The organism is Acidihalobacter sp. (assembly GCF_037381185.1).
GTDB lineage: Bacteria > Pseudomonadota > Gammaproteobacteria > DSM-5130 > Acidihalobacteraceae > Acidihalobacter_A.
This window is the reverse complement of the sequence record NZ_JARRQY010000017.1, coordinates 1-50556: the sequence shown is the minus strand read 5'-3', so window position 1 is coordinate 50556 and position 50556 is coordinate 1. Positions and strand designations below refer to the sequence as shown.

46 protein-coding genes and 1 tRNA gene are annotated in these 50556 nt (G+C 64.4%); 29 read left to right on the top strand and 18 right to left on the bottom strand.

What is annotated here, in order from left to right:
• The first annotated feature begins 149 nt into the window (after positions 1-149).
• From nudE to P8014_RS07815, 6 genes are all read left to right on the top strand, one after another.
• Positions 150-701 carry an ADP compounds hydrolase NudE gene (nudE, locus tag P8014_RS07840; protein WP_337816759.1) on the top strand — a complete coding sequence of 184 codons (552 nt, stop codon included), beginning with the start codon at positions 150-152 and terminating at the stop codon, positions 699-701.
• Positions 698-1510 carry a 3'(2'),5'-bisphosphate nucleotidase CysQ gene (gene cysQ, locus P8014_RS07835; protein WP_337816758.1) on the top strand — a complete coding sequence of 271 codons (813 nt, stop codon included), beginning with the start codon at positions 698-700 and terminating at the stop codon, positions 1508-1510. Before nudE ends, cysQ begins: the two co-directional genes overlap by 4 nt.
• Before the next feature lie 241 nt (positions 1511-1751).
• Entirely contained in the window at positions 1752-2525 is a 774-nt protein-coding gene (locus P8014_RS07830) for an ATP-binding cassette domain-containing protein (RefSeq protein ID WP_337816757.1), read from the top strand.
• Positions 2526-2554: 29 nt separating this feature from the next.
• Positions 2555-3307 (top strand): ABC transporter substrate-binding protein, encoded by a 753-nt coding sequence (locus P8014_RS07825; protein WP_337816756.1) that lies wholly within the window; start codon positions 2555-2557, stop codon positions 3305-3307.
• 58 nt (positions 3308-3365) lie between these two features.
• Positions 3366-4061, top strand: coding sequence for an ABC transporter permease (locus tag P8014_RS07820; RefSeq protein WP_337816755.1), 696 nt, complete (start codon positions 3366-3368; stop codon positions 4059-4061).
• Positions 4058-4750, top strand: coding sequence for an ABC transporter permease (locus P8014_RS07815; RefSeq protein ID WP_337816754.1), 693 nt, complete (start codon positions 4058-4060; stop codon positions 4748-4750). Before P8014_RS07820 ends, P8014_RS07815 begins: the two co-directional genes overlap by 4 nt.
• A gap of 16 nt (positions 4751-4766) precedes the next feature.
• Here the strand turns inward: P8014_RS07815 and P8014_RS07810 are convergent, their stop codons facing one another.
• The 4 genes from P8014_RS07810 to P8014_RS07795 form a co-directional block, all read right to left on the bottom strand.
• On the bottom strand, positions 4767-4976 hold the full coding sequence (locus tag P8014_RS07810; protein WP_337816753.1) for a hypothetical protein: 210 nt from the start codon (positions 4974-4976) through the stop codon (positions 4767-4769).
• Positions 4977-4996: 20 nt separating this feature from the next.
• Positions 4997-5479, bottom strand: coding sequence for a GNAT family N-acetyltransferase (locus P8014_RS07805; RefSeq protein WP_337816752.1), 483 nt, complete (start codon positions 5477-5479; stop codon positions 4997-4999).
• 87 nt (positions 5480-5566) lie between these two features.
• Positions 5567-6388 (bottom strand): SDR family NAD(P)-dependent oxidoreductase, encoded by an 822-nt coding sequence (locus P8014_RS07800; RefSeq protein ID WP_337816751.1) that lies wholly within the window; start codon positions 6386-6388, stop codon positions 5567-5569.
• A 148-nt stretch (positions 6389-6536) separates the two neighbouring features.
• Positions 6537-7073, bottom strand: a complete 537-nt coding sequence (locus P8014_RS07795; protein ID WP_337816750.1) for a peroxiredoxin-like family protein — start codon at positions 7071-7073, stop codon at positions 6537-6539.
• Between the two features lie 108 nt (positions 7074-7181).
• Here P8014_RS07795 and P8014_RS07790 point away from each other — a divergent pair, with 108 nt between their 5' ends.
• Positions 7182-7943: an AraC family transcriptional regulator gene (locus P8014_RS07790; RefSeq protein ID WP_337816749.1), complete on the top strand. Its 762-nt coding sequence runs from the start codon at positions 7182-7184 to the stop codon at positions 7941-7943.
• 11 nt (positions 7944-7954) lie between these two features.
• Here P8014_RS07790 and rmuC read toward each other — a convergent pair whose 3' ends face one another.
• Complete coding sequence (gene rmuC, locus P8014_RS07785) at positions 7955-9457, bottom strand: DNA recombination protein RmuC (protein ID WP_337816748.1); 1503 nt, start codon at positions 9455-9457, stop codon at positions 7955-7957.
• A gap of 93 nt (positions 9458-9550) precedes the next feature.
• On the bottom strand, positions 9551-10159 hold the full coding sequence (rsmD, locus tag P8014_RS07780; protein ID WP_337816747.1) for a 16S rRNA (guanine(966)-N(2))-methyltransferase RsmD: 609 nt from the start codon (positions 10157-10159) through the stop codon (positions 9551-9553).
• A gap of 69 nt (positions 10160-10228) precedes the next feature.
• On the opposite strand from rsmD, the gene ftsY reads away from it, so the two are divergent.
• The 4 genes from ftsY to rpoH all read left to right on the top strand — a co-directional run bounded on the left by ftsY (position 10229) and on the right by rpoH (position 14186).
• Positions 10229-11446: a signal recognition particle-docking protein FtsY gene (ftsY, locus tag P8014_RS07775; protein WP_337816746.1), complete on the top strand. Its 1218-nt coding sequence runs from the start codon at positions 10229-10231 to the stop codon at positions 11444-11446.
• A complete protein-coding gene (gene ftsE, locus P8014_RS07770) occupies positions 11443-12123 on the top strand; it encodes a cell division ATP-binding protein FtsE (protein ID WP_337816745.1) in 681 nt (226 codons plus the stop codon). The genes ftsY and ftsE overlap by 4 nt, the downstream gene beginning before the upstream one ends.
• Positions 12120-13145: a permease-like cell division protein FtsX gene (gene ftsX, locus P8014_RS07765; protein ID WP_337816744.1), complete on the top strand. Its 1026-nt coding sequence runs from the start codon at positions 12120-12122 to the stop codon at positions 13143-13145. The genes ftsE and ftsX overlap by 4 nt, the downstream gene beginning before the upstream one ends.
• 180 nt (positions 13146-13325) lie before the next feature.
• Positions 13326-14186, top strand: coding sequence for an RNA polymerase sigma factor RpoH (gene rpoH, locus P8014_RS07760; protein ID WP_337816743.1), 861 nt, complete (start codon positions 13326-13328; stop codon positions 14184-14186).
• Between the two features lie 169 nt (positions 14187-14355).
• Here the strand turns inward: rpoH and ccoS are convergent, their stop codons facing one another.
• The 9 genes from ccoS to bioC all read right to left on the bottom strand — a co-directional run bounded on the left by ccoS (position 14356) and on the right by bioC (position 23982).
• Positions 14356-14586 carry a cbb3-type cytochrome oxidase assembly protein CcoS gene (gene ccoS, locus P8014_RS07755; protein WP_337816742.1) on the bottom strand — a complete coding sequence of 77 codons (231 nt, stop codon included), beginning with the start codon at positions 14584-14586 and terminating at the stop codon, positions 14356-14358.
• Complete coding sequence (locus P8014_RS07750; protein ID WP_337816741.1) at positions 14583-17060, bottom strand: heavy metal translocating P-type ATPase; 2478 nt, start codon at positions 17058-17060, stop codon at positions 14583-14585. Before P8014_RS07750 ends, ccoS begins: the two co-directional genes overlap by 4 nt.
• 99 nt (positions 17061-17159) lie before the next feature.
• A complete protein-coding gene (locus P8014_RS07745; protein WP_337816740.1) occupies positions 17160-18005 on the bottom strand; it encodes a FixH family protein in 846 nt (281 codons plus the stop codon).
• 7 nt (positions 18006-18012) lie between these two features.
• Positions 18013-19422, bottom strand: coding sequence for a cytochrome c oxidase accessory protein CcoG (ccoG, locus tag P8014_RS07740; RefSeq protein WP_337816739.1), 1410 nt, complete (start codon positions 19420-19422; stop codon positions 18013-18015).
• Positions 19423-19472: 50 nt separating this feature from the next.
• On the bottom strand, positions 19473-20405 hold the full coding sequence (gene ccoP / locus P8014_RS07735; RefSeq protein ID WP_337816738.1) for a cytochrome-c oxidase, cbb3-type subunit III: 933 nt from the start codon (positions 20403-20405) through the stop codon (positions 19473-19475).
• Positions 20402-20611: a CcoQ/FixQ family Cbb3-type cytochrome c oxidase assembly chaperone gene (locus P8014_RS07730; protein ID WP_337816737.1), complete on the bottom strand. Its 210-nt coding sequence runs from the start codon at positions 20609-20611 to the stop codon at positions 20402-20404. Before P8014_RS07730 ends, ccoP begins: the two co-directional genes overlap by 4 nt.
• 20 nt (positions 20612-20631) lie before the next feature.
• A complete protein-coding gene (gene ccoO / locus P8014_RS07725) occupies positions 20632-21366 on the bottom strand; it encodes a cytochrome-c oxidase, cbb3-type subunit II (protein ID WP_337816736.1) in 735 nt (244 codons plus the stop codon).
• A 12-nt stretch (positions 21367-21378) separates the two neighbouring features.
• Positions 21379-22842: a cytochrome-c oxidase, cbb3-type subunit I gene (gene ccoN / locus P8014_RS07720; RefSeq protein ID WP_337816735.1), complete on the bottom strand. Its 1464-nt coding sequence runs from the start codon at positions 22840-22842 to the stop codon at positions 21379-21381.
• Between the two features lie 246 nt (positions 22843-23088).
• A complete protein-coding gene (bioC, locus tag P8014_RS07715; RefSeq protein ID WP_337816734.1) occupies positions 23089-23982 on the bottom strand; it encodes a malonyl-ACP O-methyltransferase BioC in 894 nt (297 codons plus the stop codon).
• Between the two features lie 76 nt (positions 23983-24058).
• Between bioC and plsY the strand changes: the two genes are divergently transcribed.
• Entirely contained in the window at positions 24059-24652 is a 594-nt protein-coding gene (gene plsY / locus P8014_RS07710; RefSeq protein ID WP_337816733.1) for a glycerol-3-phosphate 1-O-acyltransferase PlsY, read from the top strand.
• Between the two features lie 13 nt (positions 24653-24665).
• Here the strand turns inward: plsY and tsaD are convergent, their stop codons facing one another.
• On the bottom strand, positions 24666-25673 hold the full coding sequence (gene tsaD, locus P8014_RS07705; protein WP_337816732.1) for a tRNA (adenosine(37)-N6)-threonylcarbamoyltransferase complex transferase subunit TsaD: 1008 nt from the start codon (positions 25671-25673) through the stop codon (positions 24666-24668).
• Positions 25674-25922: 249 nt separating this feature from the next.
• Between tsaD and rpsU the strand changes: the two genes are divergently transcribed.
• From rpsU to hemE, 4 genes are all read left to right on the top strand, one after another.
• Positions 25923-26138 (top strand): 30S ribosomal protein S21, encoded by a 216-nt coding sequence (gene rpsU / locus P8014_RS07700; RefSeq protein WP_337816731.1) that lies wholly within the window; start codon positions 25923-25925, stop codon positions 26136-26138.
• 19 nt (positions 26139-26157) lie between these two features.
• Complete coding sequence (locus tag P8014_RS07695; RefSeq protein ID WP_337816730.1) at positions 26158-26619, top strand: GatB/YqeY domain-containing protein; 462 nt, start codon at positions 26158-26160, stop codon at positions 26617-26619.
• A gap of 264 nt (positions 26620-26883) precedes the next feature.
• Positions 26884-28287 (top strand): FAD-dependent oxidoreductase, encoded by a 1404-nt coding sequence (locus P8014_RS07690; RefSeq protein WP_337816729.1) that lies wholly within the window; start codon positions 26884-26886, stop codon positions 28285-28287.
• A gap of 9 nt (positions 28288-28296) precedes the next feature.
• On the top strand, positions 28297-29349 hold the full coding sequence (hemE, locus tag P8014_RS07685; RefSeq protein ID WP_337816728.1) for a uroporphyrinogen decarboxylase: 1053 nt from the start codon (positions 28297-28299) through the stop codon (positions 29347-29349).
• 10 nt (positions 29350-29359) lie between these two features.
• On the opposite strand, the gene P8014_RS07680 is transcribed toward hemE, so the two are convergent.
• Complete coding sequence (locus P8014_RS07680) at positions 29360-29986, bottom strand: hypothetical protein (RefSeq protein WP_337816727.1); 627 nt, start codon at positions 29984-29986, stop codon at positions 29360-29362.
• Between the two features lie 34 nt (positions 29987-30020).
• Positions 30021-32609, bottom strand: a complete 2589-nt coding sequence (locus tag P8014_RS07675) for a penicillin-binding protein 1A (protein WP_337816726.1) — start codon at positions 32607-32609, stop codon at positions 30021-30023.
• A 177-nt stretch (positions 32610-32786) separates the two neighbouring features.
• On the opposite strand from P8014_RS07675, the gene P8014_RS07670 reads away from it, so the two are divergent.
• The 13 genes from P8014_RS07670 to P8014_RS07610 all read left to right on the top strand — a co-directional run.
• Positions 32787-33848, top strand: a complete 1062-nt coding sequence (locus P8014_RS07670; protein ID WP_337816725.1) for a pilus assembly protein PilM — start codon at positions 32787-32789, stop codon at positions 33846-33848.
• Between the two features lies 1 nt (position 33849).
• Positions 33850-34422 (top strand): PilN domain-containing protein, encoded by a 573-nt coding sequence (locus P8014_RS07665; protein WP_337816724.1) that lies wholly within the window; start codon positions 33850-33852, stop codon positions 34420-34422.
• 3 nt (positions 34423-34425) lie between these two features.
• On the top strand, positions 34426-35046 hold the full coding sequence (locus P8014_RS07660) for a type 4a pilus biogenesis protein PilO (RefSeq protein WP_337816723.1): 621 nt from the start codon (positions 34426-34428) through the stop codon (positions 35044-35046).
• Positions 35043-35597 carry a pilus assembly protein PilP gene (locus P8014_RS07655; RefSeq protein ID WP_337816722.1) on the top strand — a complete coding sequence of 185 codons (555 nt, stop codon included), beginning with the start codon at positions 35043-35045 and terminating at the stop codon, positions 35595-35597. Before P8014_RS07660 ends, P8014_RS07655 begins: the two co-directional genes overlap by 4 nt.
• An 11-nt stretch (positions 35598-35608) precedes the next feature.
• Positions 35609-37750 (top strand): type IV pilus secretin PilQ, encoded by a 2142-nt coding sequence (pilQ, locus tag P8014_RS07650; protein WP_337816721.1) that lies wholly within the window; start codon positions 35609-35611, stop codon positions 37748-37750.
• A gap of 47 nt (positions 37751-37797) precedes the next feature.
• A complete protein-coding gene (aroK, locus tag P8014_RS07645) occupies positions 37798-38322 on the top strand; it encodes a shikimate kinase AroK (RefSeq protein WP_337816720.1) in 525 nt (174 codons plus the stop codon).
• Positions 38323-38434: 112 nt separating this feature from the next.
• Positions 38435-39508, top strand: coding sequence for a 3-dehydroquinate synthase (gene aroB / locus P8014_RS07640; RefSeq protein WP_337816719.1), 1074 nt, complete (start codon positions 38435-38437; stop codon positions 39506-39508).
• 3 nt (positions 39509-39511) lie between these two features.
• A complete protein-coding gene (locus tag P8014_RS07635; RefSeq protein ID WP_337816718.1) occupies positions 39512-40669 on the top strand; it encodes a deoxyguanosinetriphosphate triphosphohydrolase in 1158 nt (385 codons plus the stop codon).
• A 145-nt stretch (positions 40670-40814) separates the two neighbouring features.
• Positions 40815-45278 carry a glutamate synthase large subunit gene (gene gltB, locus P8014_RS07630; RefSeq protein WP_337816717.1) on the top strand — a complete coding sequence of 1488 codons (4464 nt, stop codon included), beginning with the start codon at positions 40815-40817 and terminating at the stop codon, positions 45276-45278.
• A gap of 129 nt (positions 45279-45407) precedes the next feature.
• Positions 45408-47165, top strand: a complete 1758-nt coding sequence (gene dnaG, locus P8014_RS07625) for a DNA primase (RefSeq protein ID WP_337816716.1) — start codon at positions 45408-45410, stop codon at positions 47163-47165.
• 67 nt (positions 47166-47232) lie between these two features.
• Positions 47233-49098: an RNA polymerase sigma factor RpoD gene (rpoD, locus tag P8014_RS07620; protein WP_337816715.1), complete on the top strand. Its 1866-nt coding sequence runs from the start codon at positions 47233-47235 to the stop codon at positions 49096-49098.
• An 80-nt stretch (positions 49099-49178) separates the two neighbouring features.
• Positions 49179-49255: transfer RNA gene (locus tag P8014_RS07615), tRNA-Ile, on the top strand.
• A gap of 177 nt (positions 49256-49432) precedes the next feature.
• The coding region (locus P8014_RS07610) for an integrase arm-type DNA-binding domain-containing protein (protein WP_337816714.1) at positions 49433-50556 on the top strand (1124 nt) is incomplete at its 3' end.

Genomic DNA, 50556 nt, shown 5'->3' with positions numbered 1-50556 from the left:
CCCCCCCGAAACCAACCTCAGCCACTGCAGCATGAGTTCCGGCGAGCCCGAAAACACCCCACAACGAACAAAACCAAACCGTCATAAACTAAGATCAACCGAACACTCCCACATTGCGACCAACCCCACCAGCCCGCATACTTCCGTCCATGCCTGAAAAACCCCGCATCCTCGACAGCCGCATCGTCGCCCAAAGCCGCATCTTCCGTGTCGAGGCCCTGGATCTGGAATTCGCCAACGGCGTACGCGCGCAGTACGAACGCCTAGTCGGCGGCAGCGGCGGCGCGGTGCTGATCGTGCCTCTGCTTGATCCCGAGACCGTACTGCTCATCCGCGAATACGCCGCCGGCAGTGAAAGCTACGAACTCGGTCTGCCTAAAGGGCGCATCGAAGCCGGAGAAGACGTCCTCGAGGCAGCCAACCGCGAAATCATGGAAGAAATCGGCCACGGCGGACAGAGACTCGAACTGCTCACCGCCCTGAGCGTGGCCCCCGGCTACATGAGCCACCGCACGCACATCGTGCTCGCCCGCGACCTCTATCCCCGGCGTCTGCCCGGCGACGAACCCGAAGAAATCGAGGTCGTGCCCTGGCGGCTTGAAGACATCGAATCACTTATCGAACGCGACGACTTCAGCGAAGCCCGCTCACTCGCCGCGCTATATCTCACCCGCGACCGCATCCGCAACGGACAGCTATGACCGCCCCAACCCACGAACAACTCCGCAGCCTTCTTCCCGCCGTCATCGATATCGCCGAAGCCGCCGGGCGGGCGACCATGGAGGTCTACGAAAACGTCGACCTGGGCATCACCCACAAGGACGACAAGACCCCCGTCACAGATGCCGACTACGCCGCACACCGGCTCATCGTCGAGCGGCTACAGACGCTGGAACCGCTCTACCCGGTGCTGTCCGAAGAATCCGAATCGGTGCCGTTCGAGGAACGCGCCTCCTGGCAGACCTACTGGCTCATCGATCCGCTCGACGGCACCCGCGAGTTCATCAAGCGCAACGGCGAATTCAGCGTCAACATCGCGTTGGTACACGAGCACGACACGCTGCTCGGCGTGGTCTACGCTCCCGCGCTGAACACCACCTACGAAGCCGCGCACCGGCTCGGTGCGCGCCGCCACGATGCCAACGGCAGCACCGACATCCACGTCCGCCCTGCCGCCGTGCCGCCGGTCATCGCCGGCTCTCGCTCGCATGCCAGCCCCAACCTCAAGGAACTGCTCGAGCGCATCGGCGAATACGAGTTCATCAGTATGGGCAGTGCGCTCAAGACTTGCCTGGTCGCCGAGGGACGCGCCGACCTGTATCCACGCCTCGGCCTGACTTCCGAGTGGGACACCGCCGCGGCGCAGTGCGTGCTCGAGGAGGCGGGCGGCCAACTGACCGACACTCAGGGGCGGCGCCTGCGCTACAACACCAAGGAGTCGTTGCTCAACCCGCACTTCCTGGCCTTCGGCGATGCCGAACGCAACTGGCCCGATCTTTGCCCGGATTAGCCGTCGGGCAGACATAAACCCCGAAACCGGCGCCGCACGGCACGGTATTCGGGCAAAACAACGGCAGACCGCGTCATCGAGGGGCAAGCATGGCGTTCCGGCCAACGTTACGGAAACTTGACATGGTGGCGGCGAGTGGCAAGACTGCCCGCCCTGTCCATGACCACTGCGTCGACTACAAACGGACGCCGGGCTGCCGCGACACCGCGGCGGCGTCCAAGCGATAAAGCAACATGAACGCGTGAACAGACAAGTTCCTGTCCTACAGCTCGAGAACATCCACAAGCGCTACGCCGGCCTCGAAGTCCTCAAGGGCATCGATCTCACCGCGCACGCCGGCGACGCCATTTCGATCATCGGCTCCAGCGGCTCGGGCAAGAGCACGCTGCTGCGCTGCGTCAATCTGCTGGAACGCCCGAACGAGGGCCGCATCGTGCTCGACGGCGAGGAACTCAAGCTCGCCCGCCAGCGCGACGGCGTGCTCAACGCCGCCGACAGCCGCCAGCTCGACCGTTTCCGCGCCCAGCTCGGCTTCGTGTTCCAGGGCTTCAACCTGTGGCCGCACATGAGCATCCTGCAGAACGTCATCGAGGCGCCCACGCAGGTCAGGAAACAGAACAAGGCCGAGGCCGTCGAGCAGGCCGAGGCGCTACTGCAGAAGGTCGGGCTCTACGACAAGCGCGACGCCTATCCGGTGAGCCTGTCCGGTGGCCAGCAGCAGCGCGCGGCCATCGCCCGTGCGCTGGCCATGCAGCCCAAGGTAATCCTGTTCGACGAGCCCACCTCCGCACTCGATCCCGAGCTGGTCGGCGAAGTGCTGAGCGTCATCCGCCAACTGGCCGAGGAAGGGCGCACCATGCTCATCGTCACCCACGAGATGCGCTTCGCACGCGACGTCTCCTCGCAGGTCGTGTTCCTGCACCAAGGGCGCATCGAGGAGCAGGGCACGCCCGCTGAGGTGTTCGACAATCCTCGTTCGGAACGCTGCCGGCAGTTCCTGGCGAGCACTCAATAGATCGCCGGCAACCTAAGGGGTTACACACAATGAAAATCTACAAGCTGATCTCCGCCGCACTGCTCGGGCTGAGTTTTGCCGGCGCGGCCAACGCCGAACAGGTCATCCGCATGGGTACCGAAGGCGCCTACCCTCCGTTCAACTACATCAACAAGGACGGCAGCGTCGGCGGCTTCGATATCGACATCGGCAACGCCCTGTGCAAGCAGATGAAGGTCAAGTGCGTGTGGGTCACCCAGGCCTGGGACGGCATCATTCCAGCCCTGCTGGCACACAAGTTCGACACCATCGTCGCCAGCATGTCCATCACGCCCGAGCGTGAGAAGGCCGTGTCCTTCACCAACCCCTACTACTCGAACAAGCTGCAGTTCGTCGGTCCCAAGGCGCATCCCTTCGAGCCGACCAAGGCCGCGATGAAGGGCATGACCGTTGGCGCCCAGCGCGCGACCATCGCCGCGCAGTGGCTCGACCAGCACATGAAGGGCGTGGTCAAGATCAAGCTCTACGACACCCAGGAGAACGCCTACCTGGATCTGGCCAACGGCCGCCTCAACGCCATCCTGGCCGACAAGTACGTGACCTATAACTGGCTCAAGTCCAAGGACGGTCAGCCCTACGAATTCATGGGCAAACCCGTCTATAGCGGCGACAAGATCGGCATCGCCGTACGCAAGGGCGACAACGCGCTGCGCGAGAAGCTGAACAAGGCGCTGGCGGCCATCATCGCCGACGGCACCTACAAGAAGATCAACGCCAAATACTTCCCGTTCAACATCTACTGATGCGCCGACCGGGGCGCGCGCCGCGTGCCCCGGTCATCGACGCGCAATACTCATCGACATGATCGACCTCCAGGGCTTCGGCAACCTTCTGCTCGCAGGCACGCTCGTCACCGTCGAACTGTCGCTCGCCTCGATGGCGGTCGCCGTCGTACTGGGCCTGATCGGCGCTACCGCGACCCGCTCGCACTTCCTGCCGGCGCGCTGGCTCGCCGCCGGCTACACCACCATCGTGCGCGGCATCCCGGAACTGCTCGCCATTCTGCTGGTCTACTTCGGCGCGTCCATCGTGCTGATGAAGATCGCCGGCCTGTTCGGCTATACCGGCTACATCGAACTCAGCCCGTTCCTGGCCGGCACCGTGGCGCTGGGCTTTATGTACGGCGCCTACGCCTCGGAAGTGGTGCGCGGCGCCATCGACGCCATCCCCCACGGCCAGATCGAAGCGGCCCAGGCCATGGGCATGCACCGCTTGCTGGTGTTTCGCCGCATCGTGCTGCCGCAGACCTGGCGCCTCGCCCTGCCGCCGCTGGGCAACCTGTTCCTCGCCCTGCTCAAGGACACCGCGCTGATCTCCGTGGTCGGGGCCAACGACCTGATGCGCGACACCGCCATCGCCGTCAGCCAGACCAAGGCACCGTTCACCTTCTACGCCAGCGCCGCGCTGATCTACCTGCTGCTCACGGTCGTCACCACCGCCGGCATCGCCTGGCTGGAACGTAACGCCAACCGCGGCATGCAACGGGCCCGGACATGAACTACGCCGTCATCTGGGACAACCTGCCGCAGTTGCTTGGCGGCGCCGTCGTCACCCTGCAGCTCGTCGCGCTGTCCTGTGTGCTTGGCCTGATGATCGCCGTGCCCATGGCCGTGATGCGCGTGTCCGAGCGCGGCTGGGTGCGCCTGCTGCCCTACGGCTACATCTTCTTCTTCCGCGGCACGCCGCTGCTGGTGCAGATATTTCTGGTCTACTACGGCCTATCGCAGTTCGAGGCCATTCGTCAGAGTTTCCTATGGCCGGTACTCAGCCAGGCCTACTGGTGCGCCATCATCGCCTTCACGCTCAACACCTCGGCCTACACCGCCGAGATCCTGCGCGGCGCCATCCAGGCCATCCCGCACGGCGAACTCGAGGCGGCGCACGCGCTGGGCATGAGCGGCCTGCGGCTGTACCGGCGCATCGTCATCCCGCGCGCCTTCCGCCTGGCGCTGCCGGCCTACACCAACGAAGTCATCCTGATGCTCAAGGGCAGCGCCCTGGCCAGCACCATCACCCTGCTCGACATCACCGGCGCCGCGCGCACCATCATCGCCGTCACCTATACGCCCGTAGAGATCTTCTTCGCCGCCGGGGTAATCTATCTGATCATCTCTTTCGTGCTCATCAACGGCTTCCGCCTGCTGGAACGCCGCCTCAACGCCCATCTGCGCGCGCGCACCAGCTGAGTTCGCCGGAGTCCGTCTATCTGCGCGGACGGCGGAACTGCTTGGGGTCGTAATAGAGATCCTTGCGGTCGAGCTGACCTCGATTCACCCGCAAACCGGCTCCGACCTTCTTCGCAGGCAGCTTCCGCACGGTGGCCTTTCGGCGTCCGGGGCGATCGCCTCCGCCGGCCATCAACAGACCGATGACAGCCAGCACGCACAGAAAGAATATCGCGAACGCGATCACTTCAACCCCGCCCCCCGACCTCAGACCAGCTTCTTCTCCCAGAACAGCGCCCGCCCCGTCTTCGGGTCGAGCATGTAGGCCTCGAAGCCGAACTTGCGGTACGCCGCCTGCGCCGGGACGTTGGACTCCAGCACTTCGAGCGTCAGCTTGCCGCAGCCGCGTTCGCGCGCCAGCTCTTCGAGCCGCGTCAGCATGCGCGGCGCAAGACCCTGACCCCGGTGCGCCGGCGTCACGAACACGTCGTGGACGTTCAGCAGCGGCCGCGCCATGAAAGTCGAAAAACCCTCGAAGCCGTGCGCCAGACCGGCCGGCTCCTCCCCCTCGAACGCCAACACACCCAGATAATCGCTGCGTTCGCGCAAACGCGGCACCAGTTCTGCCTTCACCACGTCAGGCAAGGGCTTGCCAGCCCCCATCGCATCGAGCGAATAGCCCGACATCATCGCCAGCAGCGCATCGGCATGTGCCGACAGCGCCAGATTCACCTCTACGATTTCGATCACGAACACCTCATGATTTCTTTAATACGTAATTCGACACAGAGCCCATCATACCGGCTGAGGCAACGATGAAAACGGACTTCAGCCGCCTCAATCGGCCGGTCCGCATAGCCGCAAGCTGAGCTTGCGCAGCCTTTCGCGCGCCTCGTCATCGTAGGCCTGTTCATGCGCCCGCTCTTCGTTCAGACCGTTGCAATAACGTCCGCTCACGCCCTCCAGATCGGGCGATACGGCAAGCCGCAGGATCGCTTCCGCGCCGTCTTCGACGCTGCTCCACGGCGCAATGCCGGACTCGCGCACCATGGTGGTGTCCATATAGGTTGCCGGATGCAGACAATTGACGGATACGCCGAGACCGGCAAGCCGCTGCGCGAGGTCGAAGGTGTAGAGGATCTGTGCCAGCTTGCTCCGGCAATAGGCGCGCTGGCCATCGTAACCGCGCTCCAGCATCACATCCTCGAAATTGATCGCGCACTGCCCCGCCGAAGCCACGTTGACGATGCGTGCCGGCGCGCTGGCCTCGAGCAGAGGCAACAGCGATTCGGTGAGCAGGAAGCCGGCGACGTAGTTGACGGCGAAGCGCAGTTCGATGCCGTCGGCGCTCAGTTCGCGCCCGGCCCCGTGCGCACCGAAACCGATGCCGGCATTGTTGATCAGGATATCCAGTCCGTCGGTTGCCTGCTTCACCGCATCTGCGAGCTTCCGGACCTGCGCCAGCGAGGCGAAATCCGCGGCGAGGAATCCGGCCTGACCGCCCGCCGCCTCGATGGCCGCGACGACAGCCTTGCCGCGGCGTACGTCTCGCCCATGCACCAGCACGCGAGCACCCGCCTCGCCCAGACGTTGTGCCACCACCCGCCCGACGCCGTCCGTCGATCCGGTCACCAACGCCGTTCTGCCCTGAAGTTCCATCACCGGCTCTCCACCTTGGCCTATGGCCTGCTCACGCCACTGAGCGATGCGCTGCCGGAGCCGCTCAATAGCGCGAACCGGCTCTAGCGTCCGGCATAGGCCAGAAGGCATCGTGATTCGAACCATTCACGGCGCCGGCGCAGACGGATCACACCGCGCCGGTGTATTCGCCGCGCGCCGGGTAGTCGTTCTTGATGACGAAATCCAAGGCCTGCAGCATCTCCGAGAACTTAGGCCGCACGAAGGGCATCGATTGCACCGAAATGAAATAGATCGAACCGTCCGGGCGAATGAGAAACAGTCCGGGTTCCGAGAACAACGACGGCTCTTCGATACCGATCGACGTCGTGCCGCGCGATGCCGAGATGTAGAGCCCCCAGTCCCTGGCCATACTCAGCGACAGTCCGTAGCCGATGCGAAGATCGTGCGCACCGATCTTGTCGGCCATCGCGCGCGCCCGTTCCCCGTCGTCGGAACTGATCGCGATCGTGCTTACGCCGCGTTCCGCAAACGCCGGCGTCAGGCGCTCAAGTTCCCGCAAATACGTCGCGCAAATCGGGCAATGCAGTCCGCGATAGAAACACAGCAGCGTGAAGCGCTCGAGATTCTCTGCCGCAAGATCGAAAACGCCGTGGCCCAGCGTCGGGACATGGAGGGCGGGACTGCTCTGGCGGGGAACAAGCATGGCAAAACTCCTGTATATCGACCTAAGGGTTGTTCGTAATTGACGAACGAATGCCAGCATCACACACTTTGAAGCACAATAACTCCACAATTCATGCTCAAGAGTCTCATGAACGCACAAAAATTCGATCGACTGTCGGCTTTCTTCAAAACCTTCGATCTCTCGGTCTGCGTGAATGCGCCACCGGGGCCGACAGGGGACGTCACTCTGCTCATACTCTCCGGGGACAACCGGCGCGCCGCGCAGCTCATATTCTCAGCGAGCGGCACGACCGGCCTCGCCGCCACGAATGCAGTACTGGCGAGCGCGGTGGTCGAATTCGGCGGAACGGGCAATCCACTGCTCGGCGCGCTGCCAAGCCGCCTGGAAGTGGATCTGAACGAACGTCCGGAACTACGCGCGATCACCGAGGCCTTCGTCGCGGAGGCATCAGACTCACGATGCGGACGTGAAACCGCCCTCGAACGCCTGAGCGAAGTCATCGTGCTCATGCTGCTGCGCCATGCGATCGATAAGGGAGCAACCGCCCCCGGGCTGCTTGCCGGTCTGTCGCACCCGACCCTGCACCGCGCACTGGTCGCCATGCACGACACGCCGGCACGCGGCTGGCGTATCGACGATCTGGCGGACCTCGCCAGCATGTCACGCAGCCACTTCATGAGATCGTTCCGCGATACGGTCGGCATGACGCCTGGCGCCTATCTCACGCACTGGCGGCTGACCCTGGCGCGACGTGCCATCCTACGGGGCGGACGCGTAAAAACCACCGCTGCGGATGTAGGCTTCAACAGTGTCGCCGCCTTCTCGCGCGCCTATTCGCGCAGTTTCGGCCACGCCCCCACGGAAACCCGGCGCTCGGTCACCGCATAGGTGGCGGCCGCTCAGTCGTCGGGCACATCCGCCGCATCATTTCCCGCCAGCATCTCCGGCGCAGTCAGCGGTCGCGTCTCGTGCGTCAGCGGCGCCAGCGCGTCGATCTCGCGGTTGGCGGCGACGGCCTGCAGATCGCGGAACTTGCGGGCGCTGGGCAGCACGCGGCGTTCGAGAGTGCCGACCGAGCTGTTGTAGGCTTCCACGGCCTGGTTGAGGCGATTGCCGACCTTGCTCCAGTGCTCGGCCAGCGTGCCGATGCGCTCGTAGAGTTCCTTGCCCAATGCGGCAACCTCGGCGGCGTTCTGCGCCAAGGCCTCCTGGCGCCAGCCGTAGGAGACGGCCTTGAGCAAAGCGATCAGCGTGGTGGGGCTGGCCGGAATGACGCGGCTTTCCGCGCCGTATTCGATCAGCGTCGGATCCTGGGCGAGCGCGGCGGAGAAGAACGCCTCGCCGGGCACGAAGAGGACGACGAACTCCGGCGTGGGGTCGAACTGGTCGAAGTAGGCCTTCTTGCCGAGCGCCGTGACGTGGTCGCGCACCTGCCGCGCATGTCGCACCAGCGCCTGGGCCCGGGCGGTTTCGTCCTGCGCCTCGACGGCTTCGAGGTAGGCTTCGACCGGCGCCTTGGCGTCCACCACGACCTGGCGCCCGCCGGGCAAGTGGACGATGAGATCGGGGCGCAGCCGGTTGCCGCCGTCGGTGGTCTGGCTGACCTGTTCGTCGAAATCGCAATGCTCCAGCATGCCGGCCATTTCGACCACCCGCCGCAGCTGAATTTCGCCCCAGCGCCCGCGCGCCTGGGGCTGGCGCAGCGCCTTGACGAGATCGGCGGTCTCCCGATGCAGCTGCGGCAGATGGACCTTGAGCAGATCGTCGACCTGCTGGGTAAGCGCGCTGTAGGCGCCGTGGCGGGTTTTTTCCATCTCGTCGAGCTTGCCGTCGAATTTCTCCAGACGCTCGCGAATCGGCTGGGTGAGCTGCTCGATGGCCTTCTGGCGCTGCTGCAGATCGCCGCGAGCGCCTTCCTGGAAACGCTGCAGATTTTCCTGCGCAAGCTTTAGGAAAGAAGCGTTGTTGCGCTCGAGAGCATCCGAGGACAGCGCCTTGAAGGCATCGGCAAGCTTGCTGCGCGCCTCTTCCAGCAGGGCCAACTTCTCATCGGCGGCCTTGCGCTCCTGACTCAAGCGCTCGTTGAGTTCCGCCTCCTGCGTCTTGAGCAAGCCGATTTCGGCGCGATCCCGGGCGATCTGCTGCTCGCGTTCGGCCAACTCGCGCCGCAAGCCCTCGATCGTCTCGTCGCGCGCTTCGAGCCGGGTCGCCAGCGTGGCTTCGGCCGCCTGCCGGCGGGACGCTTCCGCATCCGCCTCGCGACGGGCGGTTTCCAGCGCGTCCAACTGCGCGCCGACCTGTTCGAGCTGGGCGCGCAACGCCCGCACACGCATCAATCCCCACAACGCTGCCAACAGCAGTAGCACCGCCGCGACGCCCGACAATATGAGCCAATCGTTCATGAAACCTGCTTCTCCGGACAACCCGATAGCGTGACCGACAGCCTACGCCATCGGCTCGCGTATGCCACCCGCCGCAACGTCCGCTGAACGGCATCATTCGACATCGTTCGCCACTGCTTGTTTTGCGACCAGGAAATAAGCCACCTGCCCGGCCCGGCCGCGCCGCAGAAATTCGTAGCCGGCCGGCAACTCGGGCTCGCCGAGCTCGGCCTCACACTCGGCATAAAGACAGGCGCCCGGATTCAACCAGCCGCCACCGGCCAATTCGCGCAGCACCGGCGCCAGCAAACCCTTGCCGAAGGGCGGATCGAGGAACACCACGTCGAAGCCCTGCGGGGCCGATTGCAGAAACGCCTCCGCGCGCCGGGCCTCGACGCGCACGGCGTCCGCGCCAAGCAATTCGGCATTGGCGCGCAGCGCCTCGGCCACCTTGGGCGAAGCCTCGACCATGACGACCTCGCCCGCGCCGCGCGAGGCGGCCTCGAAGCCCAGCGCCCCGCTGCCAGCAAACAGATCCAGGCAGCGCCGACCGTAGACCCGCCCCTGCAGCCAGTTGAACAGGGTTTCTCGCACACGGTCGGCGGTCGGCCTCAGGCCGTCGGCATCCGGAAAACGCAGACGCCGGCCGCGCCACTCGCCGCCGATGATGCGCAGTTGGTTGGCGGCGCCTGCACGCGCACCGGAGCCTGCCTTGCGCCTCATGCTCACGGCTCGCCCCCGGCCGACCGCGACATCGGCGGCGGATTACGCCAAACTACGCCAACTGTTAGCATGTACACCCTTTTGAGACCGGTTCGTACCGAAGCCATCATGTTCGGTTTTCTACGTCGCAACAAATCAGACCAACCCGCCGATCAGCCAGATGCGGCCAAAGCCAAGGAGGAGGCACGCACGCCTCCACCCGAAACCGTGCCGGAGGCCCCGCCCGAGACCGTAGACGCAGCCGCCGGAACACCTGCCGCCGAACCGGCAGCAACGGTCGAGGCGGAAGAACAGCCCGTTCCCGAGTCCAAGCCACCCGCGGCTTCCGAAGACGCTTCCGGGGCGACGCCCAAGCCAGGGCTATTCTCGCGTCTGCGCGCCGGGCTGTCCAAGACCGGACGCGGACTCACGGAAGGCGTTGGCGGCCTGTTCCTCGGCAAAAAGGCCATCGACGCCGAACTGCTGGAAGAACTGGAAACCCGTCTACTCATGGCCGACGTCGGCATCGAGGCCACCTCACGCATCATCGACGACCTCACCGCCCGCGTACGCCGCAAGCAACTTGGCGACGCCGAGGCGCTGTTCTCCGCGCTGCACGAGAACATGGCCGACATCCTGCGCCCGGTCAGCAAACCGCTGAACGTCGACGACACCAAGCGCCCTTACGTGATCCTCATGGTCGGCATCAACGGCGCCGGCAAGACCACCACCATCGGCAAACTCGCGATGCGCCTGAAGTCGGAAGGCCGCTCGGTGCTGCTGGCCGCCGGCGACACCTTCCGTGCCGCTGCCGTCGAACAGCTCCAGGCGTGGGACGAACGCAACGGCGTCGACGTCATCGCGCAGGCCAGCGGCGCGGACAGCGCCTCGGTGATCTACGACGGCCTGCAGGCTGCCAAGGCGCGCGGCATCGACGTGCTCATCGCCGACACCGCCGGCCGCCTGCACACGCAGACCAACCTCATGGAGGAACTCAAGAAGGTCAGGCGCGTGCTCGGCAAACTCGACGACGAAGCCCCGCACGAAGTCATGCTCGTGGTCGACGCCGGCATCGGCCAGAACGCGCTCAACCAGGCTCGCGAGTTCAACGCGGCATTGGGCCTCAGCGGCATCACCGTGACCAAACTCGACGGCACCGCCAAGGGCGGCATCGTATTCGCCATGGCGCAGCAGTTCGGCATCCCCATCCGCTTCATCGGCGTCGGCGAGAAACTCGAGGATCTGCGCATATTCGACGCCGACGAGTTCGTCTCCGCGCTGCTGGCCGAAGGTGAAGCCGCTCGATGATCCTGCTGCAGCACGTCGGCAAACGTTACCCCACGGGCCAAGAGGCCATAGCCGACGTCAACCTGGAGATAGGGGAAGGCGAGATGGCGTTCCTCACCGGCCACTCCGGCGCCGGCAAGAGCACGCTGCTCAAGCTCATCGCCGTCATCGAACGCCCTTCGCGCGGACAGATCGTCGTCGCCGGACAGAATCTGGCCACGGTCAGCAATCGCCGCGTACCCTATTTCCGGCGCCGTATGGGCATCATTTTCCAAGACCACCATCTGCTCTACGACCGCACCGTGGGCGACAACGTCGCCCTACCACTGGTCATCGCAGGGCTGCGTCACCACGAAATCAACCGCCGCGTGCGCGCCGCGCTGGACAAGGTCGGACTGCTTCACAAGGAACGCGCCCTGCCCATCACCTTGTCCACCGGTGAACAGCAGCGCGTCGGCATCGCCCGCGCGGTGGTGAACAAGCCGTCGATACTCCTGGCCGATGAGCCCACCGGCAATCTCGACCCGGAGCTGTCGTTGGAAATCATGACCCTGTTCGACGAGTTCAACCGCGTCGGCGTTACCGTGCTCATCGCCAGCCACGATCTCGAGCTGATCCGCATCATGGACAAGCGCGTGGTACCGCTGTACGCGGGACGCCTAGCCGACGACCCCAACCCTACAGTACCGCATCGATGAGACGCCCACGCCGCCAGGCTACGCCCAGACAGCCGCACCGCGGCAGTACGCCGAACCGCGAGCCTGCACCTCGACGACGCCCAACGCGCACACGTGCCGCAGGCGCGCTCGACACTTGGCTGCTGAACCATGCGCGCGCGCTGCTGTTCAGCCTCGGCAAGCTCTACCGCAACGCCAGTTCCAGCGCCATGACCGTGGCCGTGATCGGCATCGCGCTGGCCCTGCCCAGCGGGCTGTACGTCATGCTGCAGAACCTGCACAGCGTGGTCGGCGGCCTCGATCAGGGTGTGCAGATCTCGCTGTTTCTCAAGCGCTCGGTGGACAACGATGCGCTGCACAGCCTAAGCCTGAAACTGGATACCTGGCCCGAAATCACCAGAACCCAAGCGGTGACGCCGGCGCAGGGACTGGCGGAGTTTCGCAAGTACTCCGGCTTCGGCAATACCCTGGACGCGCTCGGCAGCAATCCGCTGCCGCCAGTGATCGTCGTCTACCCCAAGCTACAGGGTGGCGACAGCGCGCAGATCGGAGCCCTGCAAAAGCGCCTACAGCAACTACCCGAGGTCGACGAGGCGCGCCTCGACCTAGCCTGGGTGCAACGCCTCTACGCCATTGTCGACATAGCGCAGCGCGCCGTAGGAGTGATCGGCGGCATGCTCGGTATTACCGTACTCCTGGTGGTCGGCAACACCATTCGTCTGGACATCCTCAACCGGCGCCGGGAAATCGAGGTAGCCAAACTGATCGGAGCCACCGACGCGTTCATCCGCCGTCCTTTCCTGTATGGCGGCTTCTGGCTGGGCCTGTTCGGCGGCATCCTGGCACTGCTGCTGGTCGGCATGGCCAGTGCCCTGCTGGCCGGCCCCGTGCAGCATCTCTCGGCCCTGTATGCCAGCTCATTCACCCTGAACGGTCTGGACGCCGTCTCCAGCCTGCGGCTGCTGGGACTGAGCGTACTGCTCGGCCTGGGCGGCTCGTGGATCGCGGTGGGACGGCATCTGCGCGACATCGAGCCAAGCTGAGCAAAATCTGGTATAATTTTTGTATTGAAATTGGAGATCAGACATTGCGGCATGCACTGGCGCGGAAAGTAAATCTGCGCAAAGAGGCTTGTAAACCGGGAACAATGCCGCAATATTTAACATACTATATGCATAGACCCATCTATCGGCCCGGCCCTGGAATCGGGAGGACCTGAACACATGAGCAAGCAACTGATTGCGGCGCAGAACAGCTTGCCGGCCATCAGCTCCGGCAGTCTGGACAGCTACATCTCGACGGTTTACCGCATGCCAGTGCTGTCCGCCGAGGACGAGCGCTCGCTGGCCGTCTCTCTGCGTGAGCACAACGACTTGGAAGCGGCGCGCAAGCTCGTACTGCACAACCTGCGCTTCGTGGTGCAGGTGGCGCGCGGCTACAGTGGCTACGGCCTGCCTCTGGGCGACCTGATCCAGGAAGGCAACATCGGCCTGATGAAGGCGGTCAAGCGCTTCGATCCCAGCGTCGGCGTGCGTCTGGTATCCTTCGCCGTGCACTGGATCCGCGCCGAAATCCACGAGTTCATCCTACGCAATTGGCGTATCGTCAAGGTCGCTACGACCAAGGCCCAGCGCAAGCTGTTCTTCAATCTGCGCGGCGCCAAGAAGCGCCTGGGCTGGCTAAACCGCGAGGAAGTCGAAACCGTCGCCAACGACCTGGGCGTCAGCCCCAAGGAAGTGATGGAGATGGAGGCCCGCCTGTCGAACCACGACATGGCGTTCGACCCCGAACCGGAAGATTCCGAGGAGCGCAGCTTCTCGCCTGCGGCCTATCTCAGCGACGAGCGCCCGGACCCGGCCGCACAGCTGGAGGCCGACGACTGGGCGGAACACCACGAAACGCGGCTCAAGTCAGCACTGGCCGGGCTGGACGACCGCAGCCGCGATATCATCTCGCGACGCTGGCTGAACGAACCCAAGGCCACGCTGCACGAGTTGGCCGACGTCTATGGCGTTTCCGCCGAGCGCATCCGCCAGTTGGAGAACAACGCGATACGCAAACTCAAGGGCGCGATCGCCGCGTAAAAACCACCGGTAGTAAAAACGAAAGCCGTTGCCCGTGTCCGCGGGCAACGGCTTTTTGTTTCGCGCGAAGGCCCCGCCTACCAGTTGACGAACAGTACCGACAGGAAACTCGCCCAGCCCAGCACGACCAGCACGGCGATCACCATCAAAGGTATGTTCTGCACATTCATCAGTCTCCCCCTTTCTCGTTTTCGTCATCGATGCTAGCGGCGGGCCGTCGCCGCTTCAAGCGTACCTGCCCACGGCCGGGCAGGCGCGGATCGTCATCGTCCATGAGCATGCGCTGCGGCGGCCCGTCCAGATCGTCGTACTGCCCGCTACGCACCGTCCACACGAATGCAACGATGGCGACAATCCCCAGCAGCAGCGCCAACGGCAGCAACAGATAGAGCACGCTCATCCTGCCACCTCCGCCTCGCGCCCACGCTCACCGGGCAGGTCGCGCAGGCGCAGCGCGTTGACCACCACCACCAGCGAACTCGCCGACATGCCGATTGCGGCCATCCATGGCGCCACCAGGCCGGCCGCGGCCAGCGGCACCGCGACGACATTGTAGAACAGCGCCCAGGACAGGTTCTGGCGCACGATCCTAAGAGTCCGACGTGCGACCACGAACGCTGCCGGCAGGCGTTCCAGGCGATCGGACAGCAACACCATGTCGGCGCCGGCCTGCGCCAGCTGCGCACCGCCGGCCATGGCCACCGAGACCTGCGCCCCGGCCAGCACCGGCGCATCGTTGACGCCGTCACCCAGCGCCGCAACCACGGCCCCCTGCCCCTGCAGCGCACGGATCGCGGCGAGCTTATCCTCCGGTGCCAGACCGCCGCGAGCATCCTCGATACCCAGCAGTCCGGCGGTGTGACGAGTCGCCTCCGGCGCATCGCCGCTGAGCAGCAGCGGCGTCACTCCCAGCGCACGCAGTTGCGCGACCACCTGCGCCGCCTCGGGGCGCAGACGATCACGCAAGCGCAGGCGCGCCAGCATGCCGTCCTCGTCGGCCAGCAACACCTCGATGTCGCCGGCCTCGGCCGACGAGGACGGCGCCGGCGGCACACCCCCCAGTCCCCGCACCCATTCCGGCCGGCCGATGCGCAGGCGCCGTCCCTCGACCCTGCCTTCGACGCCCAGCCCCGGCTCCGCACGCAGCTCATCGGCCACCGGGGCGAGCGGACACGCCCGCCGCAGGGCGTGTCCCACCGCATGCTCGGAAGCCTGCTCCAGCGCCGCGGCCAGGCGCAGACAGGCATCGGCATCGCTTTCGCCCAGCGCTTCCACCTCGATCAGCTCCGGCTCGCCGCAGGTCAGCGTGCCGGTCTTGTCGAAGGCGATATGCGTACAGCGGGCCAGCGTTTCCACCGCGTGCCCGCGCGTAACCAGCAGACCCAGACGGGTGAGCGAACCGGTTGCCGCCGCCAGTGCCGTCGGCATCGCCAGCGACAGCGCACAGGGGCAAGTGACCACCAGCACCGCCAGAGTGACCCAGAACGCGCGGGACGCATCTATCCACCACCAGGCCGCGAATACGCCCGCGGCCACGATCAGCAGGGCGCCGACGAACCAGCCGGCCACCCGGTCGGCCAGCTGCGCCATCCGGGGTTTGTCGGCCAACGCGCGGTCGAGCAGCCGCACGATCGAAGCCAGCACGGTGTCCTCGCCGACGCGCTCCACGCGCACGACCAACGGGCTTTCCACGTTGATCGAGCCACCGACCACGGCATCCCCCACGACCCTCCGATGCGGCTGAAACTCGCCGCTCAGCAACGACTCGTCCACGCTGCTGGCACCGCCCTCGATCCGTCCATCCACCGGCACCGTCTCGCCGGGACGCACCCGCACCAGGTCGCCCGGCTGCAGCTCGCCGGCCGGCACCCACTCCTCGACGCCCTCGGCATCGAGCCGGCGCGCGCCGGTGGGCTGCAGGCGCACGCGCTCCTCGGCAGCCTGCCCGGCGCGATGGCGCGCCAGCATTTCCAGAAACCGCCCCAGCAGCAGGAAGAACACGAACATGGAAACGGAATCGAAATACACCTCACCGGTGCCGGCCAGCGTCGCCACGAGACTGGCCGCATACGCCGCGCCCACCGCCAGCGATACCGGCACGTCCATACCCAGGCGCCGGCGCCGCAGATCGCGCCAGGCCGAGACGAAAAACGGCTGCGCGGCATAGAACACCACCGGCGTGGCGAAGGCCAGGCCGACCCAGCGCAGCAGAGTGCGGATGTCGGCCTGCATGCCCTGGCCGTGCCCGATGTACAGACCGAGCGCGACCATCATCACCTGCATCATGCCCAGCCCCGCCACCGCCAGACGCTTGAGCATCCGCGCACGCTCGCGCTTTTGCAGCACCTCCTGGCGCTCGGGATCAAACGGATGCGCGCGGTAGCCGATGGCGGCGATGGCCTCGAGAACCCGGCTCAGGGAGATGCGCGAGTCGTCCCATTTCAGTCGCGCGCGATGCGTGGTGTAATTGACGCGAAACTCCAGCACCCCCGGCAGTTCGCCGACATGGCGCTCGCTGAGCCACACGCAGGCGGCGCAGGTAATGCCCTCGAGGATCAGCGAAGCCTCCCGCACCTCGCCCTCGCCGGCGCGCACGAAGGTGCGCTGCACCTCGGGGCGATCGTACAGACGCAGTTCGTCCAGAATTTCCGGAAGCGGCTCGCTACGGCCATCGGGCAGCGCGGTGCGGTGGCGATAGTAGTCCTCGAGGCCACCGTCGACGATGGCCTGCGCCACCGCGCGGCAGCCCGGGCAGCACATCGGGCGGGCAGCACCATCGATCTCGACTTCGTAGGCTGGCCCTCGCGGCACGGGCAGGCCGCAGTGAAAACAGCGCTGTCCGCCGTCCGCTTTAGTGGGGTCGCTGGCGGTCACGGCGCTGGAGTCGGAAATAGCATTGAACGAAACCGATGAGCGAATGCCGACACGGACAGTATCAAGGCGATGCCGCCGGCGTGGCAAGGCGTCCGCGGATCAGTTGCCGCTCCCTGGAGTGGCGGCCTGGGTCAGACCACGCACCTCGTAGAGCGACTTGCCGCTGCGTATGTCCAGCAACAGCTCCCAGTTACCCGGTTTGGGCAGCCGCACCACCGCACGATACAACCCGGGCCTGACCTCACGCATGGAGAAACGCTGATCCTCCCCAGCGTTGGACGGACGCATGAAACTGCCGGCGACGGTCGCGTCCGCCAGCGGCCGGCCGGCACGGTCGTGCACCTCGACCTGGAACACCGCGTCACGCCCGGCCAGCGGCGGATCGATGAAGCCCTTGCGCAGCTGCCAGCCCAGCGCCTTCTGCGCCTGCACTCGGCGCTGGTAGGCCGTATAGTTCTCCGTGCGCGTCCGATAATCGTGCGCGACCATGCCGGGAAAGCTCGAATGCACCCGCACGTCGCCGCCCACCGGAGGCAGGATACGGGCCGCCAGCTCGGGCGGCACTCCATTTTCGGCGAAGCTGATGATCACCGCATCGACCACCGCGACCACGCCCAGAAACCCGACGATGAGGGCCGGCGCCCACTGGAACCAACGCTTGCCTTCGTGCAACTCGCGATGGCCCTCGCGGTGCGCGGCGATGATGCCCAGGCCATAGGGGATCACCCAATAAAGCGCCAGATGAATCGCCAGCACGTCCAGTCCCTGCCAGCGCAGCGCAGCGAACGGCGCGTACAGCAGCGTGACGCCCAGCGCCACCAGCAGCCCAACCTGCTTGCCGCGCAGACGCGTGAAACGGTACAGCAGCAGGAACGCGGCGAAGGCCAGCAGCGCGCCGCCGCCTAGCGTCAGGACCAGATCGCTGGTAACGGCCTCGCCATGCATGACTGCGCTACCTCGTGTAGAACTGGCTGGGCACGCTGACCGGCTCCGGCTCGCTCGTTCGCCCCTGCGGTTGCAGACGGAAACGGAACTTCAGGCGCCGCGCCTGACCTGGCTCGGGGGCCAGGCGAACCTTCACGTACAGCGCCCGGCGCGCCTCGGGGCGCAGGTGGAGTTCGGGGCTCGGCAGCACCGTCATGTGCGCACCGGGCAGGCCGTCCAACACCAGGCGCAACCGCAAGGGTCGGCCGGAGGTATTGTCGACCTTTATCGTATAGCGGTTCTGCACCTCGCCGCTCGACAGCGTCACGCTCAGCGGATTGCGCGTCTGACGCACGCTGACGTCGATGTCCGGATGTCCCGCCACGCTGCCGATCAGCAGAGCTGTCGCGATCAGCAGGACCACGCCATATCCCAGCGTCTTGGGCTTGAGCAGGCGCGTGCGGCGTCCTTCGAGCGCATTCTGGGAGGTATAGCGCACCAGCCCGCGCGGCCAGCCGAGCGTGTCCATGATGCCGTCGCAGGCGTCAACGCACAGCGCGCAATGGATGCACTCCACCTGCAACCCCTCACGGATGTCGACGCCGGTCGGGCAGACCTGAACGCAGTAGCCGCAATCGATGCAGTCACCGTGGCCGGCGGCCTGGCGCGTCTCGCGCTCCTTGAGTTCACGGTCGGGTTTGTAGCGCCCATTGGCGCCTTCGCCGCGGGCGCGGTCGTAGGAGACGATCAGCGTGTCGCGATCGAACATCACGCTCTGGAACCGCGCGTAGGGACACATGTAGGTGCACACCTGCTCGCGCGCCAGACCGGCAAACACATAGGTGGTAACGGTCAGCAGCAGCGTGGTCGCATACGCCGGGAACGGCGCCTGCCCCGTGAAGAAATGCCCCACCAGCGCCGGCGCGTCCGCCCAGTACAGCGTGAAGGTCAGACCGGTGGCAAAGGCCACCGCCAGCCACAGCACATGGGTCAGCGCCAGCTTGAACAGCTTGGCCATACCCCAGGGAGCCTTGGCCAGGCGGATGCGCGCCGGCTGCTCGCCCTGCACCAGGCGCTCGATGAGCATGTAAACATCGGTCCACAGGGTCTGGAAGCAGAAATAGCCGCACCACACGCGGCCGGCGACGCCGGTGACGAAGAACAGCAGCAGCGCGGCGATCACCAACAGACCGGCGAGCCAGAAAATCTCCTGCGGATGCACCACGAGATCGAACACGTAGAAGCGCCGCGCGGGGAGATCGAACAGCAAGGCCTGCTGCGGACCGACATCGCGCGACCAGCGCAGCCAGGGCAGCAGAAAGAACACGCCGTAGGCGAGCGCCAGCACCGCGTACTTGGCGTTGCGGAAACGGCCGGAAACCGAGCGCGGGTGGATCGCGGTCCGCGCCCGATAGAGCTGCACCGGAGATTCAGTCATCCTGTACCCGAATACTCACAGGCGGACCGTACACCTTGCACCGCCGGCGATCACCTGGCAACGCCGAGTTCGTGCACGTAAACCGCCAGGAGCTTGATCTCTGTGGCGCTCAGACGCCCGTTCCAGGCCGGCATATCGCGATGCACGCCACCGCGCACGACCTTCTCGACCGCGGCCACCTTGGCGCCGTAGCGGCCGGCACCCGACACGTCGGCAATGGCCCAGACCTTGTCGGCCAGATTCGGCGCGCCCATGCGCGGATTGCCGGTCCCCGCTGAGGTATGGCAATAGAAGCAACCTCCGGCCGTGCCGCGGAAAATCCGCGCGCCTCGCTGCACGGCCTGCGCATCGCCGCCCTGCACACCGGACAGACTCAGCACGAATTCGGCGACATCCTTGAGCTGGGTGTCGTCGAGCGCTCCCTCGAAGCCCGGCATGAAGCCGTGCCGACCGCGGGCGATGGAATCGCGGATGTCAGCCAGCGTGCCGCCCCACAGCGTGACGTCGTCGCTCAGGCTCGGATACAGGCCGACCACTCCCTGCCCGCCGGCGCCATGACAACCCGCGCAGTTGTCCCCGAACAGCTGGCGACCGATCTTCATAGTGAAATCCAGCAACTGCGGTTCGCTCTCCAGTTGCGCCATGCTGGCCTTGGACGCGCGCTCCAGCCAAACCCGCTGCTTGCGCGCCTCGGGGCCCGACTGCATGTCGTGCACAAAGGCGGCACGCGAGTTCCAGGGGACTGTAACCCGTTCGCCGTCGGCCTTTTCGTAGCTCTGCGTGACCATCCCCTTGGTATACGTGTCCCCGACCGGCCAGGCCGGATACAAAAACCAGTACACGACCGCAAACACCACCGTGCCGTAGAAGGCCCACACCCACCAGCGCGGCAGCGGGTTGTTGTATTCGCGCAGGTCGCCGTCCCACACGTGACCGGTGGTCTCCACCCCCCTCTTGCGGACGTCCTCTTGCGAATCGCTCATTCCTTTTTACCGTCCTCGTCGCCGCGCGGCGGCGGCGCCCCATCTTCGTCCTCGAAAGGCATGTAGCGGTAGGATTCCAGCCGCCGTGAGCGTCGCCGGCCGGCATAGGTGTAGATCACGATGCCGATGAACAGCGGAAACAGCAGCGCCAATAGCGTCGCCTTGTGGCTCGCGAGCGCAATGAACCAGTTCCACACCTCGAGCATCGAACCCTCCCCATCGCCGCTCAACGGAAGCGGACGAAGTAACCCTCACCGTATTTCTTGAAATCGACCTGATTGCCCAGCGCCTGCAGATAGGCCACCAGCGCGTCCATCTCCGTCAGGTGCGCGGGATCGCCGTCATAGTCGCCCTGCGCGGCCTGGCGCAGCAGATTGGCCTTGGCGTGACGGATGTCGAGCATCTGCGCCATCTGCGGACCGAAACGCTTGACGTTGGCCTCGTACTCGGCCTGCGTGTCCGAATAGGGAACTCCCACGTCCTTGAGCGCACGCATTCGCTCAGCAATGCGCGTGTCGTCCAGGGGACGACTCATCAGCCAGGGGTAGCCCGGCATGATCGATTCGGCCACGACCAGACGCGGGTCGATCATGTGCTGTACCAGCCACGCATTGGAATACTTGCCGCCGACCCGGGCCAGGTCGGGGCCGGTGCGCTTGGAGCCCCACAGGAAGGGATGATCGTATTCGGACTCGGCGGCCAGCGAATAGTGACCGTAGCGCAAGGCCTCGTCGCGGAACGGGCGCACCATCTGCGAATGACAATAGAAGCAGCCCTCGCGCTGATAGATGTCGCGCCCGCGCAACTCCAGCGGCGTATACGGATGCACGCCCTGCGCCGGTTCGACCGTGCCCTTGATATAGAACAGCGGGACGATTTCGACCAGACCACCGATGGCGATCACCACCAGCGTCAGGATGATCAGCAAGCCCGCGTTGGTTTCGATGCTCTCGTGTCGCACGCGCGCCCCTCCTCAGGCCCTGGCCGGCTCGGCGGCTTCGCCGGCCGCCGCACGCCTGGCGCCCAGGATGGTCATTGCCAGGTTGTATACCATCAGCACCATGCCCAGCAGGAACAGACCGCCGCCGATCCAGCGGGTGATGTAGGGCTTGTGCAGGAAGACCACCGACTGCAGGAAAGTGTAGGCGAGGTTGCCGTACTGGTCATAGGCACGCCACATCAGGCCCTGGCCGATACCCGCCACCCACATCGCCACGATGTATAGAACGATGCCGATGGTCGCCAGGAAGAAATGCACGTACACCAGCCGCAGGCTGTAGAGCTTGCGGTTCCACAACACCGGCACCAGGTTGTACAGCGAGCCGAAGGTGATCATCGAGACCCAGCCCAGCGCACCCGAGTGGACATGGCCGATGGTCCAGTCTGTGTAGTGCGACAGCGCGTTGACGCTCTTGAGCGACATCATCGGCCCCTCGAAGGTCGACATGCCGTAAAAGGTCAGCGAGGTGATCAGGAACAGCATGATCGGATCGGTCCGCAGCTTATCCCAGGCCCCCGAGAGGGTCATGATGCCGTTGATCATCCCACCCCAGGACGGCAGCAGCAGCAGGATGGAGAAGGTCGCGGCCAGCGTCGAGGTCCAGTCGGGCAGCGCCGTCCAGTGCAGGTGGTGGGCGCCGACCCACATGTACAGGAACACCAGCGCCCAGAAATGCACGATGGACAGGCGGTAGGAATACACCGGCCTCCCAGCCTGCTTGGGCACGAAGTAGTACATCATGCCGAGGAAGGCGGCGGTGAGCAGGAAGCCAACCATGTTGTGGCCGTACCACCACTGAGTCATCGCGTCCTGCACGCCGGAAAACAAGGGATAGGACTTGAGGCAGGTCGGACACACCGGCACCGCCAGATTGTTGATGACGTGCAGTAGGGCGACTGCCAGGATGAATGCCAGGTAGAACCAGTTGGCCACGTAGATGTGCGGCTGCGAGCGGCGCCTCAGGGTCTGGATGAACACCCAGGCATAGACCACCCAGATCACCGTGATGGCAATGTCGAAGGGCCATTCGAACTCGGCGTATTCGCGCGACTGCGAGTAGCCGAACAGGTACGACAGCATGCCCAACGCGATGGTGATGTTCCAGCCCCAGAAGGTGAACGCGGCAAGCCGATCACCCTGCAGACGGACCTGACAGGTACGTTGCACGACGTAATAGGACGTCGCGAACAGTGCATTGGCGGCGAAACCGAACAGCACCGCGCTGGTGTGAACTGCGCGCAGGCGCCCGAAGGTAATCTCGGCCAGATTGAAATTGAGCTGCGGGAAGGCGAGTTCGCCGGCGATCCAGAATCCCGCGCCCATGCCGACCAAGGCCCACACCAGGGTCATGACGGCGAATTTTCTGACCACATCGAAGTTGTACTGCTCCAGCGCAGCCGTACCCGGCCCGCCTAGCCTCTCGCTGGCAACCGCCATAGCCCCTCACCCCTGAAGTCTTAGGACCTGTCTGAAGATATCGCGGAACCCGCGACGCGCAGCGAGAAGCGTGGTTTGGCCATTTCGAACGAGCGCCAAGCAACTAAGCGCCGGCCCAATCGGCCATTTGCCCCCTCGGGTTGCAGCGCCCCACACAATGCCGCCACACGGTATCTTCAGGATAGGCTCTGCTAATGTAGTTTTACCCTTAGTCTAACCTAGATCCGGATGGAGCCGATTTATTCCCTAGCCCGGTCGCATGCCACGCCGCAACATTTCCAACGGCACCCGCGTCTCGCCAAACCTGACCGGCATCCCATCTCCCCCCCAGGCCAGGCCATAGACGACCTCACAGGTTGCACGGATGCGCCCGCCGGCATCGCACTCGCGCTCATACGCCTCGATCATGCCCTGCAACCGACTTCGACCGCCAAGGCCCCGCGCGCGTCCGCTGAGCGCATTGCCCGCCCCCAGGCTCTTGAGTTCGCGCAGCAGCCCGCTCACGTCGGGATACGTCACCTCCAGCCGTTCGACGTCCATCACTGGATCGGCAAAGCCGGCGCGCAGCAGAGCATCGCCGACGTCGTGCATGTCCATGAACGGATTGACGTGCGGCAGTGCATCCACCCGCGCCCAGCTACGGCGCAGTTCGATCAGCGTGTCAGGGCCGAGGGTGGAAAACAACAACACGCCCCCGGGAGCCAGCACACGCCGGATTTCGGCTAACGCGGCATCCGGCGGCAAGCACCACGGCAGCATCAGGTTGGACACCACCATATTCATCGAAGCCGCGGCCAGCGGCAGGCGCTCTGCATCCGCGCAGACCACGCGTGGGCGCCGCCACCAGGCCCCACGGCGGCGCGCCAAAACCAGCATGCAGGCGGCACTGTCCACGGCATAGACCTGCGCACCGCGGTAGCGGCGCAGCAACGCCTGGGCGACCACGCCGGTGCCGGCGCCCAGATCGAGAGCCCGCTCAGGCTGCAGGCGAATAAGGTCCAGGCGTCCCAGCAGGCGCTCGCCGATCTCACGCGGCAGCGCGGCGGCAGAATCGAACCGCGTCGCCGCGCGCTCGAAATGCCGGCGCACGATCGCCGGATCGAGCGCGCCGGAGGCGTCCGCTTCAACGCTCCGGGGCATGCTCTCCCCCGTGTCCGCTCACCTGCCTGCCATCGATCTCGGGTATCATGCCGACGCTCGCGAATACGGATTGCCTATGCCATACGACATTCTTCTGATCATCGGCGGCTACCTGCTCGGTTCGGTTTCGACGGCCGTTCTCACTTGCCGCCTGATAGGACTGCCCGACCCGCGCACCGAAGGCTCGCGCAACCCAGGCGCGACCAACGTACTGCGTCTCGGCGGCAAAAAAGCAGCCGTCATCACGCTGGGCGGCGATCTTGTCAAAGGCCTCCTCCCGGCCGCGGTCGCCACGGCGCTGGGCCGCCCCGAAGCCATCGTCGCCACCGTCGGCCTGGGTGCCTTCCTCGGCCATCTCTACCCGCTCTATTTCGGCTTCAAGGGCGGCAAGGGCGTCGCCACGGCGCTGGGTGCGCTGTTCGGACTCAACCCGCTGGTCGGCGGCCTGGTCGTACTCAGCTGGCTCGCCATGGCGCTGCTCACACGCATTTCCTCGGCCTCGGCGCTGGGTGCCTTCCTGCTCGCACCGGGCTATCTGTTCTGGATCACTGCAAATCCTGTCGCCACAGCCGTTCTGGCGTTCATCACCGCGCTCATCTTCTGGCGTCACCGCAAGAACATCCGCAACCTGATCGCCGGCACGGAACCGCGCATTGGCCGCAAGGCCTGAAAACACCGGCACCTCAACCGGCCAACTCGGACAACGGCCAACGCGGCGTCGCCCGGATCGCAAGATCGTCGGTCTGACCGGCCAGCAGCCGCTGGCAGCCGGCATAGGCGATCATGGCCCCATTGTCGGTGCAGAACGCCGGGCGTGGAAACGAAACACTCGCACCGAGTTCGGCCTCCAGTGACGCCATGCGCTCACGCAAGCGCCGGTTGGCACTGACCCCTCCGGCCACCACCAGACGCCGCCGCCCCGTCTCACGCAGGGCACGCCGACATTTGATCGCCAGAGTGTCCACCACCGCGTCCTCGAAGGCCCGCGCCACGTCGGCGCGTCCTTGCTCGTCGTCGCCCACTTCGGTCGCGGTATTGAGCGCATAGGTCTTGAGGCCGCTGAAGCTGAAATCCAGACCCGGCCGATCGGTCATCGGCCGTGGAAACCGGAAGCGTGCGGGATCGCCGTGCTCAGCCAGGGCGGCCAGTGCCGGCCCGCCCGGGTAGGACAGACCGAGCAGCTTTGCGGTCTTGTCGAACGCTTCACCGGCGGCATCGTCGACGCTTTGCCCGAGCAGGCGGTACTCGCCCACGCCGGCGACATCGACCAGTTGCGTGTGCCCACCCGACACCAGCAGCGCGACGAAGGGAAACTCCGGCGGATCTGGTTCAAGCATGGGAGCGAGCAGATGGCCTTCCATGTGGTGCACGCCGACCGCCGGCACGCCCCATCCGAGAGCCAGGCTGCGGCCGACGGACGCGCCGACCAGCAGCGCGCCGATCAGGCCGGGACCGGCCGTGTATGCCACCGCGTCGGGGCGTTCGATATCGGCCTCATCCAACACCCGGCGCACCAGCGGCAGCAAACGGCGCACGTGGTCGCGCGAAGCCAGCTCCGGCACCACGCCCCCATAGACCGCGTGCAGATCGATCTGGCTGTACAGCGCATGCGCGAGCAGGCCGCTGCGCGGCTCATACAGCGCCACCCCGGTCTCGTCGCAGGAGGTTTCGATGCCAAGCACTCTGTTCATGTAAAGTTCACGGTTCCAGTTGATTTGTGTGCGCTCAGATCAAACCATCACTGACGCCTACGAGCGCCGGCCCGGCAGCGCTCGGGCCGCAAATACTACATGAGCGAACTCCCCGCCCACATTTGTATCCGCCGCACTGGCATTTCCCGGACTCAAGTCTTAGAATGCCGGGTTCCGCGGTCCCGCTGCGTAGGCATTACTGCGTCCGGGCCGTGCATTATCCCAGATTCCAGGAGTTAGAGAGTTCGTATGCCGAATGTCCGCGTGAAAGAGAACGAGCCCTTCGAGGTCGCCCTGCGTCGCTTCAAGCGTACCTGCGAAAAAGCCGGCGTGCTCACCGAAGTCCGCCGCCGCGAGTTCTACGAGAAACCCACCTCTGTGCGCAAGCGCAAGGCTGCGGCCGCGGTCAAGCGCCAGCTCAAGCGCGTTTCGCGCGAGAACGCCCGCCGCGTCCGCCTGTACTGAGCGCAGGGGCAAACGACCGATGTCGGACGCCTCCTCCCCGCTCAAGACGCGCATTGCCGAAGACGTGAAAGCCGCCATGCGCGCCGGCGCGCGTGAACGCCTGGGCACGCTGCGCGGCATCATGGCCGCGCTCAAGCAGATCGAAGTCGACACGCGCGAGCCGCTGGATGACGCCGGTACGATTGCCGTGCTTGACAAACTCGCCAAACAGAGGCGGGAATCGATCGAACAGTTCGGCAAGGCCGGGCGCAACGATCTCGTCACACGCGAAGCCAGCGAACTCGAGATCATTCAGGAATTCCTCCCGCCGCCTCTGGACGAATCCGCGATCGAGACCCTGCTCCGGGAGGCGATCGCCGAAACCGGCGCCGTCGGCATGAAGGACATGGGCAAGGTCATGGCCAAACTGCGGCCTGAGCTGCAGGGACGCGCCGACATGGCGGCGGTCAGCGCCCAACTCAAGGCGCGCTTGGCTGGCTGAACACAACCCGCCGCAGGATGCGGGCGATAGGCAGCGCAATCGCCGTTGTGCGAGCATTGCGACTGCACGCCGCCAGGCTCTGCCGGACGGTCGCACGAAACTTAAGCTGTCGGCGCGAGGTTGATCGTGCGGCGGCAGGGACGGCGCCTCCTCTCCTCCACGGGCTTGACCCGACGGTGAGCGCATGGCCGCCGCCCCGCCTCCCCGCGGTACGTCGCGCGCACGGCACACCGCTCATCAGCGTTCTTGAACAGGTGGTTTCCCATGGCGAAGCCCATGCAGTTCCTCGAAATTCCCCGCCAGGATCCGGGCAAGAAACCGGCGGCGGAGCGCATTCTGGAATTCAAGGAAATCTATGGCCATTTCGACAGCGACTCGGCCGCCGCCCAGGCTGGTCGCTGCCTCGCCTGCGGCAACCCGTACTGCGAGTGGAAGTGTCCAGTCCACAACTACATCCCGAACTGGCTCAAGCTGATCTCCGAAGGCCAACTGTTCGCCGCGGCGGAGATGTCGCACCGCACCAATTCCCTGCCCGAAGTGTGCGGCCGCGTGTGCCCGCAGGACCGCCTGTGCGAAGGCGCCTGCACGCTCAATGACGGCTTCGGCGCGGTCACCATCGGCTCGATCGAGCGCTACATCACCGACGAGGCACTCAAGGCCGGCTGGCGGCCGGACCTGTCGCACGTCGTCGACAGCGGCAAGCGCGTCGCCATCGTCGGCGCCGGCCCGGCGGGCCTCGGCTGCGCCGACATTCTCGCGCGCAACGGCGTCAACGCCGTGGTCTACGACCGCTACGCCGAGATTGGCGGCCTGCTGACCTTCGGCATCCCACCGTTCAAGCTGGAGAAGGATATCGTACGCATCCGCCGCGAACTGCTCGAGGGGATGGGCGTCGAATTCGTGCTGAACACCGAGGTCGGCAGCGACCTTCCCTTCCAGCAACTGCTGGACGAGTACGACGCGGTGTTTCTCGGCATGGGCACCTACACCTACATGAAGGGAGGCTTCCCGGGGGAAGAACTGCCCGGCGTGCACGAAGCCCTGCCCTATCTGATCTCCAACATCAACCGCGAACTCGGTCTGGAAAAGCATCCGCAGGACTTCGTCGACATGCGCGGTCAGCGCGTCGTGGTCCTGGGCGGCGGAGACACCGCCATGGACTGCAACCGCACCGCCGTACGACAGGGCGCGGCCAGTGTGATCTGCGCCTACCGCCGCGACGAGGAGAACATGCCCGGTTCGCGGCGCGAGGTGGCCAACGCGCGCGAAGAAGGCGTGCAATTCCTATTCAACCGCCAGCCGGTGGAGATCGTCGGCGACGGCCGCGTGGAAGGCGTCAAAGTGATCAGCACCCGGCTCGGCGAACCCGACGCGCGCGGCCGGCGACGGCCCGAACCGATCCCCGGTTCGGAGGAGATCCTGCCCGCCGACCGTGTCGTCATCGCCTTCGGCTTCCGTCCGAGCCCGGCGCCGTGGTTCGCAGACTTCGGCATCGACATGCATGCCGACGGGCGCGTCGCTGCCAATAACAGCGGCATCGTCTTTCAGACCAGCAATCCCAAGGTCTTCGCCGGCGGCGACATGGTGCGCGGCTCGGATCTCGTGGTCACCGCCGTGTTCGAAGGACGCGAGGCGGCCCAGGGCATTCTCGATTACCTCGAAGTCTGAGCCACAGTCATGACCTCGCCACTGCACAATGACCGGCTGCTGCGTGCACTGCTACGCCAGCCGGTCGACGCCACACCGATCTGGATCATGCGCCAGGCGGGCCGCTACCTGCCCGAGTACCGTGCCACACGTGAACGCGCCGGCAGCTTCATGAACCTGTGCCGCACGCCCGAGCTGGCCTGCGAAGTGACCCTGCAGCCTCTGGAGCGCTTCCCGCTGGATGCTGCGATCCTGTTTTCAGACATTCTCACCGTGCCCGACGCCATGGGCCTGGGACTGCATTTCGTGGAAGGAGAGGGGCCACGTTTCGAACGCCCCGTGCGCACAGCGGCCGAAATCGCCGCCCTGGCCGCACCAGACCCCGAGCTGGAACTGGGCTACGTCACCGACGCGGTACGCGTGATCCGACGCGAACTCGACGGGCGCGTGCCGCTGATTGGCTTTTCCGGCAGTCCGTGGACGCTTGCCACCTACATGGTCGAAGGCGGCTCGAGCAAGGAATTCGCGCGCGTCAAAGGCCTGCTCTACGATGACCCCGCCACATTACACAGACTGCTCGGCGTACTCGCCGACGCCGTCGGCGCCTACCTCAACGCACAGATCGCCGCTGGTGCCCAGGCAATAATGATCTTCGACACCTGGGGGGGATCGCTGACTCCGGTAGGCTACCGCGAGTTCTCGCTGACCTATATGCAGCGCATCGTCGAGAGCCTGCAGCGCGAAAGCGAAGGTCGTCGCGTACCGGTCACGCTGTTCACCAAGGGCGGCGGACAGTGGCTGGAGTCCATGGCCGACAGCGGCTGCGACGCGCTGGGCCTGGACTGGACCACGGATATCGGCGATGCGCGCGCCCGTGTCGGCGGCAAGGTGGCATTACAGGGAAACCTGGATCCCACTGTACTTTACGCCTCGAACGAGCGAGTGGCCGAAGAGGCCCGCAGGGTACTGACATCCTTCGGCGATGGTCCCGGCCATGTATTCAATCTGGGCCACGGCATCCACCCGGCCATCGACCCGGAGCGCGTCGCAGCCCTGGTCGATGCCGTTCACGCCGGCATTTAGCTGGCCTCGTTCAGACCACCAATCGCCCTTCATCAAGGACATCCGCAAGCCGCGCCTCGACCAGAGCGGTCACTTCGGCGATGTCGGCGCGGCGCATGGGGCGCCCATCGACTGGGCTGGTGGGGGCCTGGCGCAGGCCGTCCAGCGGGAACACAACCACCTCGACCTCCGCCGCACCGATCCGCAGCAGCACGCTGGGCAGGTTCTGCTGCACGCCCGCGACACACTGGACCCGCTCCGCCTCGCGGTAGCGCAGGCCCCGCTCCATCAGCGCGAACAACAAATCTTCCGGGGTATCGGCGAAGACATGCAGCGTGGCGCGTGCACCGGCACCAGCGGTGCCCTTGAGCACTGCGCCCACCAGACGCGGCTCGAAGTCCTTCAGGCGCCCCATCACCTTCAGCGCAACTTCTCGCAGCTCCTGTAACTCGGCCAACTCGTTCTCATCTGCGAACAGCCGGCGCCGCTCCAGCGACGCTGCCTCGATTTCCGCGTTCGAAGGCAGGTTGGTACGGCCGTCGATCAGCAGACGCTGGCCCGCCTTGCGCTTGGCCGTCGCATAGTCGCGGATGCCCTCATCGAGCATGAGGCGCGCGCATTCCTGAGCGATCAACTCACGTTCACGCTGTTCGGACATCCCCCCTCCTGCACAACCACGCCCGAGTCCAAACTCAGTAGAGCTGCTGCGTAAGCCCGCTGTTACCCTGCGGTGTCGCCTCAGTACCCGCCGTGTTGCGCGGCGTATCGGCCCTCGGCACACGGTCCTGGCGGAAGGTCTCGAACACCGCATCCGCTTCGCCCGGACGCGCCAGCAGTCCTGTCTTGGGATCGATCTTGACCGTCACGATACCCGGCGGCTGTGGCATGGTCGACTCCGGCGCCCCCTTCAACGCGGCCCCCATATACTTGATCCACATTGGCAGAGCCGCGCGTGCGCCGGTCTCGGCATGCCCCAGCGGCTTGTTGTCGTCGAAACCGACCCAGGCCGTGGTCACCAGCCTTGAGTCGAAACCACTGAACCAGGCATCCACCTGCTCGTTGGTGGTGCCGGTCTTGCCGGCCAGATCACTGCGGTGCAGGGACAGGGCCGCGCGACCGGTACCGTGACGGATGACGTCCTTGAGCATGCTGGTCATCTGGTAGGCGTTGCCCGCGGTGATGACGCGCTCGGCCGGCCTGACGGGCGGCGGCTTTACGGCGACGAGCGGCGTGACGCTGGTCGGCACGGCCAGGCTGGTGGACGGAGCAACGGTCGTCGCCGGCGCCGGAGCTGCCGTCGCACTCGTGCCCATCGCATCCGATGCAGCGGGTGCCGGTTTCGGGCAGTTCGGCTCGCAGACCGTCGGATGATCGGCGTAATACAGCACGCTGCCGTCCTCGGCGACGATGCGATCGAGATAGTACGGCTTCACACGATAGCCGCCGTTGGCGAACACAGCGTAGCCGGTCGCCATCTCCAGTGGCGTCACGCTGGCACTGCCCAGCGCCAGCGTCAGGTTGTGCGGCAGACGGGCGGGATCGAAGCCGAAGCGCGAGACGTACTTGAGCGCGTAGTTGATGCCGATGGTCTGCAGCACTCGGATCGAAACAAGATTCAACGACTCGACCAGACCGATACGCAGACGCGTCGGGCCGTTGAAGCGGCGCTCGTAGTTCTCCGGGCGCCACACGCCTTCCAGCGCCGAATCCTTGATCACCACCGGCGCATCGTTGACCAGCGTGGCCGGAGTGAAGCCGTCATGCAGCGCAGCGGAGTAGATGAACGGCTTGAAGCTCGAGCCCGGCTGACGCATGGCCTGAGTGACACGGTTGAACTTGCTGGCGTAGTAGTCGAAACCACCGACCATGGCGACGATCGCGCCGCTGTCCGGATCCAGGGATACCAGCGCGCCCTGCACCTTGGGCACCTGGGTCAACTGCCACTGCCCGCCGTCCTCGCGGACCCGGACCACGTCGCCGGGCTTGACCACGTCGGAGGCCCTGGTCGGCGGGTTGCCGATCAGGTTGCGGTTGATGAAGGGACGCGCCCAGCTCAGCCCCTTCCAGTCCAGGGTGACCACCTGTCCCGGCCCGAGATAGACCTGCGCGGACTTGTCCCCGACATCGACGACCACCCCCGACTCCAGGCCTCCGACCGGAGGATGTTTCTGCAGCACTTCGTCCCACGCGCCCACGTCAGGCCGGCCGGAGCCCTTGGTCTTGCTGGCCTTGTCGGTCTTGTCCTTCGCGGCTGCCGTCATGGATATGCGGAAGGCCTTGAGCGTGACCGGATCGAGCTTGATCCGCGCTTCCGGACCACGGTAGCCATGGCGTTCGGTGTAGGCGACCAGATCGTCATGCAGCGCTCGATTGGCCGCCGCCTGATCCTTGGCACGGATAGTGGTATATACCTTAAAGCCGTCTGTATAGGCACGGTCGCCGTAGCGCTGCACCATTTCGGCGCGCACCATTTCGGCAACATAGGGTGCATGCACCTGGACATTGGCAGCATGCAGGGAGGCGGTGATCGGCTGCTGCAACGCCGACTGGAACTGGGCGTCAGAGATGTACCCCAAGTCGTGCATGCGGGTCAGCACGTATTTGCGCCGCTCCAACGCCCGGCGCGGGTCAGCCAGCGGATTGTAGGCGGAAGGCGCCTTTGGCAGACCGGCAATCATCGCCATCTGCGCGAGGGTCAGATCCTTCACGCTCTTGCCGTAGTACACGTGCGCCGCCGCCCCGATACCGTAGGCTCGGTTGCCGAGGTAGATCTTGTTCAGATAGAGCTCCAGGATCTGATCCTTGGTGAGCGCCTTTTCGATCTTGAGCGCGAGCATCAGTTCGCGAATCTTGCGCGTGTAGGTCTTACGGTCGCTGAGGAAGAAGTTGCGCGCCAGCTGCATGGTAATGGTACTACCGCCCTGGACTTTGCGGCCCGTGCGAATAAGCTCGTAGGTGGCGCGCAGCAGGCCGCGAATACTGACGCCGGGATGCTCGTAGAAACGAGCGTCCTCGGCAGCGAGAAAAGCGTGGACCAACTGAGGCGGGACCTGATCGAAATGCAACGGATCACGGCGCTTTTCGCCATACTCCGCCATAAGCTCGCCATCTGCGCTATATATCTTCAGCGGTACCTGGAACTGCACGTCGCGCAGGGCCGTAACATCCGGCAGATTTGGCGCAAAATAGAGATAAGCGGCCACCGCGAATAAAGCGCCAAGACTGAAAAGACCCGCGAAGACGGCTAGAAAGGCGCGAAGAAGCTTGCTGAGGACTCTCATGACGGGGTTATTATGCGGTCGTTGGGCTTGCGCGGCTATGGGGCAACTTATCAAACCTCAAAAAAACCTCATCAACAAGACTTTGCATATTAACAGCGATTTTTTATAGACTTGTCGTAAGTTTCTAATGAAAAGTCTACATAAGAAACACAAACGACGGTATTGAAGGGGAACAGCGTGTCGCTCCTGAGACCCAAGAAACAGCCGCTGCTGGGCATCGATATCAGCTCCACCTCGGTGAAGCTGGTCGAGCTATCGCAGCAAGGCGCCAACTATCGCGTCGAGGCATACACCGTTGAGCCGTTGCCCATTAACGCCGTCGTCGAGAAGAACATCGCCGACGTCGAAGGCGTGGCGGCAACGATCAAAAGGGCGTTGAAAAAGGCGGGCACGCGCAACAAGCAGTGCGCGCTCGCTGTCGCCTCCTCCGCAGTGATCAGCAAGAACATCACCCTCCCTGCCTCCATCAAGGAAGCCGACATGGAGGGCCAGATCCAGATCGAGGCCGACCAGTACATTCCCTATGCACTGGAAGAGGTCAACCTGGATTTCGAGGTAATCGGCCCCACCGAAGGCAACCCGGACTCACTGGACGTGCTGCTGGTGGCCTCACGCAGCGAAAACGTCGAGATTCGCGTCGGCGCCGCCGACCTCGCCGGCATCGTACCGAAAGTCGTCGACGTCGAATCCTATGCAACCGAAAACGCCGCCCTACTGTGCCGCGACCAGTTTCCCGAGGAGGGTCGGGGCAAAGTCATTGCGGTGGTAGATGTCGGCGCGACCATGACCGGCATCACGGTGCTCGAGGACGGCGCGATCACATATACCCGCGAGCAACCCTTCGGCGGCAAACTTCTCACCGAGGACATCATGCGCCGCTACGGCCTGTCCTACGACGAGGCCGGCCTCGCCAAGAAAGAAGGGCAGCTGCCGGAAAACTACGTTCCTGAAGTGCTCGAGCCTTTCAAGGACAACATGGCGCAGCAGGTGCACCGCTTCCTGCAGTTCTATTTTGCCGCCAGCGAACATCAGACCGTCGACTACATTCTTCTCGCCGGCGGCTGCGCCTCCATCCCCGGCATCGACGAGATGATCGAATCGCGGCTGGGCATGCCCACAGGCGTCGCCAATCCCTTCGGCCGTATGTCGATCGCCTCGCGCGTGAATGCCCAGCGTCTGGGCAGCGACGCCCCCGCCCTGATGATCGCCTGCGGACTCGCCATGAGGAGCTTCGACTGAAATGGCGCACATCAATCTACTACCCTGGCGTGCGGAACGACGTAAGCAACAGCAAAAGGAATTCGGCGCGCTCGCACTGTTTGCGGCCATCGTTGCGGGCGTGATCTTCTTGCTTGTGCATACCTACATGCAGGGACTCATCCAGTACCAGAACGACCGCAACCAATATCTGCGCAATGAGATCACCATTCTCGACAAGAAGATCGCCAAGATCAAAGAATTGGACAAGACAAAACGCGCCTTGCTCAACCGTATGAAGATCGTCGAACAACTCCAAGCGAGCCGCCCCGGCGTGGTGCACATGTTCGACCAAATGGTATCCACGCTGCCGCCCGGCCTGTATCTGAGCGACTTCGTGCAAAAGGGCAGCAGCATCAGCATCAGCGGTACGGCCGAATCCAATGCGCGTGTGTCCGCCTACATGCGCAATCTCGACGCCTCACCCTGGTTTGCCAACTCCAGACTCCAGGTCATCACGACGACGAACACGCCGATTGGCAAGGTCAGCGAATTCAAACTGACGGTGCAGCAATCATCTCCGTCGGACAAGAAGAAAGACGGCAAGGGGAACTAAGCCATGGATCTCTCCCGTCTCCGTGAAATCGACCTGGACGAACTCAGGAACCTCGACTTCAACAACATCGGCACGGCGCCGATCTGGATCAAAGGCTTCGTCATCGCCGTACTGATGATCGTAATCCTGGGCGCCGGCTACTATTTCGACACCAGCAGCCAGCGCACCGATCTGGAACGCCTGCAACAGCAGGAGAAGACTCTGCGGGGCCAGTTATCGATCAAGGCCCGTCGCGCAGCCAATCTCAAAGTCTACGAAAAGCAGTTGAACGAAATGCGCACGTCCTTCGGCAAGATGCTGGAGCAACTACCGAACAAGACAGAAATTCCGGGCCTGCTGGTCGACATCTCGCAGACCGCGCTGTCCAGCGGACTGGCCATCGACACCTTCCGTCCGGAAGCCGAAAAGAAACAGGGCTTCTACGCGATCAAACCCATCCAGATCCAGGCACGCGGCACGTATCCCGAAATCGCCAGATTCGTCAGTGAAATCGCCGCGCTGCCGCGCATCGTCACACTGGGCGACATCTCCCTCAAACCGACCAGCAAGAAGTCGAACCAGTTGGTCATGGGCGTCACCGCGCGGACTTATCGCTACCTGCCGAACGGAGGCCGTGGACAATGAGCACCCGCAAGCGGCAGCCCCAATACGCCTCGCTGCGCTGGTGGCGCATGTTCGGAATCGCGGCGCTCGGCCTCAGCCTCAGCGCCTGCGGGCACAGCATGTCGGACCTCGAGCAGTGGGTCGCCAAGGAAAAGGCTCAGCCGGGCGGTCACGTACCCGCAATTCCGCAGGTCTCGCCCTACCAGAGCTACACCTACCCCGGGCACACCCGCGATCCCTTCGACACCAACGTGCTGCAGCAGCTTTACAACAAGGCGCACAGAGGCAAGGCCGAAATCGACCCGAACCGTCCGCGGCAGTATCTTGAACAATTCCCGCTGGACAGCCTCAAGATGGTCGGCACCCTGACCGATAAGGGAACCACCTACGGACTGATACAGGTTCCCGACGGCGCCATACAACGGGTTACCGTCGGTCAGTACATGGGCCAGCACAGCGGCAAGATCACCGAAATCACGCCGACCAGCGTCAAATTGCGCGAGATCGTCCCGGACGGCTTTGGTGGCTACAAGGACCAAAGTGCCTCGATCGCGATGAGCAAAGAACAATGAGGAAGAGCGAAATGTTTCACTCGACGGCAACGGGCTACTCCCCCTCAACCGCGTTGGCGCGAGCCTTGCGGACTTTGCGCTGGTCGCTGGCCAGCATGCTCCTGCTAGCGCTGGCTCCCGCCCTGGCGCAGGCAAACACTCTTGAGTCGATCAACAGCACCCCGCTGCCCGACAACAAACTTGAGGTCATCCTGGGCTTCTCCGCGCCACCGCCCGCTCCGCTCGGATTTACCATCGAGAGTCCGGCCAAGATCGCGCTCGACTTCACAAACACCAAACTCGGCCTATCCAGGCGCAGCTACAATATCGACGTCGGCGCCGTCAGCAGCGTCACCACAGCCGAAGCCGGCGGCAGGACCCGCCTGGTCTTCAACCTGACCAATTCCGTTCCCTACAAAACCCGCATCGACGGCAACAAACTCATCGTTACGCTGAGTACCTCCACCGTTTCGCAGAGCGTCAACGGCGGCGGCAATACCGCACATTTCGGCAAAGCCTCCACCGCCACAAGCAAGAACAACTCCATATCCAACATAGAGTTCCACCGCGGCAAGGACGGCGGCGGCCTGATCACCCTCACCTTGGGCGATCCCAACCAAGCCATCGATCTGACCCAACGTGCCGGCAAGATCATCATCAACGCCTACAATGCGCAGATTGCCAAGAAGCTGCAGCGGCGCATGATCGTCAGCGACTTCGGCACGCCGGTTTCCTCAATCGATACGCGCCAGAACGGCGACAACGTCCAGTTCGTAATCAACGCTAGCGGCGACTACGAACAACTCGCCTACCAGGCTGACAACAAGTTCACCATCGACATCAAGCCGCAGGCGCAGACCACTGCCGGCGGCGCTCCCGTCAAGCCCAAGTATACCGGCCAGCGCATTTCGCTGAACTTCCAGAACATTGCGGTGCGCTCCGTGCTGCAGTTGCTGGCCGACTTCACGGGTCTGAATATCGTGGTCAGTGACGCGGTCACCGGCAATGTCACGCTGCGCCTGAAGAACGTGCCCTGGGATCAGGCCCTGGCCATTATCCTTCAGTCCAAGGGGCTGGCCGAACGTCGCACCGGCAACGTCATCATGATCGCCCCGGCCAAAGACATCGAGGCCCAGGAGCAGCAGCAGATCCAGGCCCAGCAGGCGATGCAGAGGCTCGCCCCGATGCACACCGAGATCTTCCAGATCCGCTATACCAAAGCTGACGCCCTGGCCTCACTGCTCAAGTCGATCCAAACCTCGCTCAGCGGCAGTGGTGGCAACGCTCAGCAGACCAACAGCGGCGTGTCCGGACTGTCCTCGCGCGGCTCCGTGGTAGCCGATGCGCGCACCAACTCGCTGATTGTGCGCGACACCGACCAGGGCTTGGCCAACGTGGCGCAGTTGATCCAGCGCCTGGACGTACCGGTCAAGCAGGTCCTTATCGGCTCCCGCCTGGTCTACGCCAAGAAATCCTTCAGCCGTGACCTCGGCGTCAACTTCGGCATCACAGCTCCCGGACGTCAGGGCGGTGGTCAGGGCGGCTCGGAAGGCTTCGGTATCGGGGGCAGCCCGAACGGCCAGCTGTTCAACGTGAACCTGCCTGCCTCCTCGCCGACCTCGGCCTTCGGCCTGAGCCTGGCCAAGCTGAGTTCGACCTTCAACCTAAGCCTGGAGATCAGTGCGGCGGAGCAAGAAGGCAACGTACGTCAGATATCCAATCCCCGCGTGATCACCGCCAACGACCAGGCGGCGATGATCCAGCAGGGCGTGCAGATCCCCTATCAGGAATCCACTTCAAGCGGCGCCACCAGCATATCCTTCAAGACCGCCGCGCTCAAGCTCCAGGTGACACCGCACATCACGCCTAACGACCGCATCCTGATGGACCTCGACGTCAGCAACGACAGCGTCGGCGGCATCTACGATGGCGTGCCCAGCATCAACACCCAGGAAGTTAAGACCCAGGTCATGGTCGACAACGGCCAGACCGTGGTGCTCGGCGGCATCTATCAGGAAGACAAGGAACACACGACCAACAAGGTGCCGTTCTTCGGCGATCTGCCGGTGCTGGGCAACCTGTTCCGCAACAACGTCGACACCAAGACCCGCAACGAGTTGCTGATCTTCATTACGCCGAAGATCATCAACAACAACCTCTCGCTCACACAGTAACCACACTCGCCCGGGCCGGCATCAAGCCGGCCCGGGCACCGCCGTCCATGACGAGTACCCGCAACGTCTTTCTGATCGGCCCGATGGGCGCCGGCAAGACCACGGTCGGGCGACGCCTGGCGCACATGCTCGGGCTCGACTTCGTCGACAGCGACGCCGCCATCATCGAACGCACCGGCGTCGACATCGCGACCATCTTCGATATCGAGGGCGAGACCGGCTTTCGCGATCGCGAAAGTCGGCTCCTCGATGAACTCACCGCTCGCCAGGGTATCGTACTCGCCACCGGCGGCGGCTCCGTGTTGCGCGAGGCGAACCGCACTCTGCTCAAGACGCGCGGCTACGTCATCTACCTGACGGTACCGCTCGAACTTCAGCTGCGCCGCACACGGCGTGACCGCAAGCGCCCTCTGCTGCAGACCGCCAATCCTCGAGCCCGCCTGGAGCAGCTCAACCGCGAGCGCGATCCGCTATACCGTGAAACCGCACACCAGGTCGTGGACACCCAACGCAACGACAGCCAGAGGCTGGCACGAAATCTCGCCGAACACGTCAGAGGACTGACGTATTAGACGCACGCGACAGCATAGCTGCCGATAGATTCCAACTCTAATTTCATCGCGGTTTTTCAACATCCAGTCAGACGCCGTCGACGGCGGTCAGGCGATCCATTAGTATCCCTCCATGCTCACCTTCAACGTCGACCTTGGTACACGCAGCTATCCGATCCACATCGGTAGCGGGCTTCTGAACCAACCAGAGCTGCTGCGCGACGCCATTCCCGGCCGCAGCGCAGTCATCATCAGCAACGAGACCGTCGCGCCACTATATCTTGAAACCATCCGCTCCCATCTCGACGACCTGCACGTCGGCGAGATCGTGCTGCCGGACGGCGAGGCGCACAAGAACCTCGACACCTTGAACACGATCTACACGGGGCTGCTCGAACGGCATTTCGACCGCAACACCACCCTGATAGCCCTTGGTGGCGGTGTAGTCGGGGACATCACAGGCTTTGCCGCGGCCAGCTACCAGCGCGGCGTACACTTCATACAGATACCCACCACGCTGCTGGCACAGGTCGACTCCTCGGTCGGCGGCAAGACCGGCGTCAACCATCCGCTGGGCAAGAACATGATCGGCGCCTTCCATCAGCCGCGCGCCGTCATCATCGACACCGCCACACTGAATACCCTGCCCGACCGCGAACTCAGCGCTGGACTGGCCGAAATCATCAAATACGGTCTACTCGGCGACGCCGAGTTCTTCGCCTGGCTGGAGCAAAACATAGGCCGCCTGCGCGAACGCGACTCCGCAGCCCTCGCCTACGCCATCGAGCGCTCCTGCCGCGACAAGGCCACCATCGTCGCCGAGGACGAGCACGAACGGGGCACTCGCGCTCTACTCAACCTCGGCCATACCTTCGGACACGCCATCGAAACCGGATTGGGCTACGGCCGTTGGCTGCACGGCGAAGCGGTCGCCTGCGGCATGCTGATGGCAGCTCGCATGTCCGAGCGACTGGGCTGGCTGGACGAGCCCTCCGTGCAGCGCACGGAGAAACTACTACTCGCCGCGAAACTGCCTACCGCCCCCCCGCCGGAACTGAGCGCTGCCCGCATGCGCGAACTCATGGCTGTCGACAAGAAGGTCATCGACGGCACCCTGCGCCTGGTGCTGCTTCACGGCATCGGCTCGGCCGCGGTGACCGCTGATTTCGCCCCGGCTGCGCTCGACGCCGTGCTCGAACGGCGCTGAGACATGCCCGAACCGGCATCGCTTGCGCCGTATGCCGCTAACGATGCCCGTTCCCGCGGGCGGCAGCACCGGGAGCCCTCCCCCAGCTACCGTAGCCAATTCCAGCGCGACCGCGACCGCATCATCCACAGCGCGGCTTTCCGCCGCCTTGAATACAAGACCCAAGTCTTCGTCAATCACGAAGGCGATCTCTTCCGTACCCGCCTCACTCACTCCCTGGAAGTCGCCCAGATCGCACGTTCGATCGCCCGCTCCCTGCAACTCAACGAAGATCTAACCGAAGCCATCGCGCTCGCCCACGACCTCGGCCACACCCCCTTCGGCCATGCAGGACAGGATGCTCTCAACCGCTGCATGTCGCCATATGGGGGCTTCGAGCACAACCAGCAGTCCCTGCGTGTGGTCGACGAACTCGAGGAAAAGTACGCCGACTTCGACGGCCTGAACCTCACCTACGAGACCCGCGAGGGTATTCTCAAACACTGCCCCAGGGAACAGGCACAACACCTCGGTGAAGTCGCCGCCCGCTTCGTCCACGGCGGCCAACCGACGCTCGAAGCCCAGCTCAACAATCTCGCCGACGAAATCGCCTACAACAACCACGACATCGACGACGGCCTGCGCGCCAACCTCATCACCATTGATCAACTGCGAGAACTGACGCTGTTCAACGAAGCCTATGAAGAGGTCACACGCAGCTACACGGAGCTGGACACGCGTCGCCTCATCCACGAGGTCGTGCGCCGCATGATCAACCGCCTGGTGACCGATCTCGTGCAAACCTCCCGCACACGCATCACCGAAGCGGCTCCCGCCGACGTCGAAGAGGTCCGCGCCCTGCGCCAAGCTCTGATTGCCTTCAGCGAACCGGTGCGAACGGCCAACCTTGAACTCAAGCGCTTCCTACGCTCGCACATGTACCGTCACTACCACGTGCGCCGCATGACCACCAAAGCCCAACGCGTGGTCGTCGCGCTGTTCGACGCCTTCATGCAGGACCCGCTGCTGCTACCGCCGGACGTGCAGCACAAGACACAAACCCTTGATGCGGATTCGGAGCGACACCGCGCCCGCGCCATCGCCGACTACATCGCCGGCATGACCGACCGCTACGCCTTCACCGAACACGCGCGGGTATTCGACCCGCTGCACCCTGCCTGAAGTCACCTCCGGTTCGACCGCCGACAGACATCGGCATTGGGCGCAGATTGAACAGCATGGACCGCTGCCTCTATACTGGACGGCCGACTTTTCCGGACGCGCGGTTTACTCCGTGCGACTTCCCAGTGCTTCAGGAGTGGCTCGCATGACTGCCCTACCCACTTCACGCGGTCTCTATCGCCCCGAATTCGAACGCGACAACTGCGGCTTCGGCCTCATTGCCAACATGGACGGGCATGCCAGCCACTGGGTGCTCGAAACGGCCATCGGCGCACTTGCGCGCATGACCCACCGTGGCGCCATCGCAGCCGACGGCAAGACCGGCGACGGCTGCGGCCTGCTGCTGAAAAAGCCTGACGCCTTCCTGCGCGCAGCAGCCACCGAGCAGGACATCGAACTCACCGAACTGTATGCCGCCGGCGTGGTGTTCCTCGACCTGGACGACGCGCGCGCGCAAACCGCCCGCCGGACGCTGGAAGCGGAACTACAGACCGCCGGCTTACAGACCGCCGGCTGGCGCGAAGTACCCACCAATTCCGAGGCCTGCGGTGAAATGGCGCTGCGCAGCCTGCCGCGGATCGAACAGATCTTCGTCAATGCACCGACCGGCACAGACGAAGCCGCCTTCGAGCGCGCGCTGTTCATCGCCCGCCGCCGTGCCGAACAGACGCTACGCCCGCAGGACGACGTGTTCTACGTACCCAGCCTGTCCTCACGCGTGATCAGCTACAAGGGACTGGTCATGCCGGCCTATCTGCCGGAGTTCTACCTCGACCTCAAGGACGAACGCCTGGAAACCGCGCTGTGCGTATTCCACCAGCGCTTCTCCACCAACACGCTGCCGCAGTGGCGCTTGGCCCAGCCGTTTCGCTTCCTCGCCCACAACGGCGAGATCAACACCATCCGTGGCAACCGCAACTGGGCCAAGGCACGCGCACACACGCTGTCCAGCCCGCATCTGCCCGACCTCAGCGAATTCACGCCGCTGGTATCGATGAGCGGCTCCGACTCGAGTTCCATGGACAACATGCTCGAAGTCCTGCTGGCCGGCGGCATCGACATACTGCGCGCCATGCGCCTGCTGATTCCGCCTGCCTGGCAGAACATGCAGCATGTCGACACCGACCTGCGCGCCTTCTACGAGTACCACTCCATGCACATGGAGCCCTGGGACGGACCGGCCGGCGTAGTATTGACCGACGGCCGCCACGCCGCCTGCTGCCTGGACCGCAACGGCCTGCGGCCCGCGCGCTACGTGATCACCCGCGACCGCCACATCACCCTGGCCTCCGAGATCGGCGTATACGACTACGCGCCCGAGGACGTGGTCACCAAAGGCCGGCTCAAGCCCGGTCAGATGCTGGCCGTCGACACCGAGACCGGCGAGCTGCTGCTGCCGCACATGATCGACGAGAGGCTCAAGAATCGCCGCCCCTACCGGGAATGGCTGGATCGCAACTCGCGCACTCTGCCGCGCCTGGAGGGCGAGGATACCGTCGCCCCGACGCTGGACGCGCAACGCCTACGCGCCTACGAAAAACTGTTCAACGTCACTTTCGAGGAGCGCGACCAAGTACTGCGCGTGCTGGCCGAGGCCGGCCAGGAAGCGATCGGTTCAATGGGCGACGACACACCGTTCCCGGTGCTGTCGAGCCAGGTCCGCTCCCTGTTCGACAACTTCCGTCAGCAATTCGCGCAGGTCACCAATCCACCAATCGACCCATTGCGCGAAAGCATCGTAATGTCGCTCGAAACCAACCTCGGCCATGAGCGCAACCTGTTCGAGGAGGAGGCCGACCACGCCGCACGGCTGGTCATGAGCACGCCGGTGCTGTCCGAGATGCGTCTGCAGCAACTGCAGACACTGCCCTACGCCGACCTGCGCCATTACCGCATCGACCTCAACATCCCCGTCGGCAGCGACCTCAGGCAGGCCATCGCCGACATCTGCGCGGAAGCCGCGCAGGCCGTGCGCGACGGACAGCCCATCATCATCCTGTCCGACCGCGACATCGCCCCCGACCGCATCCCCGTACCCGCCGCGCTGATCACCGGCGCACTGCACCACCACTTCATCGAACAGGGTCTGCGCTGCCGATCCAACATCGTCGTCGACACGGCCACCGCCCGCGACCCGCACCAGATTGCCGTGCTGATCGGCTATGGCGCCACCGCCGTGTGCCCCTATCTGGCCTACCAGAGCCTGCAAGGTATGCGCCGCAGCGGCGAGATCGAGGACAAGACCGACGGTGAACTGGGCGCCGGCTATCGCCGCGGCATCCATAAGAGCCTGTACAAGATCATGTCCAAGATGGGCATCTCGACCATCGCCAGCTATCGCGGCGCACAGTTGTTCGAGATCGTCGGCCTGCACGACGACGTCGTCGACACCTGCTTCGCGGGCACGGTCAGCCGCATCCAGGGCATCAACTTCGAAGACATCGCCGAGGACCTGAACAAGCTGTCCAAGGCGGCTTGGAACCCGCGCAAACAGCCCGGCCAGGGCGGCCTGCTCAAGTACATACACGGCGGCGAATACCACGCCTACAACCCAGACATCGTTCAGACCATGCACAAGGCCGTGGTCAGCGGCAGCATGGACGACTGGCAGGCTTACGCCGAACTGGCCAACGAGCGCCCCGCCATGGTGCTGCGCGACCTGCTGCGCCTGCGCGACGACGTCAAGCCGATCCCGCTCGAAGAGGTCGAGCCGGTCGAGGCGATCGTCAAGCGCTTCGACTCCGCCGGGATGTCGCTCGGCGCACTCTCGCCCGAGGCGCACGAAACCCTGGCCGAGGCCATGAACCGCCTCGGTGCGCGCTCCAACTCCGGCGAGGGCGGCGAGGACGCCGCGCGTTACGGCACCGAGCGCATGTCCAAGATCAAGCAGATCGCTTCGGGCCGTTTCGGCGTCACGCCTCATTATCTGGTCAACGCGGAAGTGCTGCAGATCAAGGTCGCCCAGGGCGCCAAGCCCGGCGAAGGCGGCCAGCTGCCCGGCCACAAGGTCAACGACCTGATCGCCCGCCTGCGCTTCGCGCGGCCCGGCGTGGCGCTGATCTCGCCGCCCCCGCATCACGACATCTACTCGATCGAGGACCTCGCCCAGCTCATCTTCGACCTCAAGCAGGTCAACCCACAGGCACTGGTCTCGGTCAAGCTTGTGTCCGAAGCCGGCGTCGGTACGGTCGCCGCGGGCGTGGCCAAGGCCTATGCCGACCTGATCACCATCTCCGGCTACGACGGCGGCACCGGCGCCAGCCCGCTGACCTCGGTCAAATACGCCGGAGGCCCCTGGGAACTCGGCCTGTCCGAGGCGCATCAGACGCTTCGCGCCAACGGCCTTCGCGACAAGGTGCGCCTACAGACCGACGGCGGCCTCAAGACCGGGCTGGACGTCGTCAAGGCCGCCATTCTGGGCGCCGAGAGCTTCGGCTTCGGCACAGGCCCTATGGTCGCCATGGGCTGCAAATACCTGCGCATCTGTCATCTGAACAACTGCGCCACCGGCGTGGCCACGCAGGACAAGGTGCTGCGCATGCACCACTTCGTCGGCAAGGTCGAAATGGTGATGAACTACTTCCGCCTGATGGCCGAAGAGACCCGCCAATGGATGGCACGCCTCGGCGTGCGCAGCCTCACCGACCTCATCGGCCGCACCGACCTGCTCGAAACCTCGCCAGGCAACACCCCGCGCCAGGGCCGGCTCGACCTCAGCCAGCTTCTGTCCGACGGCGGGGTGCCGGTCGACGTGCCACGATTCTGCGTCGAGCCGCACAACGAACCGTTCGATACCGGCGAACTGGCCAAACGGATGATAGCCGACATGCTGCCCAGCATCGAAGCCGGGACCGGCGGCGAGTTCCATTACGAGGTAAAGAACGTCAACCGCTCCATCGGCGCACGCATCTCCGGCGAAATCGCCCGCCGCCACGGCAACTACGGCATGGCCAAGCAGCCGCTGGAAGTGCGCCTGCGCGGTACCGCCGGCCAGAGTCTGGGCGTATGGAACGCCGGAGGCCTGCATCTCTATCTCGAGGGTGACGCCAACGACTACGTCGGCAAGGGCATGGCCGCCGGCAAGCTCGTGGTCTACCCGTCCCCGGCCAGCACCTTCCGCAGCCACGAAGCCGCCATCATCGGCAACACCTGCCTGTACGGCGCCACCGGCGGCAAGCTGTTCGCCGCCGGCGTGGCCGGCGAGCGCTTCGGGGTGCGCAACTCCGGCGCACTCGCCGTAGTCGAAGGCGCAGGCGACCACGCCTGCGAATACATGACCGGCGGCGTCATCGCCATCCTTGGCTCCACTGGCGTCAACTTCGGCGCCGGTATGACCGGCGGATTCGCCTTCGTACTCGATCTGGACAACGACTTCGTCGACCGCTGCAACCACGAGCTGGTCGACCTGCACCGCCTCGACCCCGAGCACATGGAGGCGCCGCGCCTCTACCTGCGCGGGCTCATCGAGGAACACGCGCAGGAAACCGCCAGCGCCTGGGCCCAGGAGATTTTGGCCAACTTCAAGCGCTATCTGCCGCGCTTCTGGCTGATCAAACCCAAGGCCTCGGAGCTGTCCAGCCTGATCAACACGCTCAGCGAAGCCGCCTGAGTCTCCGCCGGGCGGCGGCCATTCTCCGCCCGGCAGCCGATCCACCCGTAGCGAGCACAGCGCGCCGGCATCCTGCTATGATTTCCAGCAGTCCCCGCGCGTCGCCGTCGCGCTCTTTCCTGCGCCATCATGTCCCTAATTCCGCAGCGCTTTATTGACGATCTGCTCGCCCGTACCGACATCGTCGAAATCATCAATGAGCGCGTCCCCCTGAAACGCTCCGGGCACGAATACAAGGCCTGCTGCCCGTTTCACGACGAAAAGACGCCCTCCTTCTACGTCAGCCCGCAGAAGCAGTTCTACCATTGCTTCGGCTGCGGCGCGCACGGCACCGCACTCGGCTTTCTGATGGACTACGAGCACCTCGATTTCGTCGAGGCGATCGAAACCCTGGCCGGCCAACTGGGCCTGGACGTACCCCGAGAAGGCGGCGACGCCGCACCGCGGCGCGACGAGGGGCGCGACGCGCTGTACGCCGCACTGGACGCCGCCGGACAGTGGTACCGCCAGCAGTTGTCACGCCAGCCCCAGGCCATCGACTACCTCAAACAACGAGGCCTTGACGGCGAAACCGCCAAGCGCTTCGCCCTGGGTTACGCGCCGGCTGGCTGGGACGGTCTGCTGCGTGCGCTCGGCAGCCAGCACCGGCGCGAACACCTCGAGGAAACCGGCCTGCTCGCCCGCAAAGACGAACGCGTCTACGACCGCTTCCGCGAACGCATCATGTTCCCCATCCGCGACACGCGCGGACGTATCATCGGCTTCGGCGGCCGCGTGCTCGACGACGGCACGCCCAAGTACCTCAACTCGAACGAAACACCGCTGTTCCACAAGGGACGTGAACTCTACGGACTCTACGAAGCACGCCAGTCCCGCGCGCCGCTGGACAGCATGCTCATCGTCGAAGGCTATATGGACGTCATCGGCCTAGCGCAACTCGGGGTGAACAACGCCGTCGCCACGCTCGGCACCGCAACCACACGCGATCACCTGCAACGCCTGTTTCGCATCGTCGACCGCCTGGTGTTCTGCTTCGACGGCGACCGCGCCGGACGCCAGGCCGCCTGGCGCGCGCTGGAGCAGACCATCCCGATCATGGCCGACGGACGCGAAGCGGTCTTCCTGTTTCTGCCCGACGGCGAGGACCCCGACAGCTTCGTCCGTCAACACGGACGGGAGGCCTTCGACCGGCTGCTGCGCGAAGCCACGCCGCTGTCGCGTTTCCTACTCGACGAACTGACCGAGCGCCACCCCGGAGCGACCATGGAAGCGCGCGCCGCACTGCTGCACGAAGCTCAAGGCCTGCTGCACGAACTCGACGACGGCGCACTCAAGACGCAGCTGGTCGACGCCCTGGCGCTGGAAACGCACATCAATCCAGAACGCGTCGCACAGACGCTGCGATCCGAGCCCAAAGCCACGGGAGGTGACGCTCGGCGCCCTACCGTCAACCGCAGCCAGAGCGTACACCGCACCCCCATCCGCACGGCGATCGCCCTGCTGCTCGCCCACCCGCAGCTGACGGCCGGTCTGCCGGAAATGGACGAGCTGCCCAGCGGAGAAGGCATTCAGGGACTACCCTTGCTACATGAACTCCTTGAAACCGTACGTGACAATCCCAATATCACAACGGCAGGTCTCCTGGAACGCTGGCGCGGACGCCCTGAACTGCCCCACCTCACCCGGCTGTTGGAGTGGACCGTCATTCAGGGAGATGAGGCTTTGGCCGCCGAATTCCGGGACGCGATCGAGCGCATACGCGAACAGCACGTTTCGCAGCGTCTCGACGCGCTACTCGCGCACGCGCGCCGGCACGAGCTCGACGCAGCTCAGAAGCAGGAACTAAGCGCCCTGCTGGCACAAACACGCAGTGCACGTCGAGATTAAACTGGCTAGAGTCTCAGCCCGTGTACTACAATGTCCAGTTCAATTTGATTTTTACGGTATCCCATTCATGCAGCACGAAGAGCAGCAGTCCCGACTCAAGGAACTGATCGCACGGGGAAAGGAGCAGGGTTTCCTGACCTATGCCGAAGTCAACGATCATCTACCTGACAGTATCGTCGACCCCGAGCAGATCGAAGACATCATCGGCATGATCAACGACATGGGGATCACCGTACACGAGGTGGCCCCGGATTCCGACAGCCTGATCCTATCCGATTCCGACGTTGCGCCCGATGAGGACGTCGCCGAAGAGGCCGTCGCCGCGCTGACCAGCGTCGACAGCGAATTCGGCCGCACCACCGATCCCGTGCGCATGTACATGCGCGAGATGGGCACCGTGGAGCTGCTCACCCGAGAGGGCGAAATCAAGATCGCCAAGCGCATCGAGGATGGACTCGCCCAGGTGCTGTTCGCGCTCGCCCACTATCCGCAGTCCATCGCCGGCCTGCTGGTCGAGTTCGACCGCGTCGAGAATGGCGACGCCAAGCTCACCGACGTCGTACAGAGCTTCATCGATCCCAACGCCGAGCCCGAAGAAATTCCCACGCCGGCGCAGAAGACCAGCGCCAACGCGAACAACGGCAGCAGCGACAACGATTCCGGCAGCGACTCGGACAGCGACGATGACGACGACTCGGACGACGAGCCAGCCGACACTGGCCCCGATCCCGAAGAGGCACGCGAGCGCGTAGCCAAGCTGCGCGGCCTGTTCGACAAGGCGCGCAAGGCCATGCTCAAGGGCGACCGCGAGAAATACGCCGACCTGCGCCAGGAGACTGCCAGCTACTTCATGGAGTTCAAGCTCACGCAACGCGTGATCGACGACCTCGTGAATCAGCTGCGCACGACCATCGAAATGGTTCGCGAGCAGGAACGCCACGTCATGGACCTGTGCGTGCGCCGCGCGCGCATGCCGCGCAAGATATTCATCGACAGCTACCCGGGCCGTGAGACCGATCTCGGCTGGCTGGACGAACGCCTGCAGGCGCCAAACGCTCAGAAGTTCGCCGATGATCTGCGCGAACTTGCCGACGAGATCCACCACGCCCAGAAAAAACTCAAGGCCATCGAGGAAAACGCCAACCTCCCGATCCAGGAGATCAAGGAGATCAACCGGCGCATGTCCATCGGCGAGGCCAAGGCCCGCCGCGCCAAGAAGGAAATGGTCGAGGCCAACCTGCGCCTGGTGATCTCCATCGCCAAGAAGTACACCAACCGCGGCCTGCAGTTCCTGGACCTCATCCAGGAAGGCAACATCGGCCTGATGAAAGCGGTCGACAAGTTCGAGTACCGCCGCGGCTACAAGTTCTCGACCTATGCCACCTGGTGGATCCGGCAGGCCATCACCCGTTCCATCGCTGACCAGGCCCGTACCATCCGCATCCCGGTGCACATGATCGAGACCATCAACAAGCTCAACCGCGTCTCGCGGCAGATGCTCCAGGAGATGGGTCGCGAAGCGACGCCCGAGGAACTGGCCGAACGCATGGAGATGCCGGAGGACAAGGTCCGCAAGGTGCTCAAGATCGCCAAGGAGCCGATCTCCATGGAGACGCCGATCGGCGACGACGAAGATTCGCATCTGGGTGACTTCATCGAAGACATCAACGTCATGTCTCCAGTCGACTCGGCCACCAGCGACAGCCTCAGCGAGACCACCCGCCAGGTGCTCGGTTCGCTGACGCCGCGCGAGGCCAAGGTCCTGCGCATGCGCTTCGGCATCGACATGAATACCGACCACACGCTGGAGGAGGTCGGCAAGCAGTTCGACGTCACCCGCGAGCGCATCCGCCAGATCGAAGCCAAGGCCCTGCGCAAGCTGCGCCACCCCACCCGCTCCGAGCTGCTTCGCAGCTTCCTCGAAGCGGACTGAAGAGCAGAAGGCGAAGGCGGCATACTTGCCGCCTTCGCCCATTCCGGTTAAAAGCTTCTTCTGTTTCCCACCCAGTCAACGGGCCTGTAGCTCAGTCGGTTAGAGCAGGGGACTCATAATCCCTTGGTCCTCGGTTCGAGTCCGAGCGGGCCCACCACCTTCCTTACCAAGACTGTCCGATATCATCCAAGACATCGCCAAAGAATGGCGCCACACATAGGTTTTGTGTCCGCGCCAATCCGAGGCGATCCGCTTGAATCCAAGCAAAAAGTGAGTCAAAGTGTGAGTCAACAAGGAGCCGAACCCTCGTTTGACTCACATTTGGCTGACTCACATGCTGACCGACACCAAAATCCGCACGCTCAAACCACAGTCCAGCGCCTACCGTGTCGCCGACTCCAACGGGCTGTGCATCGAGGTCAGACCATCCGGCGCAAAGGCCTGGCGCTATCGTTACCGTTACGCCGGCAAGGCCAGCATGATCACCCTGGCCGAATACCCCAGCATGACGCTAAAGGAAGCCCGCGACGAGCGGGACAGGCTCCGAGCGCTGGTCAAAGGCGGCAGCAACCCCGCCCTAGTGGCACGAATCGAACGAGCCACCAAGGTTGAGCAATCGGCTACAACCTTCGGCGCTATCGCCTTGGAGCTTCTCGAAAAGCGCGCCAGGGAAGGCTTGTCCCCCGGGTCGGTCAAACGGGAACGTCGGCACATCGAAAAAGATATGGCCGGCATTCGAGAAATCCCGATCACCCAAGTCACAGCACCTATCCTGCTCGAAGAGTTGCGCAAGCTGGAACGCCGAGGAGTGGTTGAAACAGCGCACCGCGCTCGCGCATTAGCTGGCCGCGTCTTCAACTACGCCATCGCCACAGGTCGCGCCACCACCAATCCCTCAGAAAGCCTCGACGGTGCCCTGGAGCAGGCCAAGCCCAAACACCTTGCAGCGATCACCGACCCTGAGCGCATCGGCGCCCTACTACGCGATATTCATGGCTACCATGGTTCGCCGATCACTCAAGCCGCCTTAAAGCTCGCTCCACTAGTATTTGTGCGGCCCGGAGAACTACGCAAAGCCCGCAAGGCTGACATCGACCTCACCAAACACGAATGGCACTTTATCGTCAGCAAGACTGGCACGCCGCACATCGTACCGCTCAGCAGGCAGGCCGTTGAAATCATCAAAGGCGTACTACCTTTGAGCGGCAATAGCGAATACGTGTTCCCGGGTATCCGCAGCCTACGCAGACCCATGAGCGAAAACACCATCACGGCAGCCCTGCGCTACATGGGCTACGACGGCAACACGATGACTAGCCATGGATTCCGCGCCATGGCGCGTACGGTGTTGGATGAAGTCCTTGGCTACCGTCCCGACTTCATAGAGCAGCAGCTTGCCCATGCCGTGCGCGACCCACTGGGGCGCGCCTACAACCGCACCAAACATCTCGCCGAGCG

Excerpts from the sequence above, each read along its gene's own strand:
- nudE (WP_337816759.1), top strand. The coding sequence starts at position 150 with ATGCCTGAAAAACCCCGCATCCTCGACAGCCGCATCGTCGCCCAAAGC.
- cysQ (WP_337816758.1), top strand. The coding sequence starts at position 698 with ATGACCGCCCCAACCCACGAACAACTCCGCAGCCTTCTTCCCGCCGTC.
- P8014_RS07825 (WP_337816756.1), top strand. The coding sequence starts at position 2,555 with ATGAAAATCTACAAGCTGATCTCCGCCGCACTGCTCGGGCTGAGTTTT.
- P8014_RS07820 (WP_337816755.1), top strand. The coding sequence starts at position 3,366 with ATGATCGACCTCCAGGGCTTCGGCAACCTTCTGCTCGCAGGCACGCTC.
- P8014_RS07815 (WP_337816754.1), top strand. The coding sequence starts at position 4,058 with ATGAACTACGCCGTCATCTGGGACAACCTGCCGCAGTTGCTTGGCGGC.
- P8014_RS07800 (WP_337816751.1), bottom strand. The coding sequence starts at position 6,388 with ATGGAACTTCAGGGCAGAACGGCGTTGGTGACCGGATCGACGGACGGC.
- P8014_RS07795 (WP_337816750.1), bottom strand. The coding sequence starts at position 7,073 with ATGCTTGTTCCCCGCCAGAGCAGTCCCGCCCTCCATGTCCCGACGCTG.
- P8014_RS07790 (WP_337816749.1), top strand. The coding sequence starts at position 7,182 with ATGAACGCACAAAAATTCGATCGACTGTCGGCTTTCTTCAAAACCTTC.
- rmuC (WP_337816748.1), bottom strand. The coding sequence starts at position 9,457 with ATGAACGATTGGCTCATATTGTCGGGCGTCGCGGCGGTGCTACTGCTG.
- rsmD (WP_337816747.1), bottom strand. The coding sequence starts at position 10,159 with ATGAGGCGCAAGGCAGGCTCCGGTGCGCGTGCAGGCGCCGCCAACCAA.
- ftsY (WP_337816746.1), top strand. The coding sequence starts at position 10,229 with ATGTACACCCTTTTGAGACCGGTTCGTACCGAAGCCATCATGTTCGGT.
- ftsE (WP_337816745.1), top strand. The coding sequence starts at position 11,443 with ATGATCCTGCTGCAGCACGTCGGCAAACGTTACCCCACGGGCCAAGAG.
- ftsX (WP_337816744.1), top strand. The coding sequence starts at position 12,120 with ATGAGACGCCCACGCCGCCAGGCTACGCCCAGACAGCCGCACCGCGGC.
- rpoH (WP_337816743.1), top strand. The coding sequence starts at position 13,326 with ATGAGCAAGCAACTGATTGCGGCGCAGAACAGCTTGCCGGCCATCAGC.
- ccoS (WP_337816742.1), bottom strand. The coding sequence starts at position 14,586 with ATGAGCGTGCTCTATCTGTTGCTGCCGTTGGCGCTGCTGCTGGGGATT.
- P8014_RS07745 (WP_337816740.1), bottom strand. The coding sequence starts at position 18,005 with ATGCATGGCGAGGCCGTTACCAGCGATCTGGTCCTGACGCTAGGCGGC.
- ccoG (WP_337816739.1), bottom strand. The coding sequence starts at position 19,422 with ATGACTGAATCTCCGGTGCAGCTCTATCGGGCGCGGACCGCGATCCAC.
- ccoP (WP_337816738.1), bottom strand. The coding sequence starts at position 20,405 with ATGAGCGATTCGCAAGAGGACGTCCGCAAGAGGGGGGTGGAGACCACC.
- P8014_RS07730 (WP_337816737.1), bottom strand. The coding sequence starts at position 20,611 with ATGCTCGAGGTGTGGAACTGGTTCATTGCGCTCGCGAGCCACAAGGCG.
- ccoN (WP_337816735.1), bottom strand. The coding sequence starts at position 22,842 with ATGGCGGTTGCCAGCGAGAGGCTAGGCGGGCCGGGTACGGCTGCGCTG.
- bioC (WP_337816734.1), bottom strand. The coding sequence starts at position 23,982 with ATGCCCCGGAGCGTTGAAGCGGACGCCTCCGGCGCGCTCGATCCGGCG.
- plsY (WP_337816733.1), top strand. The coding sequence starts at position 24,059 with ATGCCATACGACATTCTTCTGATCATCGGCGGCTACCTGCTCGGTTCG.
- tsaD (WP_337816732.1), bottom strand. The coding sequence starts at position 25,673 with ATGAACAGAGTGCTTGGCATCGAAACCTCCTGCGACGAGACCGGGGTG.
- rpsU (WP_337816731.1), top strand. The coding sequence starts at position 25,923 with ATGCCGAATGTCCGCGTGAAAGAGAACGAGCCCTTCGAGGTCGCCCTG.
- P8014_RS07695 (WP_337816730.1), top strand. The coding sequence starts at position 26,158 with ATGTCGGACGCCTCCTCCCCGCTCAAGACGCGCATTGCCGAAGACGTG.
- P8014_RS07690 (WP_337816729.1), top strand. The coding sequence starts at position 26,884 with ATGGCGAAGCCCATGCAGTTCCTCGAAATTCCCCGCCAGGATCCGGGC.
- hemE (WP_337816728.1), top strand. The coding sequence starts at position 28,297 with ATGACCTCGCCACTGCACAATGACCGGCTGCTGCGTGCACTGCTACGC.
- P8014_RS07680 (WP_337816727.1), bottom strand. The coding sequence starts at position 29,986 with ATGTCCGAACAGCGTGAACGTGAGTTGATCGCTCAGGAATGCGCGCGC.
- P8014_RS07675 (WP_337816726.1), bottom strand. The coding sequence starts at position 32,609 with ATGAGAGTCCTCAGCAAGCTTCTTCGCGCCTTTCTAGCCGTCTTCGCG.
- P8014_RS07665 (WP_337816724.1), top strand. The coding sequence starts at position 33,850 with ATGGCGCACATCAATCTACTACCCTGGCGTGCGGAACGACGTAAGCAA.
- P8014_RS07660 (WP_337816723.1), top strand. The coding sequence starts at position 34,426 with ATGGATCTCTCCCGTCTCCGTGAAATCGACCTGGACGAACTCAGGAAC.
- P8014_RS07655 (WP_337816722.1), top strand. The coding sequence starts at position 35,043 with ATGAGCACCCGCAAGCGGCAGCCCCAATACGCCTCGCTGCGCTGGTGG.
- pilQ (WP_337816721.1), top strand. The coding sequence starts at position 35,609 with ATGTTTCACTCGACGGCAACGGGCTACTCCCCCTCAACCGCGTTGGCG.
- aroK (WP_337816720.1), top strand. The coding sequence starts at position 37,798 with ATGACGAGTACCCGCAACGTCTTTCTGATCGGCCCGATGGGCGCCGGC.
- aroB (WP_337816719.1), top strand. The coding sequence starts at position 38,435 with ATGCTCACCTTCAACGTCGACCTTGGTACACGCAGCTATCCGATCCAC.
- P8014_RS07635 (WP_337816718.1), top strand. The coding sequence starts at position 39,512 with ATGCCCGAACCGGCATCGCTTGCGCCGTATGCCGCTAACGATGCCCGT.
- gltB (WP_337816717.1), top strand. The coding sequence starts at position 40,815 with ATGACTGCCCTACCCACTTCACGCGGTCTCTATCGCCCCGAATTCGAA.
- dnaG (WP_337816716.1), top strand. The coding sequence starts at position 45,408 with ATGTCCCTAATTCCGCAGCGCTTTATTGACGATCTGCTCGCCCGTACC.
- rpoD (WP_337816715.1), top strand. The coding sequence starts at position 47,233 with ATGCAGCACGAAGAGCAGCAGTCCCGACTCAAGGAACTGATCGCACGG.